This window comes from Solibacillus sp. FSL W7-1324 (assembly GCF_038008025.1).
GTDB lineage: Bacteria > Bacillota > Bacilli > Bacillales_A > Planococcaceae > Solibacillus.
The window spans coordinates 2,660,910-2,702,500 of the sequence record NZ_JBBOYH010000001.1 but is presented as its reverse complement, the minus strand read 5'-3'; the positions used below and the strand labels follow the sequence as shown (position 1 = coordinate 2,702,500).

General features: G+C 41.1%; 35 protein-coding genes, 40 tRNA genes, 2 rRNA genes, 1 riboswitch and 1 other annotated feature (2 of these 79 cut by a window edge). Of the genes, 65 read left to right on the top strand and 12 right to left on the bottom strand.

Annotated features, from left to right (window positions below; genetic code table 11):
- The 45 genes from MKY71_RS13490 to MKY71_RS13270 all read left to right on the top strand — a co-directional run.
- Positions 1-1,787 (top strand): 23S ribosomal RNA (locus MKY71_RS13490) (it extends 1,142 nt beyond the left edge of the window).
- A 164-nt stretch (positions 1,788-1,951) separates the two neighbouring features.
- Positions 1,952-2,067 (top strand): 5S ribosomal RNA (gene rrf, locus MKY71_RS13485).
- A 9-nt stretch (positions 2,068-2,076) separates the two neighbouring features.
- A tRNA-Val gene (locus MKY71_RS13480) sits at positions 2,077-2,152 on the top strand.
- Positions 2,153-2,162: 10 nt separating this feature from the next.
- A tRNA-Thr gene (locus tag MKY71_RS13475) sits at positions 2,163-2,238 on the top strand.
- A 6-nt stretch (positions 2,239-2,244) separates the two neighbouring features.
- Positions 2,245-2,320, top strand: a tRNA-Lys gene (locus MKY71_RS13470).
- Between the two features lie 21 nt (positions 2,321-2,341).
- Positions 2,342-2,426: transfer RNA gene (locus tag MKY71_RS13465), tRNA-Leu, on the top strand.
- 46 nt (positions 2,427-2,472) lie between these two features.
- Positions 2,473-2,547, top strand: a tRNA-Gly gene (locus MKY71_RS13460).
- 6 nt (positions 2,548-2,553) lie between these two features.
- Positions 2,554-2,642, top strand: a tRNA-Leu gene (locus tag MKY71_RS13455).
- 19 nt (positions 2,643-2,661) lie between these two features.
- A tRNA-Arg gene (locus MKY71_RS13450) sits at positions 2,662-2,738 on the top strand.
- Positions 2,739-2,746: 8 nt separating this feature from the next.
- Positions 2,747-2,823, top strand: a tRNA-Pro gene (locus MKY71_RS13445).
- Between the two features lie 8 nt (positions 2,824-2,831).
- Positions 2,832-2,907, top strand: a tRNA-Ala gene (locus tag MKY71_RS13440).
- A 27-nt stretch (positions 2,908-2,934) separates the two neighbouring features.
- Positions 2,935-3,008: transfer RNA gene (locus MKY71_RS13435), tRNA-Met, on the top strand.
- Between the two features lie 7 nt (positions 3,009-3,015).
- Positions 3,016-3,092: transfer RNA gene (locus tag MKY71_RS13430), tRNA-Ile, on the top strand.
- A gap of 20 nt (positions 3,093-3,112) precedes the next feature.
- Positions 3,113-3,205, top strand: a tRNA-Ser gene (locus MKY71_RS13425).
- A 44-nt stretch (positions 3,206-3,249) separates the two neighbouring features.
- Positions 3,250-3,324: transfer RNA gene (locus MKY71_RS13420), tRNA-Met, on the top strand.
- 3 nt (positions 3,325-3,327) lie between these two features.
- Positions 3,328-3,403: transfer RNA gene (locus tag MKY71_RS13415), tRNA-Asp, on the top strand.
- A gap of 5 nt (positions 3,404-3,408) precedes the next feature.
- Positions 3,409-3,484, top strand: a tRNA-Phe gene (locus MKY71_RS13410).
- A gap of 3 nt (positions 3,485-3,487) precedes the next feature.
- A tRNA-Gly gene (locus MKY71_RS13405) sits at positions 3,488-3,561 on the top strand.
- Between the two features lie 11 nt (positions 3,562-3,572).
- Positions 3,573-3,649 (top strand) — tRNA-Ile (locus MKY71_RS13400).
- Positions 3,650-3,655: 6 nt separating this feature from the next.
- A tRNA-Asn gene (locus MKY71_RS13395) sits at positions 3,656-3,731 on the top strand.
- Between the two features lie 14 nt (positions 3,732-3,745).
- A tRNA-Ser gene (locus MKY71_RS13390) sits at positions 3,746-3,836 on the top strand.
- Between the two features lie 2 nt (positions 3,837-3,838).
- A tRNA-Glu gene (locus MKY71_RS13385) sits at positions 3,839-3,910 on the top strand.
- Positions 3,911-4,927: 1,017 nt separating this feature from the next.
- A tRNA-Val gene (locus tag MKY71_RS13380) sits at positions 4,928-5,003 on the top strand.
- Positions 5,004-5,013: 10 nt separating this feature from the next.
- Positions 5,014-5,089: transfer RNA gene (locus tag MKY71_RS13375), tRNA-Thr, on the top strand.
- Between the two features lie 6 nt (positions 5,090-5,095).
- Positions 5,096-5,171: transfer RNA gene (locus MKY71_RS13370), tRNA-Lys, on the top strand.
- Positions 5,172-5,192: 21 nt separating this feature from the next.
- Positions 5,193-5,277, top strand: a tRNA-Leu gene (locus MKY71_RS13365).
- Between the two features lie 48 nt (positions 5,278-5,325).
- Positions 5,326-5,400: transfer RNA gene (locus MKY71_RS13360), tRNA-Gly, on the top strand.
- 6 nt (positions 5,401-5,406) lie between these two features.
- A tRNA-Leu gene (locus MKY71_RS13355) sits at positions 5,407-5,495 on the top strand.
- A gap of 19 nt (positions 5,496-5,514) precedes the next feature.
- Positions 5,515-5,591, top strand: a tRNA-Arg gene (locus tag MKY71_RS13350).
- A gap of 8 nt (positions 5,592-5,599) precedes the next feature.
- Positions 5,600-5,676, top strand: a tRNA-Pro gene (locus MKY71_RS13345).
- A gap of 8 nt (positions 5,677-5,684) precedes the next feature.
- Positions 5,685-5,760: transfer RNA gene (locus tag MKY71_RS13340), tRNA-Ala, on the top strand.
- A 27-nt stretch (positions 5,761-5,787) separates the two neighbouring features.
- Positions 5,788-5,861: transfer RNA gene (locus MKY71_RS13335), tRNA-Met, on the top strand.
- A 7-nt stretch (positions 5,862-5,868) separates the two neighbouring features.
- Positions 5,869-5,945, top strand: a tRNA-Ile gene (locus MKY71_RS13330).
- Between the two features lie 20 nt (positions 5,946-5,965).
- A tRNA-Ser gene (locus MKY71_RS13325) sits at positions 5,966-6,058 on the top strand.
- A gap of 44 nt (positions 6,059-6,102) precedes the next feature.
- Positions 6,103-6,177 (top strand) — tRNA-Met (locus MKY71_RS13320).
- 3 nt (positions 6,178-6,180) lie between these two features.
- Positions 6,181-6,256: transfer RNA gene (locus tag MKY71_RS13315), tRNA-Asp, on the top strand.
- Between the two features lie 5 nt (positions 6,257-6,261).
- Positions 6,262-6,337, top strand: a tRNA-Phe gene (locus MKY71_RS13310).
- A 3-nt stretch (positions 6,338-6,340) separates the two neighbouring features.
- Positions 6,341-6,414, top strand: a tRNA-Gly gene (locus MKY71_RS13305).
- A gap of 11 nt (positions 6,415-6,425) precedes the next feature.
- Positions 6,426-6,502 (top strand) — tRNA-Ile (locus MKY71_RS13300).
- Between the two features lie 6 nt (positions 6,503-6,508).
- A tRNA-Asn gene (locus MKY71_RS13295) sits at positions 6,509-6,584 on the top strand.
- Positions 6,585-6,597: 13 nt separating this feature from the next.
- Positions 6,598-6,688: transfer RNA gene (locus MKY71_RS13290), tRNA-Ser, on the top strand.
- Between the two features lie 2 nt (positions 6,689-6,690).
- A tRNA-Glu gene (locus MKY71_RS13285) sits at positions 6,691-6,762 on the top strand.
- Between the two features lie 75 nt (positions 6,763-6,837).
- On the top strand, positions 6,838-7,464 hold the full coding sequence (locus MKY71_RS13280) for an NUDIX hydrolase (RefSeq protein WP_340732922.1): 627 nt from the start codon (positions 6,838-6,840) through the stop codon (positions 7,462-7,464).
- A gap of 105 nt (positions 7,465-7,569) precedes the next feature.
- The gene (locus tag MKY71_RS13275; RefSeq protein ID WP_340732921.1) at positions 7,570-8,328 is read left to right on the top strand and encodes a MerR family transcriptional regulator; all 759 of its coding nucleotides are present in this window, start codon (positions 7,570-7,572) and stop codon (positions 8,326-8,328) included.
- Between the two features lie 64 nt (positions 8,329-8,392).
- A complete protein-coding gene (locus MKY71_RS13270; protein WP_339172760.1) occupies positions 8,393-8,737 on the top strand; it encodes a TraR/DksA C4-type zinc finger protein in 345 nt (114 codons plus the stop codon).
- A 41-nt stretch (positions 8,738-8,778) separates the two neighbouring features.
- Here MKY71_RS13270 and MKY71_RS13265 read toward each other — a convergent pair whose 3' ends face one another.
- Entirely contained in the window at positions 8,779-9,696 is a 918-nt protein-coding gene (locus MKY71_RS13265; RefSeq protein ID WP_339172758.1) for a 1,4-dihydroxy-2-naphthoate polyprenyltransferase, read from the bottom strand.
- A 241-nt stretch (positions 9,697-9,937) separates the two neighbouring features.
- Here MKY71_RS13265 and MKY71_RS13260 point away from each other — a divergent pair, with 241 nt between their 5' ends.
- From MKY71_RS13260 to MKY71_RS13240, 5 genes are all read left to right on the top strand, one after another.
- Positions 9,938-11,320, top strand: coding sequence for an isochorismate synthase (locus tag MKY71_RS13260; RefSeq protein WP_340732919.1), 1,383 nt, complete (start codon positions 9,938-9,940; stop codon positions 11,318-11,320).
- Positions 11,313-13,046: a 2-succinyl-5-enolpyruvyl-6-hydroxy-3-cyclohexene-1-carboxylic-acid synthase gene (menD, locus tag MKY71_RS13255; protein ID WP_340732918.1), complete on the top strand. Its 1,734-nt coding sequence runs from the start codon at positions 11,313-11,315 to the stop codon at positions 13,044-13,046. The genes MKY71_RS13260 and menD overlap by 8 nt, the downstream gene beginning before the upstream one ends.
- Positions 13,028-13,840: a 2-succinyl-6-hydroxy-2,4-cyclohexadiene-1-carboxylate synthase gene (gene menH, locus MKY71_RS13250; protein ID WP_340732917.1), complete on the top strand. Its 813-nt coding sequence runs from the start codon at positions 13,028-13,030 to the stop codon at positions 13,838-13,840. The genes menD and menH overlap by 19 nt, the downstream gene beginning before the upstream one ends.
- A 21-nt stretch (positions 13,841-13,861) precedes the next feature.
- Entirely contained in the window at positions 13,862-14,686 is an 825-nt protein-coding gene (gene menB, locus MKY71_RS13245; protein ID WP_008408141.1) for a 1,4-dihydroxy-2-naphthoyl-CoA synthase, read from the top strand.
- Between the two features lie 77 nt (positions 14,687-14,763).
- Positions 14,764-16,200: an o-succinylbenzoate--CoA ligase gene (locus tag MKY71_RS13240; RefSeq protein WP_340732916.1), complete on the top strand. Its 1,437-nt coding sequence runs from the start codon at positions 14,764-14,766 to the stop codon at positions 16,198-16,200.
- A 55-nt stretch (positions 16,201-16,255) separates the two neighbouring features.
- Here the strand turns inward: MKY71_RS13240 and MKY71_RS13235 are convergent, their stop codons facing one another.
- The 3 genes from MKY71_RS13235 to MKY71_RS13225 all read right to left on the bottom strand — a co-directional run bounded on the left by MKY71_RS13235 (position 16,256) and on the right by MKY71_RS13225 (position 17,742).
- Complete coding sequence (locus MKY71_RS13235) at positions 16,256-17,248, bottom strand: metal ABC transporter solute-binding protein, Zn/Mn family (protein WP_340732914.1); 993 nt, start codon at positions 17,246-17,248, stop codon at positions 16,256-16,258.
- 105 nt (positions 17,249-17,353) lie between these two features.
- Positions 17,354-17,587, bottom strand: coding sequence for a membrane protein insertion efficiency factor YidD (gene yidD / locus MKY71_RS13230; protein WP_339172744.1), 234 nt, complete (start codon positions 17,585-17,587; stop codon positions 17,354-17,356).
- Complete coding sequence (locus MKY71_RS13225; RefSeq protein WP_339172741.1) at positions 17,584-17,742, bottom strand: hypothetical protein; 159 nt, start codon at positions 17,740-17,742, stop codon at positions 17,584-17,586. Before MKY71_RS13225 ends, yidD begins: the two co-directional genes overlap by 4 nt.
- Before the next feature lie 198 nt (positions 17,743-17,940).
- Here MKY71_RS13225 and MKY71_RS13220 point away from each other — a divergent pair, with 198 nt between their 5' ends.
- The 5 genes from MKY71_RS13220 (at position 17,941) to MKY71_RS13200 (ending at position 22,026) form a co-directional block, all read left to right on the top strand.
- Positions 17,941-18,384 carry a Dps family protein gene (locus MKY71_RS13220; protein WP_339172738.1) on the top strand — a complete coding sequence of 148 codons (444 nt, stop codon included), beginning with the start codon at positions 17,941-17,943 and terminating at the stop codon, positions 18,382-18,384.
- Between the two features lie 136 nt (positions 18,385-18,520).
- Positions 18,521-18,829 (top strand): transposase, encoded by a 309-nt coding sequence (locus tag MKY71_RS13215; protein WP_339195500.1) that lies wholly within the window; start codon positions 18,521-18,523, stop codon positions 18,827-18,829.
- Between the two features lie 66 nt (positions 18,830-18,895).
- Positions 18,896-19,363, top strand: a complete 468-nt coding sequence (locus tag MKY71_RS13210) for an NUDIX hydrolase (protein ID WP_339172736.1) — start codon at positions 18,896-18,898, stop codon at positions 19,361-19,363.
- A complete protein-coding gene (locus MKY71_RS13205) occupies positions 19,347-20,126 on the top strand; it encodes an alpha/beta hydrolase family protein (RefSeq protein ID WP_340732912.1) in 780 nt (259 codons plus the stop codon). The genes MKY71_RS13210 and MKY71_RS13205 overlap by 17 nt, the downstream gene beginning before the upstream one ends.
- A gap of 331 nt (positions 20,127-20,457) precedes the next feature.
- Entirely contained in the window at positions 20,458-22,026 is a 1,569-nt protein-coding gene (locus tag MKY71_RS13200) for an IS1182 family transposase (RefSeq protein ID WP_340732910.1), read from the top strand.
- A gap of 131 nt (positions 22,027-22,157) precedes the next feature.
- Here the strand turns inward: MKY71_RS13200 and pckA are convergent, their stop codons facing one another.
- Positions 22,158-23,744 carry a phosphoenolpyruvate carboxykinase (ATP) gene (pckA, locus tag MKY71_RS13195; RefSeq protein WP_339195495.1) on the bottom strand — a complete coding sequence of 529 codons (1,587 nt, stop codon included), beginning with the start codon at positions 23,742-23,744 and terminating at the stop codon, positions 22,158-22,160.
- Between the two features lie 198 nt (positions 23,745-23,942).
- Positions 23,943-24,058, top strand: a riboswitch (SAM riboswitch).
- Between the two features lie 266 nt (positions 24,059-24,324).
- Between pckA and metK the strand changes: the two genes are divergently transcribed.
- The gene (gene metK, locus MKY71_RS13190) at positions 24,325-25,521 is read left to right on the top strand and encodes a methionine adenosyltransferase (RefSeq protein ID WP_079528596.1); all 1,197 of its coding nucleotides are present in this window, start codon (positions 24,325-24,327) and stop codon (positions 25,519-25,521) included.
- A gap of 109 nt (positions 25,522-25,630) precedes the next feature.
- Here the strand turns inward: metK and MKY71_RS13185 are convergent, their stop codons facing one another.
- Positions 25,631-26,143 (bottom strand): gamma carbonic anhydrase, encoded by a 513-nt coding sequence (locus MKY71_RS13185; protein ID WP_339195492.1) that lies wholly within the window; start codon positions 26,141-26,143, stop codon positions 25,631-25,633.
- A 253-nt stretch (positions 26,144-26,396) separates the two neighbouring features.
- On the opposite strand from MKY71_RS13185, the gene MKY71_RS13180 reads away from it, so the two are divergent.
- Positions 26,397-27,200, top strand: a complete 804-nt coding sequence (locus MKY71_RS13180; protein ID WP_339172728.1) for an alpha/beta hydrolase — start codon at positions 26,397-26,399, stop codon at positions 27,198-27,200.
- A gap of 128 nt (positions 27,201-27,328) precedes the next feature.
- A complete protein-coding gene (locus MKY71_RS13175) occupies positions 27,329-28,792 on the top strand; it encodes an alanine/glycine:cation symporter family protein (RefSeq protein WP_339172726.1) in 1,464 nt (487 codons plus the stop codon).
- A 17-nt stretch (positions 28,793-28,809) separates the two neighbouring features.
- Here MKY71_RS13175 and MKY71_RS13170 read toward each other — a convergent pair whose 3' ends face one another.
- The 3 genes from MKY71_RS13170 to MKY71_RS13160 are packed head-to-tail and all read right to left on the bottom strand — an operon-like array spanning position 28,810 to position 30,793.
- Entirely contained in the window at positions 28,810-29,217 is a 408-nt protein-coding gene (locus MKY71_RS13170) for a pyrimidine dimer DNA glycosylase/endonuclease V (protein WP_339172725.1), read from the bottom strand.
- A gap of 41 nt (positions 29,218-29,258) precedes the next feature.
- Positions 29,259-29,840: a class I SAM-dependent methyltransferase gene (locus tag MKY71_RS13165; RefSeq protein WP_339172723.1), complete on the bottom strand. Its 582-nt coding sequence runs from the start codon at positions 29,838-29,840 to the stop codon at positions 29,259-29,261.
- Positions 29,837-30,793: a TIGR01212 family radical SAM protein gene (locus tag MKY71_RS13160; protein ID WP_339172721.1), complete on the bottom strand. Its 957-nt coding sequence runs from the start codon at positions 30,791-30,793 to the stop codon at positions 29,837-29,839. Before MKY71_RS13160 ends, MKY71_RS13165 begins: the two co-directional genes overlap by 4 nt.
- Before the next feature lie 133 nt (positions 30,794-30,926).
- Between MKY71_RS13160 and MKY71_RS13155 the strand changes: the two genes are divergently transcribed.
- The 6 genes from MKY71_RS13155 (at position 30,927) to MKY71_RS13130 (ending at position 37,531) form a co-directional block, all read left to right on the top strand.
- Positions 30,927-32,096, top strand: coding sequence for an MDR family MFS transporter (locus MKY71_RS13155; protein WP_340732908.1), 1,170 nt, complete (start codon positions 30,927-30,929; stop codon positions 32,094-32,096).
- Positions 32,097-32,147: 51 nt separating this feature from the next.
- Positions 32,148-32,361: a binding site (T-box leader), on the top strand.
- 112 nt (positions 32,362-32,473) lie between these two features.
- Entirely contained in the window at positions 32,474-34,888 is a 2,415-nt protein-coding gene (leuS, locus tag MKY71_RS13150; protein ID WP_339172716.1) for a leucine--tRNA ligase, read from the top strand.
- 142 nt (positions 34,889-35,030) lie between these two features.
- Entirely contained in the window at positions 35,031-35,549 is a 519-nt protein-coding gene (locus MKY71_RS13145) for a sigma-70 family RNA polymerase sigma factor (protein WP_339172714.1), read from the top strand.
- Entirely contained in the window at positions 35,530-36,462 is a 933-nt protein-coding gene (locus MKY71_RS13140) for a hypothetical protein (protein WP_340732905.1), read from the top strand. The genes MKY71_RS13145 and MKY71_RS13140 overlap by 20 nt, the downstream gene beginning before the upstream one ends.
- 12 nt (positions 36,463-36,474) lie before the next feature.
- Positions 36,475-37,014: a hypothetical protein gene (locus MKY71_RS13135; protein WP_339195470.1), complete on the top strand. Its 540-nt coding sequence runs from the start codon at positions 36,475-36,477 to the stop codon at positions 37,012-37,014.
- 82 nt (positions 37,015-37,096) lie between these two features.
- Entirely contained in the window at positions 37,097-37,531 is a 435-nt protein-coding gene (locus MKY71_RS13130; RefSeq protein WP_340732904.1) for a CoxG family protein, read from the top strand.
- A 201-nt stretch (positions 37,532-37,732) separates the two neighbouring features.
- Here MKY71_RS13130 and MKY71_RS13125 read toward each other — a convergent pair whose 3' ends face one another.
- Positions 37,733-38,680, bottom strand: coding sequence for a nuclease-related domain-containing protein (locus MKY71_RS13125; RefSeq protein WP_340732903.1), 948 nt, complete (start codon positions 38,678-38,680; stop codon positions 37,733-37,735).
- A 377-nt stretch (positions 38,681-39,057) separates the two neighbouring features.
- On the opposite strand from MKY71_RS13125, the gene trhA reads away from it, so the two are divergent.
- Positions 39,058-39,699, top strand: coding sequence for a PAQR family membrane homeostasis protein TrhA (trhA, locus tag MKY71_RS13120; protein ID WP_339172701.1), 642 nt, complete (start codon positions 39,058-39,060; stop codon positions 39,697-39,699).
- A gap of 38 nt (positions 39,700-39,737) precedes the next feature.
- Here trhA and MKY71_RS13115 read toward each other — a convergent pair whose 3' ends face one another.
- Together MKY71_RS13115 and MKY71_RS13110 are read right to left on the bottom strand one after the other, a co-directional pair.
- Positions 39,738-40,553, bottom strand: a complete 816-nt coding sequence (locus MKY71_RS13115) for a cysteine methyltransferase (RefSeq protein WP_339172698.1) — start codon at positions 40,551-40,553, stop codon at positions 39,738-39,740.
- Between the two features lie 90 nt (positions 40,554-40,643).
- Positions 40,644-41,591 carry the 3' portion of a BaiN/RdsA family NAD(P)/FAD-dependent oxidoreductase gene (locus MKY71_RS13110; RefSeq protein ID WP_339176634.1) on the bottom strand. The gene runs 306 nt beyond the window's last position, so only the last 948 of its 1,254 coding nucleotides appear in the window; its start codon lies off the right edge, out of view; its stop codon occupies positions 40,644-40,646.

The following is a 41,591-nucleotide window of genomic DNA, read 5'->3' as shown; positions in this document are numbered from 1 at the left end:
TAGCTCACTGGTCGAGTGACGCTGCGCCGAAAATGTATCGGGGCTAAACGATTCACCGAAGCTGTGGATGCATACTTTGAGTATGCGTGGTAGGAGAGCGTTCTAACAGCGTTGAAGTCAGACCGGAAGGACTGGTGGAGCGGTTAGAAGTGAGAATGCCGGTATGAGTAGCGAAACATGGGTGAGAATCCCATGCACCGTATGACTAAGGTTTCCTGAGGAAGGCTCGTCCGCTCAGGGTTAGTCGGGACCTAAGCCGAGGCCGATAGGCGTAGGCGATGGACAACAGGTTGATATTCCTGTACCACCTCCTCACCGTTTGAGAAATGGGGGGACGCAGTAGGATAGGGTAAGCACGCCGTTGGTTGCGCGTGTTCAAGCAGTAAGGCGTGTATGTAGGCAAATCCGCATACTTTAACGTTGAGCTGTGATGACGAGCTCGTATGAGCGAAGTTCCTGATTTCACACTGCCAAGAAAAGCCTCTATCGAGGTGAGAGGTGCCCGTACCGCAAACCGACACAGGTAGTCGAGGAGAGAATCCTAAGGTGTGCGAGAGAACTCTCGTTAAGGAACTCGGCAAAATGACCCCGTAACTTCGGGAGAAGGGGTGCTTCTTTGGGTGCATAGCCTAGAGAAGCCGCAGTGAATAGGCCCAGGCGACTGTTTAGCAAAAACACAGGTCTCTGCAAAACCGTAAGGTGACGTATAGGGGCTGACGCCTGCCCGGTGCTGGAAGGTTAAGAGGAGCGGTTAGCGCAAGCGAAGCTGTGAATTGAAGCCCCAGTAAACGGCGGCCGTAACTATAACGGTCCTAAGGTAGCGAAATTCCTTGTCGGGTAAGTTCCGACCCGCACGAAAGGCGTAACGATCTGGGCACTGTCTCAACGAGAGACTCGGTGAAATTATAGTACCTGTGAAGATGCAGGTTACCCGCGACAGGACGGAAAGACCCCGTGGAGCTTTACTGTAGCCTGATATTGAATTTTGGTACAACTTGTACAGGATAGGTAGGAGCCAGAGATCTCGGAGCGCCAGCTTCGAAGGAGGCGTCGGTGGGATACTACCCTGGTTGTATTGAACTTCTAACCCATGCCCCTTAGCGGGGTAGGAGACAGTGTCAGGCGGACAGTTTGACTGGGGCGGTCGCCTCCTAAAGAGTAACGGAGGCGCCCAAAGGTTCCCTCAGAATGGTTGGAAATCATTCGTAGAGTGTAAAGGCATAAGGGAGCTTGACTGCGAGACCTACAAGTCGAGCAGGGTCGAAAGACGGGCTTAGTGATCCGGTGGTTCCGCATGGAAGGGCCATCGCTCAACGGATAAAAGCTACCCCGGGGATAACAGGCTTATCTCCCCCAAGAGTCCACATCGACGGGGAGGTTTGGCACCTCGATGTCGGCTCATCGCATCCTGGGGCTGTAGTCGGTCCCAAGGGTTGGGCTGTTCGCCCATTAAAGCGGTACGCGAGCTGGGTTCAGAACGTCGTGAGACAGTTCGGTCCCTATCCGTCGTGGGCGTAGGAAATTTGAGAGGAGCTGTCCTTAGTACGAGAGGACCGGGATGGACATACCGCTGGTGTACCAGTTGTCTTGCCAAAGGCATCGCTGGGTAGCTATGTATGGACGGGATAAGTGCTGAAAGCATCTAAGCATGAAGCCCCCCTCAAGATGAGATTTCCCATTACGCAAGTAAGTAAGACCCCTGAAAGACGATCAGGTAGATAGGTTCGAGGTGGAAGTGCGGTGACGCATGCAGCTGACGAATACTAATCGGTCGAGGACTTAACCACATTTTATTGCACAAACTCAATGAAACGTTTATCCAGTTTTGAAAGAATGAAAATTCTTTTCAAGGGTTTCAAGACACACTAGTGGATTGGAAGCCAATTAAGGAACGTCTACTAAAAGCACCACGTCCTGTGGTAACGTAGACGCCAGCACATCCATGTGCAAGTGAAGTGATGATGGCAAAGAGGTCACACCCGTTCCCATACCGAACACGGAAGTTAAGCTCTTTAGCGCCGATGGTAGTTGGGGGCTTCCCCCTGTGAGAGTAGGACGTCGCTTCGCTAGAATATTGGAGGATTAGCTCAGCTGGGAGAGCACCTGCCTTACAAGCAGGGGGTCGGCGGTTCGAGCCCGTCATCCTCCACCATTTCTAAAATGCCGGTGTAGCTCAGTTGGTAGAGCAACTGACTTGTAATCAGTAGGTCGAGGGTTCGACTCCTTTCGCCGGCACCATTTAGAGAGCCATTAGCTCAGTTGGTAGAGCATCTGACTTTTAATCAGAGGGTCGAAGGTTCGAGTCCTTCATGGCTCACCAGTTTATATTTAATACTGCTTAGCGGGTGTGGCGGAATTGGCAGACGCACTAGACTTAGGATCTAGCGCCGCAAGGCGTGGGGGTTCGACTCCCTTCACCCGCACCATTTTAATTTCATAAAACTGTCAGAGTAAAAATATCTTAAGCATTTTGCGGAAGTAGTTCAGTGGTAGAACACCACCTTGCCAAGGTGGGGGTCGCGAGTTCGAACCTCGTCTTCCGCTCCAAAAAATGCCGGGGTGGCGGAACTGGCAGACGCACAGGACTTAAAATCCTGCGGTGAGTGATCACCGTGCCGGTTCGATTCCGGCCCTCGGCACCATCTTTACAATAAACAATATGCGCCCGTAGCTCAATTGGATAGAGCGTCTGACTACGGATCAGAAGGTTGTGGGTTCGACTCCTGCCGGGCGCGCCATATTATTTCGGAATGTAGCTCAGCTTGGTAGAGCACTTGGTTTGGGACCAAGGGGTCGTAGGTTCGAATCCTGTCATTCCGACCATTATTTATGGGGCCTTAGCTCAGCTGGGAGAGCGCCTGCCTTGCACGCAGGAGGTCAGCGGTTCGATCCCGCTAGGCTCCACCATAATTTTGTAACCAAAATAAAGATCCTGGCGGTGTAGCTCAGTTGGCTAGAGCACTCGGTTCATACCCGAAAGGTCGTGGGTTCGACTCCCTCTGCCGCCATCTTAAAGGACCTTTAGCTCAGTTGGTTAGAGCAGACGGCTCATAACCGTCCGGTCACAGGTTCGAGTCCTGTAAGGTCCACCAGTTAACGTACTAATAATAATGGAGGTATACCCAAGTCTGGCTGAAGGGATCGGTCTTGAAAACCGACAGGCGGGTAACACCGCGCGGGGGTTCGAATCCCTCTACCTCCTCCATTTTTACAAACTGGGTACTGAAAACAGGTTCAACATCATATTATCGCGGGGTGGAGCAGTGGTAGCTCGTCGGGCTCATAACCCGAAGGTCGCAGGTTCAAGTCCTGCCCCCGCAACCAAATGGTCCCGTGGTGTAGCGGTTAACATGCCTGCCTGTCACGCAGGAGATCGCCGGTTCGATCCCGGTCGGGACCGCCATTTGTGGGTTTGTAGCTCAGTTGGTAGAGCATTAGATTGAAGCTCTAAGTGTCGGCGGTTCGATTCCGTCCAAACCCACCATATGCGGGTGTAGTTTAGTGGTAAAACCTCAGCCTTCCAAGCTGATGTTGTCGGTTCGATTCCGATCACCCGCTCCAGTTTTTAAATAGGGCCTATAGCTCAGCTGGTTAGAGCGCACGCCTGATAAGCGTGAGGTCGATGGTTCGAGTCCATTTAGGCCCACCATATTATTCCGAAGTAGCTCAGTTGGTAGAGCATCCGGCTGTTAACCGGCAGGTCGCAGGTTCGAGTCCTGCCTTCGGAGCCATTTTTTCTATTTTTGGGGACATACTCAAGAGGCTGAAGAGGCGCCCCTGCTAAGGGTGTAGGTCGCGTAAGCGGCGCGAGGGTTCAAATCCCTCTGTCTCCGCCATCGGCCCGTTGGTCAAGTGGTTAAGACACCGCCCTTTCACGGCGGTAACACGGGTTCGAATCCCGTACGGGTCATACATAGAAAAGCGGAAAACGCTAAGTACTGTTACATGTACTTAGCGTTTTTTTGCGTCAAAAGCTCTATAAAAATAATAAACAATGCTGCAATACTCAAAGAACTAATAATTTCTTATACAATAGTATATTGTTCAAAGATATAAAAACTAAGTTGAAATATAATTTTCCAATTAACCCACAACAGTTATCTTCTTTAAATGAATTATTTTATTAGTGTAGCTAAAAAAGCATATTTTTTCGATCACTATGTTGAAGGATGCATGATTAAAGGAGAATATGCTAGAAGGCAGGAGCGGAAATGTAGAAGGGATTGTCCAGTTATTAATTAACCATAGAAGTAGTTCAGTTAAAGCAAATTAGAGGGGGAATAAACCTACTTATCCCTATAGTCTATGAATAGAGGTATTAAATCCCCAATACCATTGTAAAAAGCAATTCAAAAGGTGAATAACAAGGATTTACTATCTGATTCGTTGAACCCCAAATAAAGCTGCCGTATGCATAAATCCATCTAAAGAATATACCCATTTCAAAGCATTTAATTATGAATAATATTATTATAGAATAACATAGGAAAAATGGAGAATACTATAGAGATAGAGAATATATTGAAAAAACATTAGGATGAAATAATAAAAGATATAGACTAAAAAATAATGGTAAATGTATGGACATTTCCTTGACAGTTTTAGTTGATAAAATGTATAAATAAGAAGTCGTATATTCTAAAACACTTGATATTTATCAGTAATGTTAATAATTATATCAGAATGATTTATAAATATTAAAAACAAGTCTTGATAAAATTAGTCAAACATATTAGAATTTCGTTATACTAAGTAAACGTTTTCATGTGCAACCTCAATGGAATTATGGAAAAAATAGAAAAAAATATATTTTATAAAAATAATTTCAAAAAAAGTATTGCATTATAAAAAAAGTAATGATAATATAAATCTTGTCCTTAAGAGAAAGGACATGCGGTTACAAAAGAGTAACTTGCAAAGACCCATTGGAGGATTAGCTCAGCTGGGAGAGCACCTGCCTTACAAGCAGGGGGTCGGCGGTTCGAGCCCGTCATCCTCCACCATTTCTAAACTGCCGGTGTAGCTCAGTTGGTAGAGCAACTGACTTGTAATCAGTAGGTCGAGGGTTCGACTCCTTTCGCCGGCACCATTTAGAGAGCCATTAGCTCAGTTGGTAGAGCATCTGACTTTTAATCAGAGGGTCGAAGGTTCGAGTCCTTCATGGCTCACCAGTTTATATTTTATACTGCTTAGCGGGTGTGGCGGAATTGGCAGACGCACTAGACTTAGGATCTAGCGCCGCAAGGCGTGGGGGTTCGACTCCCTTCACCCGCACCATTTTAATTTCATATTACTGTCAGAGTAAAAAAATATCTTAAGCATTTTGCGGAAGTAGTTCAGTGGTAGAACACCACCTTGCCAAGGTGGGGGTCGCGAGTTCGAACCTCGTCTTCCGCTCCAAAAAATGCCGGGGTGGCGGAACTGGCAGACGCACAGGACTTAAAATCCTGCGGTGAGTGATCACCGTGCCGGTTCGATTCCGGCCCTCGGCACCATCTTTACAATAAACAATATGCGCCCGTAGCTCAATTGGATAGAGCGTCTGACTACGGATCAGAAGGTTGTGGGTTCGACTCCTGCCGGGCGCGCCATATTATTTCGGAATGTAGCTCAGCTTGGTAGAGCACTTGGTTTGGGACCAAGGGGTCGTAGGTTCGAATCCTGTCATTCCGACCATCATTTATGGGGCCTTAGCTCAGCTGGGAGAGCGCCTGCCTTGCACGCAGGAGGTCAGCGGTTCGATCCCGCTAGGCTCCACCATAATTTTGTAACCAAAATAAAGATCCTGGCGGTGTAGCTCAGTTGGCTAGAGCACTCGGTTCATACCCGAAAGGTCGTGGGTTCGACTCCCTCTGCCGCCATCTTAAAGGACCTTTAGCTCAGTTGGTTAGAGCAGACGGCTCATAACCGTCCGGTCACAGGTTCGAGTCCTGTAAGGTCCACCAGTTAACGTACTAATAATAATGGAGGTATACCCAAGTCTGGCTGAAGGGATCGGTCTTGAAAACCGACAGGCGGGTAACACCGCGCGGGGGTTCGAATCCCTCTACCTCCTCCATTTTTACAAACTGGGTACTGAAAACAGGTTGAACATCATATTATCGCGGGGTGGAGCAGTGGTAGCTCGTCGGGCTCATAACCCGAAGGTCGCAGGTTCAAGTCCTGCCCCCGCAACCAAATGGTCCCGTGGTGTAGCGGTTAACATGCCTGCCTGTCACGCAGGAGATCGCCGGTTCGATCCCGGTCGGGACCGCCATTTGTGGGTTTGTAGCTCAGTTGGTAGAGCATTAGATTGAAGCTCTAAGTGTCGGCGGTTCGATTCCGTCCAAACCCACCATATGCGGGTGTAGTTTAGTGGTAAAACCTCAGCCTTCCAAGCTGATGTTGTCGGTTCGATTCCGATCACCCGCTCCAGTTTTTAAATAGGGCCTATAGCTCAGCTGGTTAGAGCGCACGCCTGATAAGCGTGAGGTCGATGGTTCGAGTCCATTTAGGCCCACCATATTATTCCGAAGTAGCTCAGTTGGTAGAGCATCCGGCTGTTAACCGGCAGGTCGCAGGTTCGAGTCCTGCCTTCGGAGCCATTTTTCTATTTTTGGGGACATACTCAAGAGGCTGAAGAGGCGCCCCTGCTAAGGGTGTAGGTCGCGTAAGCGGCGCGAGGGTTCAAATCCCTCTGTCTCCGCCATCGGCCCGTTGGTCAAGTGGTTAAGACACCGCCCTTTCACGGCGGTAACACGGGTTCGAATCCCGTACGGGTCATACATAGGAAAACGAAGAACGCTAAGTACTGTTACATGTGCTTAGCGTTTTTTTTGTATAAAAGGAGCGGATCTTGTGAATGAACGTTTAAAAGTATTTGATCAATATTATAAGGAAACGGGCATTGAACAACGTAAACTCATTCATGCAAAAGGTTATTGGCATGAAGTGTTTCATTGCTGGGTTATTGAAAAAACAAATTCAGAATGGCGCATTTATTTACAGCTGAGAAGCAAAAATAAAAAGGATTACCCAAACCAATTTGATATCACCGCAGCTGGTCATATACCGGCAACGGAGACGATTGAGGACGGTGTACGCGAATTAAAGGAAGAAGTAGGGATTAACGTAATGTTTTCGCAATTAACGTCACTTGGAGTCATCCCGTACAGTATAGACAATGAAAAAATAAAGGATTATGAGTTTGCAAACGTATTTGTATATGTGTTAACAGGAGGAATTGAGCAGTTTACTCTTCAACGCGAAGAACTTGATGGTATATACTCTGCTAACTTAAACCAATTTATATTGCTTGCGACACATAAAATAAAGGAAATCGAAGTATCCGGTTATAAATACGTAAATGATTTACGTCATGATGAAGTGAAACGGATCGGACTAGAACAAATGTCTGCACTGCCCGAAAGCTATTTGCAGGAGTTTATCCCGAGATTGAAAAAGATGTTAATTGAAGCAACCTGAAAACACTTAGGTTAGCTTCTTTTTTTAGAATAATTAAGAAAATATAATTAACTATTGACCTTCACGTTGCGTCAACCTTTATAGTACTAATTAGGAGGTGATCATGTGCTAATTAATGAACTGGTCAAACTTTCGGGTGTGAGTGCACGCACACTGCGATATTACGATGAAATCGGCTTGATGAGGCCTTCTGCTGTTGCGGAAAATGGCTACCGGCAATACAGCCAAGACGATATTGACCGGTTACAGCAAATACTATTTTACCGGGAGCTTGATTTTAAGTTAGAAGAAATAAAGAAATTGCTCGATCATCCTGATTATAAAGTAAAAGAAGCACTGAAAAAACAATTCGAGCTACTACAAAAGAAAAGACAATATATCGACGACTTACTAATAACGATAGAGCAAACAATCCAAATGATGGAAGGGGAACTTAAGATGACAAATGAACAGAAGTTTGACGTATTTAAAAACAAATTGATCGAAGAAAATGAAAAGAGCTACGGTCAGGAAATACGTGATAAATACGGTGAAGCTCAAGTGGAAACGAGCAATAAAAAATTCAGGGATATGACAGAAGAACAATATAATGCGATGCAGCAACTGGAACAACAACTATTTGAACGTTTAAAAGAAGCGCTTGTGTCCGGGGATGTAACATCAGACATAGCAATGGAAGCAGCGGAACTTCATAAACGCTGGTTAAGCTTCTCCTGGGCAAAATATACTCCTGAAGCACATATAGGCCTAGCACAGATGTATGTAAGCGATGACCGGTTCACTGCTTACTATGATGAGCGTGTCGCTCCTGGAGCTACACAATTTTTGCATGATGTAATCACTGTTTATGCAGCGAACAAATAAGAAAAGATGTTTTAGAAATCCCCATAAAGGTAATATTTTATTAATGGAAAAAGGGGGATTTAATATGGATATCAATCAATTACAACAATTACGTAGCGTTTTAGAAGAGGAACTTGCGACATTGCAGGAGCATGTTAATGAAGAACCATCTTTAGATGAAACAGAAATAACGGCAGTTGATAATCATCCGGCAGATGCAGCAACTGATTTAACGACAATTGTTACGGAAAAAACATTAAGTGAACTGAAGGAAGACGAAATCGAAAGAATTCAAACAGCTTTAAATGCTATGGATGAGGGCACATACGGGGAATGTATCGTATGTGGAAAAGAGATTCCCTTTGAGCGTTTAGAAGCGGTTCCGACAGCTTTAACATGTATTGACCATGTAGAAGAAGTGGCAGAATAATAAAAGAGGTATGTTGACTGTTCAACATACCTCTTTTAGTTTTAAATGAAATATGAAATTAATAGACCTACAGCCAACAAGAAACCGAAAATCGTGTTTGTTTGGGCTGTATATTTCATTGCCGGCATTACTTCCAGCGGTTTTTCTTTTGCTCGGAATAATTTAATCGCTTCAATCGGTTTTTTCACGCTTAATAATACAAGCAGTGCCCATGGTGTCAAATGACCTAGAACGATAAGAACAATGATCCAAATATACGAAACAATAAAGAAACCGGCCAGTACAGTTACTGCGTTATGTCGGCCAACTAAAATGGCCATCGTTTTACGTCCGCCTTCTGTATCTCCAACAATATCCCGGATATTATTTGAAAGCATAATCGCTCCGACTAAAATCATACTCGGCACAGAGATAATTACAGCATCAGCTGTTACATCGCCTGTTTGAATAAAGAAAGCAATCAGAACAATCCCCATCCCCATTACTGCCCCTGAAACTAGCTCTCCGAACGGTGAATAAGCAATCGGATACGGTCCGCCAGTATACAGATAGCCGATCAGCATACATACAAGACCGACAGCAACAAGCCACCAGGATGTCATGGCACATATGTAAACGCCTAATAGCATTGCGATACCGTAAAAACTTAGCGCAATAGCCATAATAGTTTTTGGTGCTACACCATGTCGGACGATTGTGCCTCCAATACCGACTGAATTTTCATTATCCAGGCCAAGTTTATAATCATAATATTCATTGAACATATTGGTTGCTGCCTGTATGAGCATACTGGCAATAAGCATTGCAAAAAACAGTCCAAAATGAATTGTTTCATGATTTATAGAAAGTGCCATAGACGTACCTAATAATACAGGTACAAATGAAGCTGTTAATGTGTGGGGACGTGTTAAATGCCACCAAACTTTAAAACCCGTGTCCGCTTCAACGACTTTTGTCATAAAAAAACGCTCCTAACTAAATACAATTATCTAAACTATTGTAATGCAAATAAAACAAATTGAACAGAGTGAAGGGACAATACATGTAACGTTTGCTCGAAAAATGTTATGATAGGAACGTATTATTTACTGCGCGAACGCAAAAAAATAAGCAAATTATATAAAAATTCAGGCACGTATTAAAATAACGCTATACTTGCATCATACTTAGTGAATTTGCAACATGACGGAGGGAATTTTCATGCAACACAAGTGGTACAACGCCACTGAAATAGAAGTAGGCTCAAATTCAAAGCAAATTTTTTATATGGAAACAATCGAAGTAAGCCGATTATCCGCATTGGCATTTTTTGCTGCGGGCGAATCGAAATATAAAGGAAAACGCAACTACTGGCAAAATCGTGAAAAAACCTTCACATTGGTTGGTTTAGGTCATGCCTATACAATCGAAAACAATGCATCTGATGCCCGTTTCGATTTAGTAGAACGTGAATGGAAAAAACTGACGAGTCAAATCATAGAGGAAGATCAGCATCTGCAGCCAATCCTTTTCGGCGGTTTTACTTTTGATCCGCAAAATGAAGTTTCGGCAGAATGGACAAACTTCCCGCAAAGCTATTTTACTGTCGCAACACATCAGTTAGTTATTCGTAATGATAAAGCGTATGTAACAATTAACTATATTACGGATGAGGAAAATAGTGCGAAAACATTTGAAGCACTTCGTAAGGAACGTGATGAACTCATCCATGCAGCACAGGTGAAGGAAGTAAAAACTTATCCGAAACCGAAGATGACAAGCTATATGGAACCTTATAAGCAGGAATATTTAAATTCCATCAATAAAGTGACAAGCCTCATCAAAGCAAACGAAGCGCAAAAGGTTGTTATTGCCCGGTCTTTAGCATTGCAATTTGAGGAAACGATTACATCTCCGCAAATTTTGTCGCATGTCGTACATGAGCAGCCGGAGAGCTATTTGTTTGGCTTGGAGCATGGTGATTTACTGTTTTACGGTGCTTCACCGGAACGTTTAGTGAAGGTGGATAACGGTCGTGCCTATTCTTCATGTGTAGCGGGCTCGATTAAGCGCGGTACAACAGCTGAAGCTGACGAGGAATTAGGGAGAACGTTGCTGAGCGATCTGAAAAATCTTGGAGAGCATCATTATGTTGTGGAGATGATTACGGATACATTTAATAAAAATTGTACGGAAGTAAAAGTTCCGCATGGACCGAAGCTATTGAAAATCCGTGATATTCAGCATTTATATACACCGGTTGAAGGACAGTTAAATGATGATGCAACGATTTTGCAGCTTGTGAAACATTTGCATCCAACACCAGCTTTAGGCGGTGTTCCGCGTGAACAGGCAATGGAAATCATCCGGACATATGAGCCGATGAACCGAGGTCTGTATGCGGCTCCAATCGGCTGGCTGGATGCCGATGGAAATGGCGAGTTTGCAGTAGCAATTCGTTCGGCTGCATTAGTACAGGATAAAGCGTATTTATATGCAGGCGGAGGCATTGTCGAAGATTCGGAAGCGCAATCGGAATATGAAGAGACTCTCGTGAAATTCCGACCAATGCTTCGAGCTTTAGGAGGCCAGTTACATGAATGATCGTGAAGTATTATCCAATTATGTATATACAATAGTATCAGCATTAGTAGCGTCTGGTGTAGAGCAGGTTGTCGTAAGTCCCGGCTCCCGTTCTACGCCGCTTGCCTATGCATTTGCGTCAACGAAGGAAATCGAAATGCATCGTCAAGTCGATGAACGGGCAGCAGCCTTTTACGCGCTGGGATTAGCTAAATCGACTGCAAAACCGGTCGTACTCGTATGTACTTCTGGAACAGCAGCGGCCAATTACTATCCGGCCATTGTCGAAGCAAAATATGCCCGAGTGCCGCTAATTGTTTTAACAGCAGACCGTCCGCATGAATTACGTGAAGTAGGAGCACCTCAAACGATCAATCAAGTACGTTTATATGGGGAAAATGTGAAATGGTCGGCAGAATTTCCGATTCCGGATGAGGCACCGCAAACGCTTCCGTTTATCGAACGCCATACTGTCCGTGCAGTAAATATTGCAACGACAGCACCATTTGGACCGGTCCATTTGAATATCCCGTTCCGTGAACCGTTGATTATCGATTTTGCGGAAACATTGCCAGCATCAAGCTATATTAAAAGCTATACAAATGAACTTCAGCCTGCCAAGCAAGCGGTAGCTGAACTGACAGAAATCATCGAACAAACAACGAACGGAATTCTGATCGTAGGAGAATTGCCGCTAGGAACGAACACGGAACATTTATGGGATTTTATTCGTGAAGTGAAATGGCCGGTAATGATTGAAAGCTTATCAAACCTGCGCACAGAAATACCGGAGGATTGCCAAATATATGCGATTACTACATATGATGCATTGATGAAAAATGAGCGATTCAAACGAAATGTTCGACCAGAAACGGTCATTCGTTTCGGAGCACAGCCTGTTTCCAAATTTTTAATGCAGTTTATCGTACAGGCAAAACCGCAAAGCTATATTGTCATCGACGAAGATCCGATGTATAGGGATTCTACTCATATGTCGACACATTTCATTCATGCCTTGCCAGGAGAATGGCTGTCGGATGTGAAGTTAGCGCACTCTCGAGCAGAAATGGCATACGTTCAATTTTGGAAAATGGCAGATTTACTAGCTGCTGATGTCATTGAAAAGTATAGTGAATTTGCCGATGATGAAGGGGCAATGGTACAGGCATTCCTTACAAGTATTGAGGAGGACGCCGACATTTATGTTAGCAGCAGTATGCCGATACGTGACATTGATACATTTTTACTTACACAAAATCGTCCTGTTCAAATTTTCGCAAATCGCGGAGCAAATGGGATCGATGGAGTAACATCTACAGCACTGGGCTTCAGTAATGGCCGAAAAAACCGCAAAACGTATTTATTGATTGGTGATTTGGCATTTTTGCATGATGCCAATGCATTTGTTGCAAGCCGTTATCAGGAGTGCGATTTAACGGTACTTGTCATGAATAATGACGGGGGCGGCATCTTCTCGTATTTACCGCAATCGAAGGTAGAGGAGCATTATGAAGATCTTTTCGGTACACCGACTGCATTGACATTCGAACAAATGGCCAAAATGTATGAGCTGGATTACGTAAAAGCAACATCATTGGAACAATTTACGGCTGCATTGTCTGAGGATAAACAAACATCGATTAAACTGATCGAAGCTTTCACAGATCGGGAAGAGAATGTGAAGCAGCATCGACAGCTGTGGGCGCGGATTCATGAGGTGATGGAACAATGGCTCGCTTCACTGTAAAAGGGTTGGATGTGCATATTGAACAGTGGAATGAACAGGCAACTCAAACGGTTGTATTTCTTCATGGTTTTACAGGGAGCACAAATACATGGAAAAAGATTGTTTCGCTACTGCCTTCAAACATCCGATGTATTGCAGTTGATCTAATCGGACATGGTAAAACAGCAGCACCGACTACTGTTGAATCGTACTCGATGGCATTTCAAGTGGAACTGCTGCATGAACAGTTTCAACAATTAAAGCTAGATACTTTTACGCTGGTAGGCTATTCAATGGGAGGACGTGTAGCGCTGAGCTATGCGGTTCGTTATCCGTCTGGAATTGAGCATTTGCTTTTGGAAAGTGCTTCCCCAGGACTAGTGGAAGAACAGCAGCGTACTACACGAAAACAGGCGGATGATACACTTGCGGAAAAGATACTTGCAAATGGGATTGAATCATTCGTAAATAAGTGGGAGAATATCCCGCTGTTTGCTTCTCAAAAAAGACTTCTTCCAGATGTACAGCAGGAAATCCGTTCAGAGCGCATACAGCAGAGAGAAATCGGGCTTGCAAACAGTCTGCGCGGCATGGGAACAGGTGTAATGCCCGAACTTTGGGGTAAGCTTAATACATTAACAATGCCTGTAACACTCGTTACCGGTCAGCTTGACGAAAAATTCGTGCAATTAAACAATGAAATGCAAGAGCGTATCGAAAAAGCAAATCATCTTATTATTCCAGCAGTTGGCCACGCAATTCATGTGGAAAATCCGACAAAGTTTGCTACAATAGTAAAGGAAACGATTTCATAACCGAATTAGGAGGCAATATATATGACAAAGCAACGTCTATGGACATCTTTACATACTTACGAAGATATTAAGTATGAATACTATAACGGAATCGCAAAAATTACGATTAACCGTCCAGAAGTTCGCAACGCTTTCCGTCCAAAAACAACAGCGGAAATGATCGATGCTTTCACACGTGCTCGTGATGATGAGCGTGTTGGTGTAATTATTTTAACAGGTGAAGGCGAGCATGCATTCTGCTCAGGCGGCGACCAAAAAGTACGCGGTCATGGCGGCTATGTAGGCGATGACCAAATTCCTCGCTTAAACGTTTTAGACTTACAAACATTAATCCGTAAAATTCCGAAACCGGTTGTAGCGATGGTAGCAGGTTATGCGATCGGCGGCGGCCATGTACTGCACGTAGTATGTGACTTAACAATCGCTGCAGAAAATGCACGTTTCGGCCAAACAGGTCCTAAAGTCGGTTCATTCGATGCTGGTTACGGTTCAGGTTACCTAGCACGTATCGTAGGACATAAAAAAGCTCGTGAAATCTGGTACTTATGCCGTCAGTACGATGCGCAGCAAGCACTTGAAATGGGCTTAGTAAACACAGTTGTACCATATGAGCAGTTAGAAGATGAAACAGTAAAATGGTGTGAAGAGATGCTTGAAATGTCTCCAACAGCATTACGTTTCTTAAAAGCTGCAATGAACGCAGACACAGACGGTTTAGCTGGTATCCAACAGCTTGCTGGTGATGCGACACTTCTTTACTACACTACTGATGAAGCAAAAGAAGGCCGCGATGCATTCAAAGAGAAACGTAAACCAGACTTCGGTCAATTCCCACGTTTCCCTTGATTTGTTCGTTATACTATTCAAAAGGGATGTCCGAAAACTTTGGACATCCCTTTTCTTTACGATAGGAGGAAAAAGGGATGCAGCCAAACTGGATAAAGCAACGCGCCTATTTAACACCGAATCGAATCGCACTGAGCTTTCATGATGAGCAATGGACGTTTAAAGAGCTTTATTTAAAGTCTGTCAGCTTAGCCTATAAATTAAATACACTTCGTTTAACAAGTGGAAAGCGGGTAGCAATTTTAGCACCGTCTACACCGCCTTTAATCGAACTGCTCTATGGATGTATGCAGGCACAATGCGAGATGGTGCTGCTAAATGGAAGACTTGCAAAACAGGAGCTTGCGTATCAAGTTGAAGATGCAGAAGTGGATGCGATATTAGTAGCCGATGAAGAGCTTGCCAAACTTCCTGATGATGCCCGGATCATTCCATTTTCCAAGCTCTATGAGACAACAGAATCGAAATATGAGATTGCAGCACAGTGGGATGAGGACTTTGCACTGACAATCATGTATACATCCGGAACAACAGGATTTCCGAAAGGTGTTTGCCAAACGGTTTCAAACCATAGTTCCAGCGCAGTCAGCTCGGCATTGAACTTAGGTATTTCAGAGAACGATACATGGCTTTGTACTGTTCCGATTTTTCATATAAGTGGTTTTTCGATTGTCGTCCGTTCATTGCTATATGGGATGAAAATACGTTTATATGAAAAATTCGATGCTGAAAAATGTGCTCAGGAAATTATCGAAGGTACCGTTACGAAAATGTCGGTCGTTTCGGTCATTCTTGAAAATATCCTTTCCGAAATGGAACGGGTTGGACAAAAAGCGCATCCTCAATTTACAACCGCTTTGGCAGGAGGCGGTCCGGTTCCTGTCGATTATTTAAAACGTGCAGAAAAACTGGAGTTACGTGTTGCCCAAACTTACGGCATGACGGAAACATCTTCTCAAACCGCAACATTGGCAAACGAGGATGCCATGACACATATCGGATCTGCCGGCAAGCCGCTGTTCTTCAATGAAGTAAAAATTGATGCAAAAGACGGGGAATCCATAGGTGAAATTTTAATCCGCGGACCTCATGTAACACCGAAATATATCGGCCGATTTAAAGACAAACCGACGACTACTAATGGCTGGCTCCATACAGGGGATGTCGGATATTTAGATGAACAAGGTTATTTATATGTCGTCGATCGCCGCAGTGACTTGATTATTTCAGGTGGTGAAAATATTTATCCGGCTGAAATTGAAAACATACTTCTCGGACATCCAAATGTAAAAGAGGCGGGTGTTTGTGGAATGGAGCATAACAAATGGGGGCAAGTACCTGTTGCTTTTATTGTTTCAAAAAAACAGATGTCAGAACAAGAAATCATCGACTTCTGTACAGAGCATTTAGCAAATTATAAAGTCCCGAAGCAAGTTCACTTTGTTCACCATTTACCTCGAAGCGGCTCCAATAAGCTTTTGCGAAGAAAGCTGATGCAGCTGTTGGAAGAGTGATAAAGAAATGAAAAGGTCCAAGCATAACATGGAATGCTTGGACCTTTTTGTATGATTAATTGCTTAAAGCTTGTTTGAGGACATCCATATTTTTACGCATTAATGTAAAGTAGTCTTCATTGTTTTGGATATCTTCTTTTGTTAAAACACTTAAATTATGCAATGTTAATGTTTCTGCATTTACTTCTTTTTGAATAATTTCCGTTAATTTAGATGAAACATTTTGCTCGAAGAAAATATACTGGATATCTTCTTTGTTTGCTAAATCAACAATTGCCGTTAATTCCTTTTGCGAAGGTTCACTTTGTGAGTTAAGACCAGCGACAGGAACTTGATTGAAACCGTAATGTCCCGCAATATAGCCGAATGCTGCATGCGATACAAAGAATGTTTTATTCGTCGTAGCGGCAGCCATCTCTTCAAAGTCTGAATGTAATGCTGCAAGCTCTGTTAATAATTGCTCGTAGTTAGAATTGAAAGTTGCTTCATGTTCCGGTAATGCAGCAACAAGCTCATCTTTAATCGTTAATGCCAACTGCTGTGAAATAACCGGGGATAACCATACATGCGCATCATGTTCTTCGTGTGCATGCTCTTCTCCGTCATCATGCCCGTGGTCATCATGTTCCTCATGCTCGGCATGTGTATGACCTGTTGAAATGTGAAGCTGATCTTCCGTTACATCAGCAGCAGTAGCTACTAATTTTACATCTTCATTGGCCAAAGTTTTCTGCGCATTTTCAACAAACCCTTCGAGTCCAAGACCGATGTAGAAAAACAAATCCGCATCTGCTAAAGCCATCATGTCTTTTTGGGTTGGTTCAAATGAATGCTCATTTGCACCTGCAGGATAAATAGAAGAGACATCAACGTACTCTCCACCGATTTGCTCTGTGAAATACTGTAATGGATAAACGGTAGTATAAACCGAAAGGGCATCTCCATTTTGCTGTGATTCGTTTTTATCTTTTTTAGTATCCTCTGCATTACAAGCAGCTAATAATAAAATTAGCGTAAACATCGAAATGATTGAAAACCATTTTTTCATTATAAGTAAATCTCCTTAAATAGTAATAATTACGATTTGTATTTTTGAACATTTTCAATCATACAGGATTCAATAAAAAAAAACAATATAAAAAGCCTTCGAAAATTACTTTTTTTTCGAAGGCCATTTTTCAGGTACTGGATCGAATCCACCTGGGTGAAGCGGCTGACATTTTAGTATTCGAATAACGGTCATGATCGATCCTTTTATTGCACCATGCTTTTGAATTGCTTCAATCCCATAGTGTGAACATGTCGGATGGAACCGGCAGGAAGGCGGCGACATGGGCGAAATATATTTTTGATAAAGACGAATGAATCCGATAAATAGTTTTTTCATTGCTGTTTGTGCTCTCCATTTTTATAAGTCCGGATTGGTTTGGCATCAACGGTTTGTTTTAATGATACGCTGTTTTTCCGGGCAAGTAAAATAATAGAGAATGCGAATATTCCCATAATCGTTACGATCACAATCAATACAATAGGTAAGCTCATGTTTTTCACCTCGCTCTCTTCCATCTTACATGAAAAAAACAGGGTATGTGTAAATAATGGTTGAACTAAATGTTTTAAGAAGTGATAGAACGGATATAATACAACCATGATACATTTCTAAAAATAATAGAAATAGTAAAATATCAGGATTAAAATTTCGCTTAGAAATTTTAAAAATAATTTATGAGGTGAAGGACAATGGCAAAGAAACAATTAAACACACAATTAAATGATTTAGTAGCAACATGGTCGGTAATGTATACGAAGTTACATAACTATCACTGGTATGTAAACGGACCATCATTCTTTACATTACACGTAAAATTTGAAGAACTATACAACGAAGTAACACTTAACTTAGATGAAATCGCAGAACGTATTTTAACAAAGGGCGGTAAACCTGTTGCAACATTAAAGGAACATTTAGATCTTTCTTTAATTGAAGAAGCATCAGGCAAAGAAGAAACAGAAGAAATGGTAGCTATCTTAATTAAAGACTTCAATACAATTATGGATGCTTTAAATAAGGCAATGGAAACAGCTTCAGAAGAAGGCGATGACCGCACAGAGGATTTACTGAATGCTCAATTCCAAAGCCTTGAGAAACATACATGGATGTTAAATGCTTATTTAGGCAAATAATATCGGTTAAAACGACTCCAAAATCGGAGTCGTTTTTTGTTTATTCAGCGGTCTTTACGATACGGAATGACTGTGCGATCCCTTACGATGTATAAATGCGATTATTGCCGTCCACCTTAACTATGAGGTGAGAATAATGGAAAAAAATAATGTTTATGTATCCATTGCCAATTTAACATGCAATCTGCATCCAGGGTCATCCTATGAATTTGTACTGAAAATGGAGCCGTACAAAGCGCGTGTATTTATGAAGCTGTTCAATCAGATGCAGGAGCTGGAGGCGTCAAATGCATTCCGGGCCCATATGCCATTTATTCCATATCATTTGGACAGATTAAATCATGAAATCGACCACCGTCTGAAAAAAGTCTATGCGCTGATACATGAATTCGGTGATGAGGAAACGAAAAAATTCGTTGAGCAACTGCCTTACTTTACTCGTTAAATAGGCGATTTGATTGAACGGGTGACATCTGTTCGTTACACTATATAGTAGGAGTTGAGCGAAAAGATGTTTACATTTATCGATGAAAATAATTTACAAGTTGATTTAAGATTTGATGAAGGTCCATTCGAAGTTGAACCGAAGCATGTATTGGCACTCGTACAATATAAGGGGAAATGGTTATGCACGATTCATCACCGTAGAGGTGTTGAGTTTCCAGGCGGCAAGCAGGAACCCGGCGAGACGTTATACGAAGCGGCTGTCCGAGAGGTTTACGAAGAAGCAAATGTGGTCATAGAAGATGTAAAGTGGTTTGCCTACTACATTGTGCATGATGAGGTTCCGTTTTGCAAAGCGGTCTTTACTGCTAAAGTAAAGGCCATCGAACCTTTTACAGGAGACCATGAAACGGAAGGCATGTTATGGCTGACAGAAGAGGAGCTTTGGCAGCAGCCAAAATTGAGTTTCTATATGCGGGATGCAGGAATGAAAAAGATGTTGCAGGAAGTGAAAAATCATGAACGACAATGGTAAGATTTTTTCGATACGCAATTACCCGTCACCAAATCCTCATATCCGATTAGATGAAATCACGTATTGGTCACAAGGATTGCGTGTAAAAGGATTACTGGCGCGTCCTAAAGCTTCTGGTACATATGAAGCGCTTTTATATTTGCGCGGGGGACTTCAATCGATTGGCATGGTCAGACCTGCACGTATTGCCCAGTTTGCGATGCAAGGCTTCGTCGTGTTTGCCCCGTATTACCGCGGAAATCGCGGAGGGGAAGGAAAGGACGAATTCGCCGGGGATGACCGTTATGATGCAGTAAACGGCATAGAAGTACTGAAGCAATTTATTCAGGTGGACAAAGTGAATTTATATGGTTTTTCCCGCGGCGGGTTAATGGTATTATGGACAGCAATTTTACGTAATGATATTAAATCGCTCGTAACATGGGCAGGAGTATCAGATGCGACCGCAACATATTGGGAGCGTGTGGATATGCGGCGCGGATTAAAAAGAATCGTGGGCGGTACGCCAAATAAAGTACCGGAAAACTATGATGACCGTACCCCATTATTAGAAATCGAAAAAATTCAAACTCCCGTCCTCATTATTCATGGTACAGAAGATCAGCATGTTGATATCGAGCATGCCTATAAATTGGAGCAGTATTTAAAAAGGGAAGGGAAATCTGTTGAGACATGGTACTCATCCGGATTAAAGCATCACTATCCCCCAAACCTGAACCGTGATACTGTGAAAAACTTGTGTGACTGGATGAAACGCCAATAAATACACAACAAAAAAGGGGGTGGGACAAAACCCGCCCCAAAATCAAAAGCCGTTCAAATTTACGATGAGTAAAGTTTGAACGGCTTTATTATTATGTGTCTACTATGTAGTCGTTGTTCTCCGTTACGGCGGACGCTTTCCTGGGGGCACGGCTCGAGCCTGTAGTCTCTCCCACGTGCTTGTCCCCTGGGAGTCGCCGCCTTCACTCCGAACAACTAATTTTTCTTCTATATCAAGTAAATCTCTGCATAATTTCAGGCATGAAAAAAGGACATTCTCTGTTAAAATTTAAGTATCCTACAACCAAATTTCAAACGAAAGAAGTGTCCCTATGTTTAAAGATTATAACATGAATCAAATTATATTACCGCTAGATTTAGAAGTAAAGTTACATAAAAATGATATTGCCTTTTCTATCCATCATTTGGTCGAAAGCATTCCGAACGAAGCTTTCGCTCCTTTTATTCACCATACTGGTTGTCCATCATATCATCCACGTATGATGCTAAAGCTGATTTTATGCGGTTACACACAATCCACTTTTTCAGGAAGAAAAATAGAGGATCTGACAAGAGACAGTATCCGTATGATGTGGCTTGCCCAAGGATATGAACCAAGTTATCGCACTATTAACCGTTTTCGTGTACATCCCAATATGAAGGAACTCATTCGCCAATGTTTTGTACAATTCCGCTGTCAGCTAGTTGAAGAAAAACTCATCGATCAAGAAGCGATTTTTATCGATGGCACAAAGATTGAGGCAAATGCCAATAAATTCACATTTGTTTGGAAAAAATCAGTGGAAAAACATCATACCAACCTCGTAGAAAAATCAAATAAACTTTACGATGAGTTATTGGAGCATCAAATTATTCCTGAAATCAAACGTGAAAGTGATGAGCAGTTATCGATAGAAGAGTTAACTCAAGTAGCACATCACCTAGAAGAAGTAGTCGACGACTATACAAGCAAAATAGAACATTCTGAAGATGTCATTGAGCGAAAAAGATTACGTAGCGAACGAAAAACACCGAAGCAAATCCTCAAACAAGTACATGATTGGATCATAAGAAAGCAGAAATACCAAAAAGATTTTGAAGTGTTTGGCACACGTAACAGTTATTCAAAGACGGATCATGAAGCAACATTTATGCGGATGAAAGATGACTATATGCAAAACGGCCAATTGAAGCCAGGGTATAATGTACAAATCGCTACTGAAGGTCAATACACACTCGCTTATGATGTATTTCCAAATCCAACAGACACGAAAACACTTATTCCATTTCTTAGTCAAATTGAAGAAAATTATTTCGAGTTACCAAAACATATTGTAGCGGATGCCGGATACGGCAGTGAACAGAATTACCATGATATTCTTAACAAACGCAAACGAACTCCACTCATTACATTTAATCAATACTTGAACGAACAGAAGCGAAAATATAAAAATGATCCTTTTAAGACAAGTAATTGGGTGTATGAGAAAGAAAACGATGTCTACATTTGCCCAAATGAAAAGAGATTACGATTCCAATATAACTCTGTTCGTACAGATAAATCGGGTTTTCAACGAGAATTTAAAATCTATGAATGTGAGGAATGTACAGGGTGTCCTTTCCGTACAAAATGTACAAAAGCTGCAGAAGGTAAAAATCGTAGACTCATGATTAATGAGAAATGGGAAAAACAAAAAGAAGAAGTAAGAGCGAAGCTTTCAGAAGAAAAAACGGCTGCCATTTATCGTCGACGTAAAATCGACGTGGAGCCAGTTTTTGGATTCTTGAAGGCTAATTTGTGTTTCCGTCGATTTTCTGTTCGTGGAAAATCGAAAGTTACTAACGAAATAGGTTTGGCATTAATGGCCACAAATTTAAGGAAGTATGCGGTAAGAGGATAACACCTCTTCCAATATTTTCTTTATAAAACGCAAAAAAGAGAAATTGCATTGTGCAATTTCTCTTTTTGCGTGAACTGGAACTAATTCTGTCCCAACCCCTTTTGATTGAATAAACGTAGCTGATTAGTAAATTATACTAATGGGCCGCCTTTTTGAATGATTTCTTCTTCAACATTCTCGAATTTCTTGAAGTTGTTTTTGAACAGTTCAGCAAGTTCAGAAGCTTTTTTGTCGTATGCCACTTTGTCTGCCCATGCATCACGAGGATTTAATACGTTTGTTGGTACACCTTCAATTTCTACAGGGATGTTTAATCCGAAGACAGCATCTTTTGTAGTGTCAACATTGTTTAATTTCCCTTCGATTGCAGCGCGAACCATTTTACGTGTATATGAAAGCTTCATACGGCTACCTACACCGTATTCGCCACCAGTCCAACCAGTGTTTACTAAGAATACTTGTGAACCGTGCTCATCAATTTTCTTACCTAATTGCTCAGCATAAACTGTAGCGGCAAGCGGTAGGAATGGAGAACCGAAGCATGTAGAGAATACTGGTTCCGGCTCTGTTACACCGCGCTCTGTTCCGGCAAGTTTAGAAGTGAAACCGCTTAGGAAGTGATACATTGCCTGCTCTTTCGTTAATTTAGAGATAGGAGGTAATACACCGAATGCATCGGCTGTTAAGAAGACGATTGTATTCGGATGACCTGCTACTGATGGCAATACAATATTGTCGATAAAGTCGATTGGGTAAGCAACACGTGTGTTTTCTGTTAAAGAACCGTCTGCATAGTCGCATTCGCGTGATTCAGGGTCTACTGCCACGTTTTCCAATACTGAACCAAAGCGGATCGCATTGTAGATTTCCGGCTCATTTTCAGCAGATAGGTTGATTGTTTTTGCGTAGCAACCACCTTCAATGTTGAATACACCGTTGTCAGACCAGCCGTGCTCATCATCACCGATTAATTTGCGGTCTTTGTCAGCTGATAACGTAGTTTTCCCTGTACCAGATAAACCGAAGAATAATGCTACATCGCCTTCTTCGCCAACGTTGGCAGAGCAGTGCATTGGGAAAATACCTTGTTCAGGTAATAAGTAGTTCATAATACCGAAGATTGACTTCTTCATTTCACCTGCGTACTCAGTTCCGCCGATTAAGATGATTTTCTTTTCGATAGATGTTATAATAAATGTTTCCGATCCAGTACCGTCTACTTCCGGATCTGCTTTGAAGTTTGGCGCAGATACGATTGTAAACTCGGCAACGTGTTTAGCCAATTCGTCTGCTGTTGGGCGGATGAATAATTGATGACAGAATAGGTTATGCCAAGCATATTCATTAATTACTTTAATAGATAATTGAGAATCTTTGTCTGCACCGGCAAAACCGTTGAATACATATAACTCGTCGCGTTCTTTTAAGTAATTTAAAACTTTTACATAAAGTTTATCAAATACTTCTGCTGAGATCGGACGGTTGACTTTACCCCAATCGATTTTGTCTTTTGAGATTTCTTCTTCTACTATATATTTATCTTTAGGAGAGCGGCCAGTATATTTGCCTGTTTCAGCGCGTAAAGCACCCTCAACAGTTAGCGTTGCTTCTCCGCGTGATGTCGCTTTTTCAATCAATTGTGGAACAGATAATTGAGTTTTGATGTTTTCCCCGTTTAAAAGTTCTTTCAGCTCGTTAGCAATTTCTACCGAATTCATCTATTAAATACCATCCTTTTTTATAGTATTCCCTTATAGAGGGGAGTTGATTCCTAATTCAAAAATAGTATAACACATTAAGTGAAATAATCTATACTAATTGCAAATTATTTTTTCGTAAATTTTGACATATCGAAAAAAGTCAAAATTTGTTGACAGTCATTGATTTTTTGCGTAAAATGTTTTATTGAACGGATACTCTTATCCCGAGCTGGTGGAGGGGCAGGCCCTATGAAACCCGGCAACCTGCGTATATTTTATACGTGTTGGTGCCAACCTGATGCAAGGGCAAAATTTCCCTTGAACGATAAGAGTGAAAGGTAACGAAACGTAATATCCTTTCCTCACGTGTGATGAACACGGCTATGAGCGAAAGGATTTTTTTTATTCTGTTTTACAATTTCGTACTGAGCGAAAATTATATAGTTACAGCCTTTCAGACCCTCGTGTTAAAGCAAATATAGCTTGACGTTAAAAAGGCCGGATACGCATATGCGTAAGTGCTCTAATATAACGGACATGGGTAATGAGTACCGTATCAATAAAAAACAATTGCCAAAGTGATTTAGGAGGAAATGACATGACAAATCGTCGACTGTTTACATCAGAAAGTGTAACGGAAGGACATCCGGACAAAATTTGTGATCAAATTTCGGATGCCATTTTAGACGCTATTTTAGCTGCAGATCCAAATGCACGTGTAGCTTGTGAAACTACGGTAACAACAGGCTTAGTATTAGTATCTGGTGAAATTACAACGTCTACTTATGTAGATATGAAGGGTATTATCCGCGATACAGTGGCAGAAATCGGCTATACACGCGGTAAGTACGGCTTTGATGCTGAAAATCTTGCAGTATTAGTAGCAGTAGGAGAGCAATCACCTGACATTGCACAAGGTGTTGATCAGGCATTGGAAGCACGTGAAGGTTCAATGACGGAAGATGAACTTGAAGCAATTGGTGCAGGTGACCAAGGTTTAATGTTCGGTTATGCATGTAACGAAACACCGGAACTTATGCCGATGCCTATTTCTTTAGCTCACAAATTAGCGCGTCGTTTAACAGAAGTGCGTAAATCAGGGGAATTAGAATATTTACGTCCGGATGGTAAAACACAAGTGACAATCGAATATGATGAAAACAATGAACCTGTTCGTGTGGATACGATCGTTATTTCAACACAGCATGATGAAGAAGCAACATTGGAACAAATCCAAACAGACATTAAAGAACACGTGATTAAACCGGTAGTTCCTGCACATTTATTGGATGAAGCTACAAAATACTTCATCAACCCGACAGGTCGCTTCGTAATCGGCGGACCTAAAGGCGATGCAGGTCTTACAGGTCGTAAAATTATTGTGGATACTTACGGCGGTTATGCACGTCACGGCGGCGGTGCATTCTCAGGTAAGGATGCAACAAAAGTTGACCGTTCTGCAGCATATGCAGCACGCTATGTTGCTAAAAACATTGTAGCGGCTGGCTTAGCTGACCGTGCTGAAGTACAATTGGCGTATGCAATCGGTGTTGCACAACCAGTGTCAATCGCAGTTGATACATTCGGTACAGGTAAAGTGGCGGAATCAGAAATCGTAAACTGGGTTCGTGAGCTATTTGATTTACGTCCTGCAGGCATTATTAAAATGCTTGATTTACGTCGCCCGATCTATAAGCAAACAGCAGCTTACGGACATTTCGGTCGTACAGATTTAAATGTACCATGGGAAAATACGGATAAAGCAGCTGAACTGAAAGCAAAAGCAGGAATTTAATAAAATATAAAGGAGCATCCAGTTAGGTGGAGTGCTCCTTTTTTATAATTTCTTTTAAATTTCCTATATAATAGGTAGAGATTCCGAAAAATAATATATGAGTGTAAAATTATTTCTGAAGTGATTTATAGTATTGACCCTTCGCCACATATTCGGAAATAATCCGGTCCATATCAGCGCGGTCTTCTGCCGTTACTTCACGTACGACTTTTGCTGGACGACCCATCGCCAAACAATTAGGAGGAATCACTTTTCCCGGCGGAACAAGACTGCCGGCACCGATAAATGCTCCTTCGCCAATAACGGCACCGTCCAATATGATGGAACCCATACCAACTAAAGCACGTTTCTTAATTGTACAGCTATGTAATGTAACTTGATGACCTATTGTTACTTCATCTTCAATAATGAGAGGATAAGCAGGGCTTTGGTGAAGGCAGCTCAAATCCTGTATGCTGACACGCTCTCCGATTATTGTTTTATTGACATCGCCGCGGATGACCGTGTTAAACCAGATTGAAGTTTCGGCTCCGATTGTTACGTCGCCGGTAACTGTGGCATAGTCGGCAATAAATGCGGAAGGGTGGATCGTCGGTTCTTTATCCTTATAAGGGTAAATCATTTTCAATTCCTCATTTCTTCTATAAAATTGTAGATAAATCTATAGATATCGTAACAAAACGTGAAGATTTTTCAATTAACATTTCTTTTAGAAAGGAATGTATTATAATTAAACAAATAAAAAGTAATATAATGATGCCGGTGTTAAAGAAGGTGTAACATCGTATTTTTTTAATACAGTTTAACAACTCTGACCTCTATTAAAGGTCACGTATTTATGACAGTAAAATAATTTATATGTAAGGAGTATGGCCATGTGGAAATGGGAAACAGAGCAACAACCAAAAGCCGTAGTCGTTATTCTTCATAGCGCATATGAACATCATCGGTGGTACGCATGGTTAATCGAAAAGTTCCGCAGTTCCCACTTTCATGTTGTAATGGGAGATTTGCCGGGACATGGTGAACAAGGAAAGTATACAAAGTATCATGATGAGGATTTTAAAGAATATTACAAGTATACAAAGGTGTTATTGAAAGTGGCACTGGAATATAATTTACCGCTTTTTATCGTCGGAAATGGGCTAGGAGCTGCAATCGCTACGTATGTGCTTCAGAACAATAAAATAGAATGTGCGGGTGTTGTATTAACATCCCCTTGGTTTAATTTAAAGCTGGCACCTGGAAAATTGTCGAATGCTTTATCAAGCTTCAGCGCTATTACATCCAATGTTAAGCTGAAACATGAATTGGAGCCTCATCATCTTACACGGAATACAGATGTGTTAATGGAATTGAAAGAACAATTACCGTTAACGAGCATGGTGACGGTTAAATGGTATCGGGACTGGCAGCAGATGACTCGGACAATCCGTAATCCCGAATTGAAGTTTCCGGATATCCCTGTATTATTAATGACAGGTGAAAATGATAGAGTAACAGACATCAGTACATCAAAGAAATGGATTACCGAGCATTCGCTTTCAGAGTTTCATTACAAGCAGTGGAAAGGCTGTCTTCATAGCCTGTATTTTGAATTAGAGCGGGAAGATGTCTTTAAATTTACGATTGATTATATTAACAATGTTTTAAGAGATTTGGGCTATATTATTGAATAGTGAAGAACCTAACAAACTTGCAATTTGTTAGGTTTTTTTTTAAAAATAAAAAAATATATCGAAATTTTCGAATATTTGTAATATACTAAATTTCGAATTAATACATTATTTCAACAAGGGGGTATAATATGGATTTTTTGAATGATTTTGTAGGGTGGGCCAATAATATTTTATGGGGCCCGGTAATGATTTATGGTATTTTAATCGTTGGTTTGTTTTTCTCTATCCTTACAAAATTCGCCCAGGTCAGGCTAATTGGAGACATGTTCAAGTTAATGTTCTCAGGGAAAAAATCAGAAGCAGGTGTTTCGTCATTCCAGGCATTATCGATTGCATTGTCGGGGCGTGTCGGTACAGGTAATATTGTCGGTACCGCAACTGCAATTGCATTCGGTGGACCGGGTGCAGTGTTCTGGATGTGGGTTACAGCATTTATCGGTGCATCAACTGCTTATATGGAGTCGACATTAGCTCAGATTTACAAAGAGAAAAAAGATGGGCAATATCGTGGTGGGCCGGCATTCTATATTGAAAAGACAACAGGTATTCGCGCATTAGGTGTTATTTTTGCCATTGCGATGATTGCATCCGTTGCATTTTTAATGCCAGGTGTTCAGGCAAATGCCATTGCAGGTGCCGTTGATAATGCATTCGGGATTGAACCATGGATTACAGGTCTTATTACAATTCTTTTATTAGCAGTCATTATTTTTGGTGGTGTTAAGCGTATTGCGAATGCTGCCCAGATTTTAGTTCCATTCATGGCATTAGCTTATTTGTTAGTAGCGTTTATAATCATTATTATGAATATTACAGCAGTGCCTGAAGTATTTGCTTTAATTTTCCGTAGTGCATTCGCTACAGATGCTGTATTTGGCGGCATGATCGGTAGTGCGATTTTCTGGGGCGTAAAACGTGCCATCTACTCAAATGAAGCAGGTCAAGGTACTGGACCGCATCCGGCAGCAGCTGCAGAAGTTTCCCATCCTGCTAAGCAAGGATTGGTACAGGCGGCTTCAGTTTATATTGATACAATCTTAGTATGTTCTGCAACAGCATTAATGATTTTATTCATGGGTACATACAATGTCCATGAGGGTAGTCAAGACGGAGCTCTAATCGAAGCAAAAATGGATGAGTCAATTACGTATTCAGGCTTTACACAAGCTGCTGTAAATGAAGCGTTCCCTGCTTTAAATAACTTCGGTTCAGGGTTTGTCGCAATTTCATTATTCCTATTCGCATTCACTACATTAATGGCATACTACTATATCGCTGAAACGAATGTTTCGTATATGTTTAATGGTGGTGCAAGACGAATTGGAATATTCTTAATGAAGTTCGTATTATTGGCTTCGGCATTTTACGGTACGGTTAAAACATCCGATTTAGCTTGGGCATTTGGTGATGTCGGGTTAGGATTAACGGTATGGATTAACGTAATTATGCTATTGTTCATCATGAAGCCAGCCCTCATTGCACTGAAAGATTATGAGCAACAGAAAAAAGAAGGCAAAGACCCAGTGTTTGATCCGAAAAAACTCGGTATTAAAAACGCAGATTTCTGGGAGACATATAAGCAAGATGAATAGAAAAAAAGGGGCAGCTCTTAAAAAGCTGCTCCTTTTTTCGTGGAATAATACAGGTGTAATGCTTCGAACTGTTCCTTAGTAAAATCTTTTTGTCCGCGAATATATTTTTCGTATAGATTATAGTAACAGATTGTTAAATATTCATCGTTGTGATGATGAGTGTATGGCGGATAATTTTCAGGAATATGAAGATCGGCAAAATAACGTTCCATCTTATCGATTGTCCGTATCGTAATGCCTCGCGCGCGCATCTCCTCCAGAACAATTTGTGTATAAATATATAAATCCTCTTTCGGGTACTCGTAAATATAATTGATCAGTACATGTTTGTCTTCTTTGGCAAAAATGCTGTTCAGCTCACGCCACTGGGCAAGCAGCTGACTTTTCGGGATAAAAGGGATTAGCTCGGTATGCCATAAACGCATCGGTTCACCTCATTAAAGATATGAAAAAGAGCTAAGAAAACTTAGCCCTCTATCGGAAATTCTTTTACTTTTTCTAATGCAATGATAAATGGGGGATCATTTTTCTGATTCATAAATTCATAGCGCAGCACATGTACATGTTTTTGCGGTAAATCACTTACATAGCGAATCACTTCATCACGCTCGTCTTTTCCGCCTTCATGACCATGATAAACGACTAAAACGATCATTCCCCCCACCTTTAACAGCTTTAACAAACTTTCAATCGCTTGGATTGTAGTGTTCGGCTTTGTCACAATTTCATGATTGCTGCCTGGCAGATAACCAAGATTGAAAATTGCGGCTGAAACAGGTTTGTGAATATAGTTTGCGACATTTTCATGCCCGTCTTTCAAAACGATTGCCCGATGCTCAAGTGCATGATCAAGCAGGCGGTGCAGTGTGGCATCAACCGCTTCCTTTTGTACGTCAAATGCATATACATAGCCGTCATCTCCAACGAGATTTGCCAGAAAAAGCGTATCATGTCCATTTCCTGCTGTTGCATCGACCGCAATATCACCTTCGGAAACGGACATTTCCAACAAGGTTTGGGCATATTGAAGAACACGTTCTAATTTCATTTTGTCACATCCGCCTTATAAAACTTCCCTTGATAAGAGCCACGACGTTCCAGCTCCGCATCAATTCCATTCAGTACTTCCCATTTGTTGACAGACCACATCGGACCGATCATTAAATCGATTGGACCATCACCTGTAATACGGTGGACGATCATTTCGGGCGGGATAATTTCCAGCTGATCTGCTACGAGTTGGATATAAGCATCTTTTTCCATAAACTCAAGCATGCCTTTTTCGTATTGCTTCACAAGTGGTGTTCCTTTTAAAAGATGCAGCAGATGGATTTTGATGCCTTGTACATCAAGCTTCGCCACTTCACGGGCTGTTTCCATCATCATATCGTAATCCTCTAAAGGCAATCCGTTAATAATATGTGTCACAACACGAATCCCATGCTTGCGCAGTTTATTGACACCTTCTACATATGTCGCATAATCATGTGCACGGTTAATTAAATTTGCTGTTTTTTCATGAACTGTCTGAAGCCCCAGTTCAACCCATAAATACGTACGTTCATTTAACTCTGCCAAATATTCTACAACATCATCCGGCAAACAGTCGGGACGGGTTGCAATTGAAAGTCCCATAACTCCTTCACAGGCAAGTGCTGCTTCGAACTTTTCCTTTAATACTTCAAGTGGAGCATGTGTATTTGTATACGCTTGGAAGTAGGCCATTGTTAAACCGTCTTTCCATTTGTGCTCCATCTTTGCTTTAATCTTTTCGAACTGTACCGGAATCGGATCGACTTTACTGCCCGCGAAGTCTCCTGATCCTGCTGCCGAACAGAAAGTGCAACCGCCAAAAGCGACCGTACCGTCGCGGTTTGGACAATCAAACCCTGCATCCAAAGCAACCTTGTAAACTTTCTTTCCGAATTCATTTCGTAAATAGCGATTCCATGTATAATAACGTTTCCCGTCTGACGGGAAAGGGAAATTTGTTTCAGTCATTCCTTGCTCACTCCTCTAACGTATTATTCTAACACGGACAGTACACCGTGTCCTACTAGAAATCTTTTTCTTGTACAAATTCCTTTTAAAGAATAAACTAGTAAATTGAGCAAATATTGAAGGAGGAAGTTGAGTGCCGAAACAAGTATGGTTTTTAATTATTGGCACATTCGTAAATACGGTCGGAAATTCATTTTTATGGCCTTTAAATAGTATTTATATTCATGATCATTTAGGTAAATCTTTAACTACCGCTGGGATTGTCCTTATGCTAAATTCATTGGCAGGTGTATTCGGCAATCTAGTAGGTGGTTATTTATTTGATAAATTAGGTGGCTATAAAGCAATTTTAATTGGGGTTGTATTTAATTTAATCTCAATCACTCTGTTGACCATCTGGCATGACTGGCCGCAGTACATTGTATTTTTAACGATGTTGGGCTTCAGTGGAGGGATTGTGTACCCGGCGATTTATGCAATAGCAGGGAGTGCCTGGCCTGAAGGGGGTCGACGTGCGTTCAACTCTATCTTTTTGGCAAACAACGTAGGGGTCGCAATTGGCCCGGCATTGGCAGGTATTGTTGCCGATATTAAGTTTGACTATGTATTTAGTGCGAATCTATTTTTCTATGTGGTATTTTTTGTGCTTGTCCTTACGACCTATAAACGTTTTGATATGAGGGGACTGACAACCAAACCGTTCTCAGGAAATGAGACAAAAAGAAGAAACAGAGGACCGATTGTGGCGATCAGTATATTAAGTATTTCTTTAATCGTCTGCTGGTTAAGCTATTCCCAATGGAGCGCGACCATTTCCTCTTATACACAAGGGCTTGGGATGAGCCTGTCCGAATATAGTTTACTATGGACAATTAATGGCTTCATGATCGTCGCAGTTCAGCCGGTTATCCGACCACTAATAACACGCTGGGAAAACAAAATAAAACATCAGCTGGTGCTGGGTCTCATATTGATGTCGTTTTCTTATATCGTCGTTTATTTTGCACAGGACTTTAAGATGTTTGCTGCGGCTATGGTCATTTTGACATTCGGGGAAGTATTCTTTACACCGGTAATCCCGATGATTGCCAATAAATTGGCGCCTCATGGACAAGAAGGTTTCTATCAAGGACTCGTCAATAGTGCTTCAACAATTGGACGAATGATAGGTCCTGTATTTGGCGGGTTAATGGTAGATTTATATGGCATGCAAATTTTGATGCTTATACTATCGGTACTCATTATTCTCGCTATTATTCCGTGTCTGTTCTTCGATCGAACACTACGAAACGAACAAACATAAAACAGTTACTTGTACTTTTGTGCTGAATTCGTTAAAATGAATGAAATAATAATATTGACTGTGATGAGGAATAGTAAATGGACGCACTTTATAGAGAGCTGGCGGCAGGTGGAAGCCGGTAAGTGTCAAATTGAACTCGCCTCGGAGTTTGCTATAGTGAAGTAATAGTAGCTAATGGCCGTGTATTCGCGTTAAGAAATGAAGCTGAGTGCTGCGTCACTAATTTGGGTGGTACCGCGGGAGTAAAATACCTCTCGTCCCTTCTTATCATAAGATGGGACGGGATTTTTTTATTTTTTAAATATTCTGTTAAATCATTGATGATGCGCCTAAAATACATAAACCACAGCAAGAATATATTTAAAGGAGGAATTATTGTGAGTTTTAATCATCAGCAAATTGAAAAAAAGTGGCAAACGTTCTGGGATGTCAATAAAACATTCAAAACTGAAAGTGGAATGGATAAGCCCAAGTTTTATGCATTGGATATGTTCCCGTATCCATCAGGGGCGGGTCTTCATGTAGGACACCCTGAAGGCTACACAGCGACAGATATTTTATCTCGTTTTAAACGTATGCAAGGCTATAATGTTCTTCATCCAATGGGTTGGGATGCATTCGGTTTACCTGCAGAGCAATATGCACTTGATACAGGAAATGACCCGGCTGAATTTACGGCAAAAAACATCGCAACTTTTAAACGTCAAATTAACGAGCTAGGTTTCTCTTATGACTGGGATCGTGAAATCAACACAACAGACCCTTCATACTACAAATGGACACAATGGATTTTCACGAAGTTAGTGGAGATGGATTTAGCGTATGTGGATGAAGTCGCGGTAAACTGGTGTGAAGCATTAGGTACAGTACTTGCAAACGAAGAAGTAATAGACGGCGTTTCTGAGCGCGGCGGTCACCCTGTAGTACGTCGTCCGATGCGACAATGGGTATTGCGTATTACAAAATATGCAGACCGTTTAGTTGATGATTTAGTGGATGTTGACTGGCCGGAATCAATCAAGGAAATGCAACGTAACTGGATTGGCCGTTCTGAAGGTGCACAAGTGAAATTTACAGTTGCTAACACAGACAAAAACTTCGAAGTATTCACAACACGTCCGGATACATTATTTGGCGCGACATACTGTGTATTAGCTCCAGAGCATAAATTAGTAGCTGACATTACGACTGCAGACCAAAAAGAAGCGGTAGAAGCATACTTGGAAAAAGTATCGTTAAAATCTGATTTAGAGCGTACAGACTTAGCTAAAGAAAAAACAGGTGTATTCACAGGTGCTTATGCCGTGAACCCGATCAACGGCAAACAAGTGCCAATCTGGATTGCTGATTATGTATTGGCAACATACGGAACTGGTGCAATTATGGCTGTTCCTGCACATGATGAGCGTGACTATGAATTCGCAAAAGAGTTCAACTTAGAAATTATTCCGGTTCTTGAAGGCGGAGACATCGAGAAAGAAGCATTCACTGGTGACGGTGCGCACATTAACTCGGATTTCTTAAACGGATTAAATAAAGCGGACGGCATTGCGAAGGCAATCGATTGGTTAGTTGAAAATGGTGTAGGGGAAAAGAAAATCACTTACCGTCTACGCGACTGGTTATTCAGCCGTCAACGTTATTGGGGTGAACCAATTCCAGTCATTCACTGGGAAGATGGCACAATGACAACGATTCCTGTAGAAGAGCTGCCATTGGAATTACCGAAAACAACAAATATCCGTCCTTCAGGTACAGGTGAATCACCACTTGCCAATATTGAAGAATGGGTAAATGTAGTAGATCCGGTGACAGGCAAAAAAGGACGCCGTGAAACGAATACAATGCCGCAATGGGCTGGTTCATCATGGTACTTCCTGCGCTATATCGATCCGAAAAATGATCAGGCGCTTGCAGATCCTGAATTATTAAAACACTGGCTTCCAGTCGATATTTATATCGGTGGTGCAGAACACGCGGTACTTCACTTACTATACGCACGCTTCTGGCATAAAGTACTTTATGATCTAGGACTTGTTCATACGAAGGAACCGTTCCAAAAGTTATTTAACCAAGGGATGATTCTAGGTGAAGGCAACGAAAAAATGTCTAAATCAAAAGGTAACGTAGTAAACCCGGATGACATTATCGCTTCACACGGTGCAGATACTTTACGTTTATACGAAATGTTCATGGGACCACTGGAAGCTTCTGTTGCATGGAGCACGAACGGTCTTGACGGAGCACGTCGTTTCCTAGATCGTATTTGGCGTTTATTCGTAACAGATGAAGGAAAGCTGGCTGCAAAAATTCAGGATTCATCTGATGTAACATTGGAAAAAGTGTATCACCAAACTGTGAAAAAAGTGACGGAAGACTATGAAGGCATTCGCTTCAACACTGCAATTTCACAAATGATGGTCTTCATTAATGATTGCTATAAAGCGGAAGTAATTCCGACAGAATATGCAAAAGGCTTCGTGAAGCTTTTATCACCAATCGCACCGCATATTGCTGAAGAACTTTGGTCAATTTTAGGACACGAAGATACAATCACGTATGCAACATGGCCAACATTCGATGAGTCGAAACTAGTTGACGATGAAATCGAAGTTGTTGTTCAAGTTTTAGGTAAAGTACGTGCAAAAGTAACGGTTGCTAAAGATATTACTAAAGAAGAATTAGAAAAAGTTGCTTTAGCAGACAGCAAAGTTCAAGAGTTTATCGATGGAAAAACAGTTGTGAAAGTAATTGTTATCCCAGGTAAATTAGTTAATATCGTTGTAAAATAATTGAAAAAATATTTAAAAGTCATTTTTCTCATTGAGAAAAATGGCTTTTTTGCTTAAGAAAAATTTAAAGGAAATTTCCAGAAAGTGAAACAATTTCTTGGAAATATGCGACTATAAAGAAAACAGTGAAAGGGGTGGGACCGTGTCAGCACATTTAGAAGAGGTAATGGAGGAATATGGTGAATACTGTATGCGTGTTGCCTATTTATATGTAAAGGATTGGGCAGCTGCAGAAGAAATTGTGCAGGACACATTTTTAGCTTATTACAGGCAACAGGAGCGATTCGAAGGACGATCTTCTTTAAAAACATATTTAGTGAAAATAACGATACATAAAAGTCATGATTATTTAAGAAGCTGGAAACGCAAAATGACCTATATTTTACCAAAAAAGCTTGCCACTCCTTCCATTGAACAAAAGAAAATTCATGAAGAACAGCAGTCAGAGTTAGTTGAAGCTTTGTTGCAGCTATCGATAAAATACCGTGAAGTCCTTATTCTTCATTATTACGATGATTATAAAATCAGGGAAATTGCAGAACTTTTACAGGTAAGTGAAAACACTGTAAAAACGAGGCTTGTTCGAGGGCGAGAAAAACTGAAGCCACTGCTAATGAACTTTGAATGGGAGGTGCAGCAATATGACGAAATGGAAAGATGAAATAGACCGCTATATAGGGGAGGAACAAAAATTCACCCCTGAATTGAGAGCAAAAATATTGCAGAAGGCATCCAAACGTTCGATTGACTGGCGGTATGGGCTGACTGCCGTTTCGTTTTGTATCGTTGTATTCATACTTTTTTTAATGGGGCCAACTCAAGTGGAACCACCAGTCCAAACAGCAACCCCTTTGGAAAAGCTCATTGAAGAAACAACGGTCGAGGAATTTTTTATAAGCTCAAAATATAGTGATGCACAACAATTTTTTGCGCGGGATTCGAGTCGTTTTAAGGATGTGCATGCGTTTAAGAACGACGAAGATGCCCTTGCTATGACCCGGCTTTTACATGATCTAAAGCTGGCTGAAAGGCCTTCTAATAATGGTTTTAATAGAGATGTGCTTATAGTGATGGCGAATGGCGAACACCTGAAGCTGAAAATCTATAAAAGTGGTGGATGGTTCGCGGTCCAAGATGTTCGAACAAAATTATTTTATAAACTTGAAGATACATCGGCGGTTAATTATTCAAGATGGAATCAAAAAGTAGAGGAAGCTGGGTTGAGTTTTGGGGAATTAGCAATGGTTGGCGGAGCAATTTTAATGATCTCCTACATTTTAAAGCTTGTTCTGAATTTGCCGAAGTCCAGGCAAAAACAACCAAAAACAGTTAGCTGGAAAGGTTCATTAGTCTATATAACAGTCTTTGTTTCAATGCATTACTACAATAATTATTTGCAGGAACATGAATATGTAGTTTATCAGGATCTTCAATTCATTGTATATGCATTAGGATTTATTATTGTAATTCCTTTAATGGAAGATAAGGATAAGCCTAGAAATGAGCAAATTTATGACTGGATTATGTCAGCATCAATCTTATTATTCTTATGGATTCTATTCTTTTATGGATAAGGAGGACCGCGGATGAAAAAGTTATTACTAATTACGTTATTATTTTTACTTAGTGGCTGTACCTCAGATATGACCGCTAAGGAACCGTATCCTGTGGAGAAAGATTATTCATTTGATGAACAGCTCGTACAGTCTGTCCCGCATGACGTTACGCTGAAAGTCTATCCGAGAAGCAATGAACTTGAAATTTCCTTTGTGACGACATATGAACAGGCTGCATTTTTAGCAAGGAATGAGCCGTATTTAACATATGAAACAGTAGAAGGGAATTTTGTATTACCTAAGGCAGATTTAAAAATTGGGGAACGGATTGAAATAGAGGATAACGTGTATTATGGCATGAGTATAAGAGTGATCGGTACACAGGTTGAATGGCAGGGGGCGCCGCAATCATTTACACATCTACGCTTTATGTTAGAGGATGAGCAATTGATGATATTAAATATTGGAAGAATAGCTTTTGATGGGGAAGCCAGGCTTGTACGGACGAAAAGTACAACGAATAAGAAACTAAGGGAAATAGCACAAATCTTGCATGAAAAGCAAAAATAACTATGTTGCGTAACCGATTTCTATGTAATACTAGAATAGTAAATGGTGACATTTAATGAATTGAAGAAAGAAGTGTAACAACATGGCACAAGCATCACATTCAGTACAAATCCCGGTTAGCCAGGACAAAGTATGGGCTTTCGTAAGTAAAATAGAAAAATGGGCAGTATTAGTTCCAGCTTACAAAGAGCATAAAGAACTGGATGCCCAAACATCACATTGGACATTCGAAGGAAACTTTAAAGGTTTAAAGAAAAAAGTTGTAATCGAAATTAAAATTATCGAAATGAATGAGCCTTCTAAAATTAAATTTGAAATTACAGGGCTATCAGATAATATTAAAGGCGGCGGTGAATTTACAGCCGAGCCGAAAGATGGCGGTACATATATGACAGGTACAGTAGAAGTAACTGCTGGCGGTCTTTCAGGTGCAGTATTAAATCCGGCTATTAAAGTATTATTGCCGAAAGTAACGACTCGCTTAACAGAAAAAATCGCTCGTCATATTCAAGCGTAATTACCAAAATCCTACCGGAAAAATATATCCGGTAGGGTTTTTTAGTGGAACGAAATAGGAGGCAAGGGAGGGGAGATTTAGCCAAAGGTACCGGAAATTTTACCAAAGGTGGAGGGAATTTAGCCAATATCTGTGATGATTTAGTCAATGGGGACTCTTATTTAGCCAACGGACGTTGTTATTTTGCCAATACTTCTCATATTAGTCATCGCCCTTATAATAAATATCTTCAGGAATTAGATAATAGCGGCCTTTTGTTGCACCATACTTTTCAAAATTGAGCCTCGCCAAAATTTTGGAAGCTGCAAAAGTACTTTTAATCCCAGTAAATTCACGAAATTCTTTATTTGAAATACGCGGACTGATCAGCACCCGGTAATGATGCAGTGCTTCATGTAAAGCTACCCGGGATTTTGAGTGACATTTTTCGCATTGCCAAATTCCGCGCTCGTAATGCATCCGGCCCATATACTCGCATTTTTGGCATAATACGCCCGATTTTAACCGGCAGCGTGCAATGGTTTTTCTGGCAGGCAAAGGCTGTATTAACATTTTCAGTTTGGAGCATATATCCGTTATATTGACCTTTTTATGGTTATTTTCCGCATAAAGTTTTTCTAAATAACGAGGCAATCCGCTTATATGGATAATCGGGAAACCTTCCAAAGAGACGTCAAGCTCTGCGCGGTAATTGGCTATCACAACTAATTGAAGGACGGGCATCGTTATATTTAATTTTTGTAGAAATTGTTTGATAAAAAGTTTGTGGCGGTACACTTGATCAAAGGGATTTGGAAAGTTGTCGCGAGTTTGATTTTCTGTTATGCGGGTAAATTCGTGAAAAACAGGTTTATAAGAGAGCTTTCCTGACAGTTGTTTTACCTCGAAAATGAGGATGAAATACGGAGTAATGAGCAGGGCGTCGATTTGATGGGTAAAACCGCGGTCATTTACACATTCAAAGTTATAAAAAATAGAATAATCGCTTTTAAAGGAGAAATCTTTTAAGGTATTTTTCAGCTTTTTTTCACCCGCAAATCCGGCTTTCATACGGTAAAATTCTTCTTGAAAAGCAGCAGCTTCCGGATCATTTGGGAGTATTCGCTGGACGGCTGCTTCAATGAATAAATAATGATTCGATTTTTTCAAAAAAACACCTCCAAATCAATTCTATATAGCCTATTTCTTGAATGGAAGTGAATTGCCGAAACTTCCTTTTTTAAAAACCTTTCATACGGAGATTGTCTGTTTTCCTGCACAATTCATCGGAAATAATTAATCTAGTCAATAAACGGAAAGATTTAGTCACTATAAGGATGAATTTAGTCACTATAAGGAAAGATTTAGTCACTATAAGGATGAATTTAGTCAATATTGTAATGATTATAGTCAACAGAATATATTATTTAGTCATAATAAAAGATTTCCAGCAAACCTATGATAAATATCATATGGAAAATATGACATGTTCTTCTATAACAACTGAATACACTTTTTTATAATTGAATAATGAAAGAGGTGGCTTTATGACACAAATCATGATGGAACAAAGTGGATATAGTGCAAAGGAAGAATTTTGGAACGGGCTGACACACGGAGTTGCCGCATTGCTGACAATTCCCGCAACATTGCTGTTAATAAACAAAGCCCAGCATCAAGGCACAACTTTAGAGCTTATAAGCTATATTATTTTTGGTATTTCAATGTTTTGCCTGTATTTTGCTTCAACGATGTATCATTCATGGCCGAAACATAAAACCTTTCTGAAAAAGCTCGACCATAGCTCAATATTTTTAATGATTGCAGGAACATATACACCGATCGTATTAGTCGCAATTGGCGGCAAATTAGGTTGGATGATTTTTGCGATTCAATGGATTTTAGCAACAATCGGTATTATACTAAAACAATTTTTTGTTTACCGTTTCAAATTACTGTCGCTGTTAGTTTATATCGGAATGGGTTGGCTTATTATTTTTGTTGCCAAGCCGCTATTCGCGCATATCGGAATCGCAGGCTTTGCCACATTATTAATCGGTGGCCTCTCGTATACGATCGGCACATACTTTTACAAAAATGACCGCATTCCATACAACCATGCAATTTGGCATGTTTTTGTTTTGGGGGGCAGTGTCGCAATGTTCTTCGCAATTTACTTATATGTATAAACAAAAGAGTCAATCCCCAATACCGGGATTGACTCTTTCTATATGCTCGCTGTAAACTTTTCGATTAGATCCTGCAAATAATCGTCATACTGTTCTTCATTGCGCTTTTTCATTTCTTCCAAAACTTGATTTAAAAATGTTTTGTTGTCCATGAACTGATCAGGCAACGTTTCATATAGTAGCTGATGATGGTAATTTTCCTGATCCAAATATAGCTCAAAATAATAGCCGAGCTTTTCGTCTTCATTGAACATATGCATCATGCAATCTACTTCATAGCATTGCATTATAAAATCATGTTTAAAGCCAACCTGAACGGTAAATGCGATATGTCCGCCTTCACTGTCCAATTTAAAAGAATCCATATCTGAAATTATTTGGTTTTTATGCATGAGCCAGTACAGTTCATTTGCCTGCCGATTTGTCGTAAAGCTTGTAATTCCTTTTGGCGCATTTTCAATGAAGAAATGTTTTGCCAGTTTTGCTTGCACGGCCTCTTCAATTGATGAAGAAGAAGCAATTTTATCGAGCTGCTGACAAACGACTAGCAATAGTGCCGGACTTTTTTGCAAATGTTCAACAATCTTTTTTAATTGCATCGGGCAAACATTTGGGATATTGACTAAATCGACAGCCAAAGTCATGCCGACGCCTTGTTTATTTAAGCCGAGTATCAAATATAATGGAACACTTTTCGCATAGGAGTTATTTTTTTCGACATAGCAAAAAACACGAATGGAAAAGGTAAATTCATCTTTATTACGATTGCTTATTTTAGTGCAAGATAAATGCGTTTGCATTAGCTCATCTGATGCTAAATAAAGCATAGTCTGGTTTTTTTGAGAATTATTCATCGTGCCGTATCCTCCTGAGTGTACATACCTCTTATGATACTAGGGAATGATGAGCAGTTCTAGTATTTTTACGATTAAAATCAGATAACATTACTGTTGACCAGCACTCATACCTGCAATTCGACCTGTTACGAGCGCGGAAGTAATATTATAACCCCCTGTATAACCGTGAATATCCAAAATCTCACCACAGAAGTAGAGTCCCTGTTTTTTCTTGGAAGCCATTGTTTTTGGTTCTATTTCTTTTACCGAAACACCGCCCCCTGTAACAAATGCCTTTTCGATCGGTTGGGTACCGTGAACGTCCATCGTAAATGCGACAAGTTCACGTGCAAAATTGCGAATCTTCTCCTGAGATAATTCTATGCCTGTTAACTGTGCGTCAATACCAGCGCGCTCCATTAAAAATAGAAGCCAGCGTTCCGGAACAAGTGATTTCCATAAGTTTTTCACCGCTTTTTTCGGTTCTTCCTTAATTGTTTTATTCAACATTTGGAAGCATGTTTCCTCGTTATATTCCGGTAAAGATTGAATTCGGACTTGTACGGGCGCGCTGCCGGATTTCAGCTGCTCTTTTACAATAAATTGGCTGCATCGTAAAATGGCAGGACCACTTAAACCGAAATGCGTAAACAGCATATCCATCTGATGTGTAACAAGAACTTTTCCTTTTTTATTCAGGACAGAGACAGCTGCATCGCGTAATGCCAGCCCTTGCAGCTCACGTGATTGAATGAATGGTTCTTTAGAAGTTACCGGAACTTCTGTAGGGTAAAGCGTAGTAACGGTATGGCCAGCACGTTCTGCCCACGGATAACCGTCTCCAGTTGAGCCTGTTTGAGGAACAGCTTTACCGCCGACTGCGACAACAACTGCATTAGTACGGATTTCTTCGCCGCTCTCCAAACGTACACCATAGATCTTTTCATCATCCATGAGTAATTTATTTACTGCCGTGTGTAAACGGACTTCCACTTTTAATCGTTTCATTTCATTAACAAGGGCATCTACAACATCTTGTGCGCGGTTGGAGACAGG

Coding starts and splice junctions, on each gene's coding strand:
- MKY71_RS13270 (WP_339172760.1), top strand. CDS start 8,393: ATGGATATCAATCAATTACAACAATTACGTAGCGTTTTAGAAGAGGAA.
- MKY71_RS13265 (WP_339172758.1), bottom strand. CDS start 9,696: ATGACAAAAGTCGTTGAAGCGGACACGGGTTTTAAAGTTTGGTGGCAT.
- MKY71_RS13260 (WP_340732919.1), top strand. CDS start 9,938: ATGCAACACAAGTGGTACAACGCCACTGAAATAGAAGTAGGCTCAAAT.
- menD (WP_340732918.1), top strand. CDS start 11,313: ATGAATGATCGTGAAGTATTATCCAATTATGTATATACAATAGTATCA.
- menH (WP_340732917.1), top strand. CDS start 13,028: ATGGCTCGCTTCACTGTAAAAGGGTTGGATGTGCATATTGAACAGTGG.
- menB (WP_008408141.1), top strand. CDS start 13,862: ATGACAAAGCAACGTCTATGGACATCTTTACATACTTACGAAGATATT.
- MKY71_RS13240 (WP_340732916.1), top strand. CDS start 14,764: ATGCAGCCAAACTGGATAAAGCAACGCGCCTATTTAACACCGAATCGA.
- MKY71_RS13235 (WP_340732914.1), bottom strand. CDS start 17,248: ATGAAAAAATGGTTTTCAATCATTTCGATGTTTACGCTAATTTTATTA.
- yidD (WP_339172744.1), bottom strand. CDS start 17,587: ATGAAAAAACTATTTATCGGATTCATTCGTCTTTATCAAAAATATATT.
- MKY71_RS13225 (WP_339172741.1), bottom strand. CDS start 17,742: ATGAGCTTACCTATTGTATTGATTGTGATCGTAACGATTATGGGAATA.
- MKY71_RS13220 (WP_339172738.1), top strand. CDS start 17,941: ATGGCAAAGAAACAATTAAACACACAATTAAATGATTTAGTAGCAACA.
- MKY71_RS13215 (WP_339195500.1), top strand. CDS start 18,521: ATGGAAAAAAATAATGTTTATGTATCCATTGCCAATTTAACATGCAAT.
- MKY71_RS13210 (WP_339172736.1), top strand. CDS start 18,896: ATGTTTACATTTATCGATGAAAATAATTTACAAGTTGATTTAAGATTT.
- MKY71_RS13205 (WP_340732912.1), top strand. CDS start 19,347: ATGAACGACAATGGTAAGATTTTTTCGATACGCAATTACCCGTCACCA.
- MKY71_RS13200 (WP_340732910.1), top strand. CDS start 20,458: ATGTTTAAAGATTATAACATGAATCAAATTATATTACCGCTAGATTTA.
- pckA (WP_339195495.1), bottom strand. CDS start 23,744: ATGAATTCGGTAGAAATTGCTAACGAGCTGAAAGAACTTTTAAACGGG.
- metK (WP_079528596.1), top strand. CDS start 24,325: ATGACAAATCGTCGACTGTTTACATCAGAAAGTGTAACGGAAGGACAT.
- MKY71_RS13185 (WP_339195492.1), bottom strand. CDS start 26,143: ATGATTTACCCTTATAAGGATAAAGAACCGACGATCCACCCTTCCGCA.
- MKY71_RS13180 (WP_339172728.1), top strand. CDS start 26,397: ATGTGGAAATGGGAAACAGAGCAACAACCAAAAGCCGTAGTCGTTATT.
- MKY71_RS13175 (WP_339172726.1), top strand. CDS start 27,329: ATGGATTTTTTGAATGATTTTGTAGGGTGGGCCAATAATATTTTATGG.
- MKY71_RS13170 (WP_339172725.1), bottom strand. CDS start 29,217: ATGCGTTTATGGCATACCGAGCTAATCCCTTTTATCCCGAAAAGTCAG.
- MKY71_RS13165 (WP_339172723.1), bottom strand. CDS start 29,840: ATGAAATTAGAACGTGTTCTTCAATATGCCCAAACCTTGTTGGAAATG.
- MKY71_RS13160 (WP_339172721.1), bottom strand. CDS start 30,793: ATGACTGAAACAAATTTCCCTTTCCCGTCAGACGGGAAACGTTATTAT.
- MKY71_RS13140 (WP_340732905.1), top strand. CDS start 35,530: ATGACGAAATGGAAAGATGAAATAGACCGCTATATAGGGGAGGAACAA.
- MKY71_RS13135 (WP_339195470.1), top strand. CDS start 36,475: ATGAAAAAGTTATTACTAATTACGTTATTATTTTTACTTAGTGGCTGT.
- MKY71_RS13130 (WP_340732904.1), top strand. CDS start 37,097: ATGGCACAAGCATCACATTCAGTACAAATCCCGGTTAGCCAGGACAAA.
- trhA (WP_339172701.1), top strand. CDS start 39,058: ATGACACAAATCATGATGGAACAAAGTGGATATAGTGCAAAGGAAGAA.
- MKY71_RS13115 (WP_339172698.1), bottom strand. CDS start 40,553: ATGAATAATTCTCAAAAAAACCAGACTATGCTTTATTTAGCATCAGAT.